We start from the raw sequence: 56,085 nt of genomic DNA, 5'->3' as shown, positions 1-56,085 counted from the left end.
GGTAGTCCGGCGCGATGACGTGGTAGCGGCCGGCGAGCAGCGGGATGAGGTGCCGGAACATGTGCGAGCTCGTCGGGAAGCCGTGGAGCAGCACGATGGTGGGCGCCTCGGCGGGGCCGGCCTCGCGGTAGAAGAGCCGATGCCCGGCGACGGTGGCGTAGCGGTGGTGCATGCTTCCTCCTCTAATGGTTACCTAGCTATTTATCCATGAGACGCGGTAGGCTGTCAACGGTCGGGGACACTGGAGACCGGATTTCGGGAGGCGAAGGTGGTCACAGCGGCACCGGGCGAGGACCGCTCACCGGCATTGGCCCTGGTCAACACGCGACGGCTGACGGCGGCCGGGCCGGTGGACGACCTGGCCACGCCGGACGACGCAGCGTCGTGGCTGAGCGGGCGCGGCCTGGCGGTGGCCGGCTCGGCGGAGCTGGGCCGCCTGACGGACCTGCGCGTGGCGGTGCGGGAGCTGCTGGCCGCGCTGGCGGAGGGCCGGACGCCGGCGGAAGACGCGGTGGAAGTGGTGAACGCGGCGGCTCGCGCCGACGCGGCCGCGCCGCAGCTGGTGTGGGACGCGGGGCCGGAACGCATGTGGTCGCCCGCCAGGCCGGGAAGCGTCGAGGCGGCGGTGGCGGCGTTGGCCCGCGACGCGATCGAGGTGGTGGGGGGCGAGCTGGGGCCGTTGGTCCGGCCGTGCGAGGCGCACGGGTGCGTGCGCTACTTCCTGCGCGAGCACGCCCGCCGCCGCTGGTGCTCGACGACTTGCGGCGACCGGGTCCGCGCGGCGCGGCACCAGAGGCTGGTGGTCGAGCAGCGCGAAGGGTCTCGGTGAGGGTTCCCGCCCGAGCCGGAACCGGCGGCGGGGCACCCCGTGGCCGGCCACCGGCATCTCGGCGGCCACGCAGCCCGGCACCAGCGCCCCGGCACCCCGGCAAGTCCGGCGGCTCGGCGGGCCGAGTCAATCCACCAGGGCTCCGCAGCTGACGTTGACCGTGGCCGCCGTCATTGTCCGGGCTCGGTCCGACGCCACGAAGGCCGCCACCTCGCCGATCTCCGCCAGCCTTGCCGCGCGGCCCAGCATGGTCTTGGCCGCGATGTTCTCCTCCAGCTCCGCCCGGCCCGGGAAGTCCTCCGGCAGCGTCTCCGGCACCCCGCCCGTCCGGAGCGTCACCGTGCGGATCCCGTACGAACCCAGCTCCGCCGCCAGCTGGCGGCGCATCGCCTCGATCGCGTGGAACGCCACCTGCAGCCCGCCCACCGCGAACTCGCGCAGCGGCTCGGCCTCGCCCCCAAAAAACAAGATCACCCCGGAGCGCCGCGCGATCATGTGGCGGGCCGCCGCGCGGGCCGTCAGGAACTGGGTGCGGACCGCCGTCACCACCGGGCGCTCGTAGTCCGCCGGTGCCATCTCGACCAGCGGCGTGCCCTGGACGTCGCCGTGGGCGATGAGGTTGAACGAGATGTCGATGCCGCCCTCGGCGGCGATCGCCTCGGCGTGCTCGTCCACCGCCCGCTCGTCGAGGGCGTCGACCTCCGCCGTCTCGGCCCTGCCGCCGCCGTCGCGGATGCGGGCGGCGACCTCGTCCAGCCGGGCGCGGGTGCGGCCGGCGAGGAACACCCGCGCGCCCTCCGCCGCGAAGGCGGTGGCCACCGCCGCGCCGATCCGGCCGCCTCCGCCGTAGATGACCGCGTTCTTGCCTTCGAGCAACGTCATGGAGCCCTCCGATGTCCGGTTCACCCCTGCGTCGAACGAGCGCGCCCGGAATCGACGGCTACGGGCGGGACACCCCCATCGGGTTCGGCACCGGCACCACGCCCGCGTCGATCACCGCGCGGCTCAGCGGCTCCGCCAGCGCCAGCAGCCGCTCGAAATCGGCGCCCAGCGCCGCCACCGGCGCCGCCGCCAAGCGGTCCGTGTCCTCCTCGATGCGGCGGCGCACCGCCGTGCCGGACTCCGTCAGGCGGCCGTCCGCGTCGAGCAGGCCGCGGTCACGCAGGCGGTGCGCCGCCGCCGTCCAGTCGGCCGCGGACCAGCCACGATGGGGTTCGACATCCGCCTGGCGGAGCACTCCGTCACCGATGTGGGTGAGAGTGGTCTCCAAGCCGCCGAGGCCCGCGTGGACCGCCGCCAGGACGTGGCCGTCGCCGCGGTGCTCGCGCAGGACCGTCGCCGCCAGCCACAGGCGGCCGAGCGGGTCCGCCGGCTTCGGCACGGCCGCCCAGGCCGCCGCCAGCGGACGGCTGTCGAACCGGCACGCGTCCGCCGCGCGCTCCAGGAGGGCCACCAGCTCCTCGTGGCCGGCCCCGAGAGCGCGCCGCAACGCCGACGACACCGCCGCGAGCCGGGTCCGGACGACGTCCGCGGGCGCGGCGAACGACCACGCGTCCGGCAGCGCCCGCGCCACCATCGCCGGCGCGAAGCCGAACAGCACCGCCGTCGCCGGCTCCGGGCCGATCGGGCCGAGCGGCGCCAGGCGCCCGGCGAAGTAGCCCATCCAGTACCCGCGCAAGCCGACGGCCTTCGCCGCTTCGGCCGTCTCGGGCGCGAAGTAGACGACGGCGTGCAACGGCTCCACGGCGGCCCAGAGCCGGCGGGCGGGCATCGGCTTCACGGCCTCACCGTACTCACCCCCAGGCCACCGGCAGCTCCCGGACGCCGTACACCAGCGTGTTGTGCTTGTACGCCAACGACTCCCGGGGCACCGCCAGCCGCAGCCCCGGCACCCGGCGGAACAACCGCGTCAACGCCTCCTGCAGCTCCACCCGGGCCAGCTGCTGCCCGATGCACTGGTGCGCCCCGAACCCGAACGCGACGTGCGTCCGCGGCGACTCGCGGCCGAACTCCAGCTCGTCCGCGCCCGTGAACACCTCCTCGTCGCGGTTCGCGGAGTTCAACGCGGCCACGAGCCACTCCCCCGCGCGCACCTCCCGCGACCCGACCCGGGCGTCCGCGGTCGCGTACCGCAGCACCCCGAACTGCACCACCGACAGGTACCGCAGCAGCTCCTCCACCGCCCGTTCCGGCGCCGCGAGCACGGCCTCCCGCTCCCCGGGGTGCTCCAGCAGCACCAGGGTGCTCAACGCGATCATGTTCGCCGTCGTCTCGTGGCCGGCGACCAGCAGGCTCAAGCCGAGGACGACCAGCTCCTCCATCGTCAGCGGGTCGGCGGCACTGCGGGAAATCAGCCTGCTGAACAGGTCCTCCTGCGGATTCCGCTGCTTCTCCGTGAACAGCTCCGCCAGGTAGCCGGACAGCTCGTCGTTGGCCCGCCCCTTTTCCTCGCGCGTGGCGTCGGTGCTGACCAGCGTCGAGCTCTGCGTCTGGAAGCGGGACCGGTCCGCGTACGGGACGCCGAGCAGCTCGCAGATCACCAGCGACGGGATCGGCAGCGCGAAGTCCTGCACCAGGTCCGCCCGGCCCGGCTTCGCGAGCATCGCGTCGAGGTGGCCGTCCACCAGCTCCTGGACGTACGCGCGCATCGCCTCGACGCGCCGCACGGTGAACTCGGCGATCACCTTCTTGCGCAGCCGGGCGTGGGCCTCGCCGTCGAGCTGGATGATCGAGCCCGGGCTGACCGCCTCGCCGAGGTCGGCGTCCGGGTTCACGTGCACCGACGACGCGCCGCGCGAGCTCATCGTGCGGTCGGCGAGCACCGCGCGGACGTCGGCGTAGCGGGTCACCAGGACCGCGTCCATGCCCGCCGGGCACCGCACCGGCGACGTCGGTGCGGTTTCCCGGCGGGTGGCGTAGTCCTCGGGCGGGTCGAACGGGCAGCCGGCCGGTCGGGTCGTCGGGAGGGCCGGGGTTGCGGGTACTGCCGTCACGGCGGATCACGCTCTTTCTTCCGGTGGTCTGGACACTTCCACCTTGGAGACGACCGCGGCCCGGCGCCGCCCCTGCGACCCGGATGGCCTAGCGGGCGCCGTGCGCGCCGCCGTTCACCGGCACGACCTGGCCGGTGAGGTGCCCCGCGCCCGGCTCGGCGAGGAACCGGACGACGTCCGCGATCTCCTCCGGGCGGCCGGCCCGGCGGTTGAACGCCACGGAGATCCGCGAGTCCAGCCATTCTTCCGTCAGCGTGCCGTGGAAGAACTCGGTGTCGAGGACGACGCCGGGCGCCACGACGTTCGCCGTTCCCCCGGCCGGGCCCAGCTGCCGTGCGAGGTCGGTGTTCCACGCCTCGATCGCCGCCTTGGCCGCGCCGTACGAGCCCGAGCCCTGCTTCGCCGCGATGGAGCCGAGGGTCACGACCCGCACACCGTCCGCGAACCGCGGCTTCAGCGCCGCGGTGACCAGCACGGCGGAGAGGACGTTGGCGGCGAAGTTCGCCCGCCACGCGTCGGCGAGGCCCGCCAGGTCGCCGGGCGCGGGCGCCTCCCGGACCCGGTCGGTGTTGCCGCCGGCGTTGTTGACCAGGACGTCCACCCGCGCGGGCAGCTCAGCCAGGGCCGCCTGCACGGCCTCCGGGTCGCTCGCGTCGAAGGCCACCGCCCGCGCGCCGATCTTTTCCGCCGCCGCTTCGAGGACGTCCTTGCGGCGGCCGGTGACGGTGACCCGTTCGCCCGCCGCCGTGAACCGGGCGGCGATCGCCAGCCCGATGCCCGTGCCGCCGCCGGTCACCACGATTTCCCGCTGTTCGCTCATACCGCCCATCCTGGCCGAGGAAAGCGCTTACCGACCACGGTTTCCCGCCGAGCGGGACACGATCACCAGTTCGTTAGGACACTTTACGAATAAGTCTTGACGGCGCGGCCCCGCCCGGCGAACCTGGACCCACGCCGCAGTCACCGTCCGCCCAGTCCTCCCGGAGGCAGCATGACCCGGCGCGCGCTCGTGCTCGTCGTGACCCTGATTCTCGTCCTGGCCGGCGCCCTCGCCGGCGCGTCCACGGCGAGCGCGGCCACCACGCAGCCGACCTTCCTCACCTTCTACGGCTGGTGGGACAACACCCCGCCCGGCGGCGACATCTCCTACCCGCAGATCCACGACACCGCGGGCGGCAAGGGCAGCTACGCCGACCCGATCACCTTCGCCACCAGCAGCGACGAGCTCAAGCCCGGCACCAAGGTCTGGGTCCCGCGGGTCAAGAAGTACTTCATCATGGAGGACGGCTGCGACGAGTGTTCCGACGACTGGAACAGCAAGGGCCCGAACGGCGGCCCCGGCCTGCGGCACATCGACCTCTGGCTCGGCGGCAAGGGCGGCAGCGCCTTCGACGCGATCGACTGCGAAGACGCGCTCACGCACTACAACCCCGACAACACGCCGGTGCTGGAGCCGGTCGTCGTCGACCCGCCGTCGAACGAGCCCTACGACGCCACGCCGATCTTCGACACCAGCACCGGTGCGTGCTGGGGCGGCGCCCGGCCGAACACCACGGTCGGCCAGTACCGCAACAACTCCACCGGCACCTGCCTGGAGGCACCGGGCAGCGGCACCACGCTGAAGGTGGCGGCGTGCTCCGGGGGTGACGCGCAGCAGTTCACCTTCCACGGCGCGTTCCTGGTGAGCAACGACCGGTGCGCGGGCATCTCCGGCAGCTCGATCGTGCTCCAGACCTGCACCGGCGGCCCGGCCCAGCAGTGGTCGATCAACCCCGACGGCACCATCTCCGACATCCAGACCAGCAGCAAGTGCTTCCGCGCGTCGGGCAGCGCGCTCACCGCGGGCAGCTGCTCCGGCACCGCCGCCCGCTGGACGTTCACCGCGGCCGGCACCGCGGGCCTCAGCGTGACGCCGTCGTCGGTGTCGGTCGCGCCGGGCGCCTCGGCGACGGCCACCGTGACTGCCACCGACGCCGTCACGCTGTCCGCGAGCGGCGCCCCGGCGGGCGTGAGCGTGACCTTCTCCCCCACGTCGGTCCCGGCCGGCGGGACCTCGGCCGTCACCGTCAGCGCGGCCGCGACCGCCACGCCCGGCTCGGCGACGATCACCGTCACCGGCGGGACGAGGACGGTGTCGCTGGGTGTCACGGTGACCGGCACCGGCGGTCAGGAAACCCTGCTCTCGCAGGGCAAACCCGCGACGGCGTCGTCGACCGAGTCGGCGTCCTACCCGGCGGGCGCGGCCTTCGACGGCAACCTGACGGGCACGCGGTGGGCGTCCAAGGAGGGCAGCAACGCCGAGTGGCTGCGCGTCGACCTGGGCGCCACGAAGTCCGTCTCGCGTGTCAAGCTGAGCTGGGAAGCCGCCTACGGCAAGGGGTACCGCATCCAGACCTCCGCCGACGGCAGCACCTGGACGACGATCTACAGCACCACGACCGGTAACGGCGGCACGGACGACCTCACCGGCCTGGCCGGCTCCGGCCGCTACGTCCGGATGACCGGCGTCACGCGCGGCACGTCGTACGGGTACTCGCTCTACGAGATGCAGGTGTACGGCCCGGCGTAGGCCTGCCGGTTTCGGCCGCGGCGGGTCACCAGCCGGTCGCGGGGTACGTCATCACACAGACGGCGTCGACGTCGTCCGCCGAAGCCTCGTAGAAGTGCGGGACGTCGGCGCCGAAGATGACGAAGTCGCCGCGGCCGAGGGTGCTGGGCGTGTCGGCGGGGCCGGCGATCAGGCCGCCCCGCGCCACGTAGATGTGCTCGACCGTGCCCTGGGCGTGCGGCGGGCTTTCGATGCGCTGGCCGGTCTCGTGGATGCGGATCCGCCACACCTCGGTCAGCGAACCCGCGCCCATCCGGTGCAGCAGCTCCTGCTTGCTGTACTCGGGCTCGCCCGTGCCCGGCCGGACCACGGGTTTCGGCGGCGTCGCCGGGGTGATGACGTCGCCGAGCGGCAGCCGGAGCGCGACCGCGATCGCCGACAGCGTGTCGATCGTGGGGTTGCCCAGCCCCGCTTCCAGCGTCGAAAGCGTGCCCTTGCTGATCCCCGCCTGCCGGGCCAGCTCGGCCGCGGACAGCCGCCGGGCCTCCCGCATCCTGCGGACCTGGGCGCCGATCAGCACCGCCGTGCTCTCCCGGACGTCGCCGCTCTGCTGCTCGGTCATCGCCGCCCTGCTGTCCGTTCCCATGCTGCTGCGAATGTAACCGACCGCGGGGCCGCCGCGGGGTGCCGCGGTCGTGACCGGCAGCACACGGCATGTTATAGTACGCCTGATCGTTCAATATGCTGAACGTCAACGGTCTCCAGCGTGCTCACGGAGGGGTGGAGAAGTGCTTTCGGCGCGAGGGATGATCAGCATTCACACCTGCACGGACGCGGACATGGCCGCGGTGGCGGACCTGCTGGCGATGGGCGAGCTCAGCGTCGACCAGGCCCTGTCCCCCGACCTGCTGGTCGGGGAGATCGACCACCGGGTCGTGGCCGCGCTGGCCCCGGGCTCGCCGGTGGCGGCCGACCCCTTCGTCGCGACCGCCGAAGTGCGCGAGCTCCTGCTGCTGCGGGCGAACCAGCTCGGCTGGCGCCGCAAACGCGAAGCACCGCGCTGGACGCGGTCGTGGCGGGCCTGGTACTGCCGGGGTGCCCTCTGCTGAGGCGTCCCCGGGCCGCGCGGAACCGCCGCCGCACCCGGCGGCACGAAACCCGAGGACGAGGAAATTCGTGGAAAACACCACCTATGACAAGCTGATCACGCTGCTCGACGAGCACGGCGCGAGCTACCGCCTGATCGACCACCCCGCCGAGGGGCGGACGGACATCGTGAGCCCCATGCGGGGCAACGAGGTCGGCCACGCCGCCAAGTGCATGGTGCTGATGGTCAAGCTGGGCAAGAAGGTCACCCGCTACGTGCTCGCCGTCGTGCCCGGGGACCGCAAGGTCGACCTCGCCGCGGTGCGTTCCCTGCTCGACGGGACCTACATCTCGTTCGCGAACGCGGAAGCCGCCGAACGCCTCTCGGGCTGCGTCGCGGGCACCATCCTGCCGTTCTCCTTCGACCCGGCGCTGCAGCTGATCGTGGACCCCGCCATCCGCGACATCGAGGAGCTGTACTTCAACGCCGCCCGGCTCGACCGGTCGCTCGCCCTGCGCACGGCCGACTACCTCGCCATCGCCCAGCCGCGGTTCGAGCGGATCAGCCAGGCCGCGGACTGAGTCAGCCCGTCGCGGCGGCCGTGCCGGTGACGAGGTCGCGGATCTCGTCGAAGGATTCCGACCAGAACACCAGCCCGTGCCGCCGGACGTAGATCTTCTTGGTGTCTCCGGCCGCTTTGGCCACCGCGGTGGCCAAAGCGACGCTGCCGTACTCCTGGGGATCGATCACGCTGACCCCCAGCCGGGTCAGGTCGGCGTCCGGGATGTAGTGGTTGTGCACGACGTACGCCGCCCCGAACCGCTCGGCCAGCAGGTGGTGCAGGTACGCCTCGACCGAGGCCGGGCCGGTGCCGAGGCAGCGGAGCACGCCGTCGCCGGCCCCTTCCACCAGGACGAAGTCGTCGTCCGCCAGGTCCTTGATGTAGGCGCCGCTGGCCGAAACGTAGAGCCGGCCCCCGGCGGAAAAGCTCACGTTGCCCGCGGAATCGGTCTGGTGCGCGAACTCCCCGCCCAGCCGGCCGAGCTCCTTCGCCCGGGCCAGCTCCGGCCGGTGGGCGGAGTGGTCGAGCGGCTCCCGCCGCAGGGACATCTCCGCCCAGCGCCGGCTCGGGCGGAAACCGGTGCGCTCCGGCGGTTTCCGGCGCGCCGGCGGGGCCACGCCGGCGTCCCCGGTGAAGTGGACTTCGCGGTGGCGGCCGACGAAGGCGCGGACGAGCGGGCGGATGTCTTCGGGTTCCGCCGTGCCGAGCAGGATGCCGGCGATCCAGCGGGCGATGAGGTCCATGTCGTCCTCGTCCGCCCCGCGCCGGGTGATCTCCTGGACGCCGAGCCGGAGCGCGTCCACGTGCTCGAACGCGACCCCGCGGTTCACCGAGATCCCGGCGGCCAGCAGCCGCTCGAGCAACGGCGGCCCGCCGCCGAGCGGCCGGGTGTCGACGAAGAACATGTGGTTGCCGGTGAACCCGCGGTCCTTGGCCAGCACCGGCACGCCGAGCCGGTCGAGGGTGGTCGCGAGGCGTTTCGCGTTGCGCAGCACGCGGTCGGCGTAGACCTCCCCGACCGCGTACATCTCGTGCAGCGCGACGAAGAGCGCCAGCGTGGACGCGGTGTGCTGGCTGCTGACCATCCCGTTCGACAGCGTGTAGCCGATCCGTTCCATCGGCCCGCGCTCGCGTCCGACGATCAGGCCCTTCTGCGGGCCGAAGAACGTCTTGTGGGTGTTGGCCTGCAGGATGTCGGCCCCCTCGGCCAGCGGGGACTGGAACCGCCCGCCGGCGATCAACCCGAGGGTGTGCGAGGCGTCGTAGATCAGCGGGACGTCACCGGCGATTTCCTTCAGCTCGCGCACGGGGAAGGGGAAGAGGTAGTTCATCGCGTCGATGTAGAGCAGGGACGGCCGTTCTTCGCGGAATACCCGCTCGGTCGCGGCCAGGTCGATTTCGCTGATGTCCCGAAAGGCGTAGGTGCAGCTTCGCCGTCCGAAACCCCGGCAGATGAGCTCGGTGAGGAAATGCCCGCCGTCCTTGGTGGAGATGCGCATGATCTTGTCGCCGGGCCGGGTGAGCGCGGCGAAGGTCGTCTGCATGGCGTGCAGCCCGGAAAGGCAGCGGAATTCGGCGTAACCGCCGCCGAAGAGGCGGCGGCACACCTCGGTGGCGGACCGTTCGATCCGGTTCACCCGGTCCAGCCCGTGGTAGAGCAGGTTGTTGAGCCGGGACGGCGAATCCTGGCGCATGTCCAGGTGTTCCAGGAGGTAGCGGGGGCCGAGCTCGCTCGCGAGCACGGTCCGCGCGAGCGGCGAAAGCACGGTCTCGTTCGCCGTCAGGTGCAGCATTTCGGCCGCTTCGTCCTCCTCGTCCTCGATGAGCTCGCGAATGGCGCCGAGGTCGAGCGGGGCTGCGCTGGGATCCGTCATGTCCATTCCGTCCGCGAGGAATACTGCCGGTTCCGGCGATCGTAGGGCGCGAGCGGGCGCCGGTGTCGGTGCTCCGCCGAAGATGCGCGCGAGGTCGTAGCCGGAATACGACCTTGGCCCTATCGACCGATTTCTTTTCCGGCCTATGCTCGGCCCGGACGGAGGTGCCCCTCATGACCGTCGACGAGGAACCACAGAGCGTGTACTGGCAGGACGGCTGCATCGTCGCGGTGGACCAGGTCGCGTTGCCGCACCACGAGCGGCGGATCCGGATCACCCGCGTCGACCAGCTGATCGCGACCGTTTCCCGGCTGGCGATCCGCGGCGCGCCGAGCATCGCCGCGGCGGGCGCCCTCGGCGTGCTGCTGTCAGCGCACGCCCGCCGCGATCCCTTCGACGCCGCCGGTGTCCGCGCCGACGCCGAACGCATCGCGTCGGCGCGCCCGACCGCGGTCAACCTCCGCTGGGCGGTCGACCGCATGCTGGCGGTGCTCGACGGCGGCCTGGCCGCCCTCGAACGGGAAGCCGGCGCGGTCCTGGGCGAGATCGTGGCGTCGAACGCCGCCCTCGCCTCGGCAACGGCGGATTTCGTGTGCGCGGCCTCGAACCGGAACCGGCTGCGCGTGCTGACCCACTGCAACACGGGCTGGCTGGCCACGCTGCGGATCGGGACGGCACTGGGCGCGGTCCTCCGGCTGCACGAGCGGGGCCGGCTGGAACGGGTGTACTGCACCGAAACCCGCCCGCTGCTCCAGGGTGCCCGGCTGACCTGCTGGGAGCTGGACCGCGCGGCGGTCCCGCACGCGCTGCTGGTCGATTCGGCCGCGGCCGCCGTGATGTCCCGCGGGGCGGTCGACTGCGTGATCGTCGGTGCCGACCGGATCGCGGCGAACCGGGACACCGCCAACAAGGTGGGCACGCTCGCCCTCGCCATCGCCGCCCGGCACTACGGGATCCCGTTCGTCGTCGCGGCTCCGACGTCGACGATCGACGAGGCCACCCCGTCCGGGGCCGGCATCCCGATCGAGCACCGGTACGCCGAGGAGGTCACCCACTTCGGCCTGGAGCTGACGGCCCCGCGGGGCACCGAGGTGGAAAACCCGGCGTTCGACGTGACTCCCGGCGAGCTCGTCTCCGCGGTGATCACCGAGCACGGCGTCTACGGCCACGCGCCCGCCGCCTTGCCCGGCGGTTGACCACGATCACCGAAGTGGGCTACGTTGGTAATTATATTGAACGCAGCCGCGAGGGGGAACTGGCCGCGATGCAGCAGCTCGACGATCCGGTGGCCGATCAGCGCGCCCTGGTGATCAGCGACGTCTCCATCGTGCTCGTCGCGGTCATCTGGGGCTCGACCTACGTCGTCATGCAGATCGTCGGCCATTCGTTGCCGGTGATGGCGTTCCTGGCCCTGCGGTTCGTGTGCTCGCTGCCGGTCATCGCGGTGATGGGACGGCGTTCCCTGCGGGCGCTGACCGCCCACGAAGTCCGGTCGGGAGCGCTGTTCGGCACGCTCCTCTTCGGCGTCCTGGCCTGCGAAACGGCCGGCGTCCGGTTCACGAGCGCCGCGAACGCGGGCTTCCTCATCACGGTGTCCGTGGTGCTGATCCCGTTGTTCGAGTGGGCCCTCTTCCGGCGCCGCTACCACGCGCTCGTCTACGTCGCCACGCTGTGCGGCCTCGCCGGCTGCGGGCTGCTCTCGCTCGCCCACGGCTTCCGGCCCCAGCTCGGCGACCTGATCATCCTCGGGGCGGCGCTGATCCGCGGGTTCCAGATCACCCTCTTCGGCCGCGGTTCGGCCCGCAGCGGGCCGCAGTCGCTGGTCAACATCACGTTCGTCGAATTCGTCGTGGTGACCCTGCTCGCCGGCGTCGCGTCGGCGGCGTTCGAAACCGGCGTACCGGAACGGATCGGGCAGCTCACCGGCTCCACTTGGCTGCTCATCGGCTACCTCGGCGTGCTCGGGACGTCCTTCGCCTTCTTCGCCCAGCTGCGCAGCGCCCGCATCGGCGGTTCCGCGCGGGTGGGCATCATCCTGTCCACCGAACCGGTGTTCGCCGCGCTGTTCGCGGTCCTGCTGGCGGGCGAGCTCCTCGGCCCGCTTCAGGTCGCCGGCGGGGTCCTGATCGTCGGCGCCGCGTTGATCGGGCGGCTCATGACCGGCCGCGAAGCCGGACCGGCCCGGCGGAACCGGCGCCTCGCCGGGGCCGGGCCCCGGCCGCACGATTGAACACCCTTCAGCGCCGGCCGATCACCTCCACCGGTTCGAGCGTGACCAGGCCGTCGGTGAGCAGCTCGTCGAGGTCCAGCAGGAACGCGCGCACGCGGTCCTCGGTGTCCACGACCACCACCAGGTACCCGGTTCCTTCGGCCAGGCGCAGCCGGCCGAGGTCGTGGATCCGCGCGCTGCGCCCGAACCCTTCGATGCTGGGGAACACCGACGTCCCGGCCAGCCCGGCGCGGTGGGCGCGGCGGACGATCTCGTGCACGACCGGGCGGTGGTGCCACAGCTCGCGGCCGACGAAGATCGTCAAGCGGAGCACCGGTGCCGCCAGGCTGTGCCGCGGGTGCCGCCTCATCAGCCGTCCGACGGCGCGGAGTCGCCGAAGGAAACGATGCCGAGCGCGGCGGCCTTCTTCACCGCCGCCATCCGGGAAGCCACCCCGAGTTTGTTGTAGACGTTGGTCAGGTGCCGCTTCACGGTGCCTTCCGAAATGAACATCCGGCCCGCTATTTCGGCGTTCTTCATCCCGGCCGCGACGAGCATGATGACCTCGCGTTCCCGCTGGGAAAGAATGCGCTCGCCGGTGCCGTTCATCCCCTGCCATTTCGCCCGGGACAACGAGACCACGACGTGCCCGGAATCGCGGTGCACCGCACGGAGGGTCACCAGCAGCTCGTCACGCGTCGCGCTGCGCAGCACGTAGGCGTGGGCCCCCGCCGAAATCAAGGTGCCGACGAAGCGCGGGTCGTCGTGCTCGATCACCGCGACCAGCTTGGCGGCCGGGGCCGCCCGGGCGAGGCCGTCCACCCCGGCGACCACGTGGCCGTCGCCGACTTCGCCGTCCAGCAGCACGATGTCCGGCCGCAGCCGCATGGCGAGGGTCTCGGCGTCGCCGAGCACACCGTCCCCCACGACTTCGATGCCCGGTTCGGCGGCCAGCAATTCGATCATGCCCTGCCGGGACAGCTGCTGATCGTCGATCACCACGACACTGATGACACCCGTTCCGGTCCCCATGGACTGCCACCCCGCTTTGGCACACCGAAAGGAGGCAGGTGCCGCGGTTCTCCCGCGCGATGATCCGGGCCCCCAATCCACTTCCACTGTGGCACAGTCCACAACTCCGGCGCAAGGTTGAAGATTCAGTAAGAAAGTACAACCGGACGGTTAGCCCATTCGAGTTGCCGCCACCGCTATTCGCGCCGGAAAACCCCGGCTTTGCCCCGCTTCACCGTGACAACCCCGGCACACCCGTCACTTGCCGACCGTTTCCCCGGCGTCGAAGACCTCGTCGAGCGACACGATTCCCAGCGTGATCGCTTTCTTGACCGCGCTGATCCGGGATTCGACGCCCAGCTTGGCGTAGGCGTTGGTGAGGTGCCGCTTGACGGTGCCCTCGGAAATGTAGAGCTCGAGCGCGATCTGGGAGTTGCGCATCCCGACCGCGACCAGGCCGAGCACCTCGGCCTCCCGCCGCGAGAGCAGGACGTGCTCCGGTTCGTGCATCCCCCGCAACGTTTCCCGGGGCACCGAAACGACCACGTTGCCCGAATCGCGGTAAACCGTGCGAAGCGTGACGAGCAGCTCCTCGCGGGTCGCGTTCTTGAGCAGGTAGGCGTGCGCACCGGCGGCGATCAGGTCGGCGACGAGCCGGGGCGCGTCGTGGGCGGTGACCACCACGACCTTCGAACCCGGTGACACCAGCAGCACACCGCGCAGCATGCCCACCGCCTGCGCGCCGCCGCGGTCGCTGTCGAGCAGGACCAGATCGGGCTGGCGCTCCCCGATCAGCGTGATGCCGTCCTTGCCGAAACCGCATTCACCGACCACGCGGAAGTCCTCCTCGACGGAGATGATCTGCATGATTCCCTGGCGGAACAGCCGGTACCGGTCGATGACGACGACACTCATGCAGTCCTTGAGCGCTTTCACGAAAAACGACCTCCCCCTGGGAACACGCGGCAGTTGCGAGGCGATGACTACGCGGGGCGAGCTCACCGGCCGTCCGGCGCACGGGAGCGAGGAAGACACCCCTGATTTTCCACTCTACCGACGCGCCGGGCCGGACGTCGACGGCTACGGCGGATCGCCGGCGCCATCGGCGTTTTCGCCGGGCAGGGTGAGCACGCTGAAGCCGGGGATGCCCGCCAGCCGCCGCGGACCGCCGAGCGGCGCGATCGTCACCACGACGGCGTAACCGGCGACCCGGCCGCCGCCGAGCTCCACGAGCCGGCCCGCGGCGGCGAGCGTGCCACCAGTGGCGAGCACGTCGTCGACGAGCAGCACCCGCACCCCGGGCGCGAACACCCCGGCCTGCGTCTGCAGCACGGCTTCGCCGTATTCCAGCGAGTACGTCACCGTGTGCAGCTCGCCGGGCAGCTTGCCGGCTTTCCGGGCCAGCACAAGGGGTTTTCGGGCCTGCTGGGCGACCGCGGCGCCGAGGACGAACCCGCGGGCCTCGATCGCCGCCACCGCGTCGAACGCGCCGGCGTACCGGTCGATCACCGCGGACGCGAGCTCGGTCAGCAGGCCGGGGGTGGCGTAGAGCGGACCGAGGTCCTGGAACAGCACACCGGGTTCCGGGAAGCCGGGGTACGCCCGCAACGAGGCGGCAACGGTACGGGCGAGTGAGCCGGTCGCGGTCACGGCTCAGCTCCGCACGGCGGCCAGCAGGGCGCCGGCCCGATCGACCCGTTCCCAGGGGAAATCGCCGTCGACGCGGCCGAAGTGCCCGTAGGCGGCCGTGGCCCGGTACCGGGGGCGGCACAGGTCCAGGTCGCGGATGATCGCGGCCGGGCGCAGGTCGAAGACCGCTTCGACGGCGGCGCGGATCTGGTCGACCGGCGCCTTCTCGGTGCCGAAGCATTCGACGAGCAGCGACACCGGCGCGGCCCGCCCGATCGCGTACGCCACCTGGATTTCGCACCGCGCGGCGAGGCCGGCCGCGACGACGTTCTTCGCCGCCCAGCGCACCGCGTAGGCGGCGGACCGGTCGACCTTCGAGGGGTCCTTGCCGGAGAACGCACCGCCGCCGTGGCGGGCCATCCCGCCGTAGGTGTCGATGATGATCTTCCGCCCGGTGAGTCCGGTGTCCGCCGCGGGGCCGCCGAGCTCGAACCGCCCGCTCGGGTTGACCAGCAGCCGGAAGCCCGTCGCGGTGAGGTCCAGCCGCGCCAGCTCCGGCCGGACGACCTCCGCGGCCACCGCCGGGGTCAGCGTCGTCTCGAGGTCGATCCCGGCGTCGTGCTGGGTGGAGACCACGATGGTGTCCAGCCGCAGCGGCCGCCCGTCCTGGTAGGCGATCGTCACCTGGGTCTTGCCGTCCGGGCCGAGGAACGGCAGGACGCCCTGGCGGCGCACCCGCGCCAGCCGCTCGGCGAGCCGGTGCGCCAGCACGATCGGCAGCGGCATCAGCTCCGGGGTTTCGTCGCAGGCGTAACCGAACATCATGCCCTGGTCCCCCGCACCCTGGTGGTCGAGCCCGGCCCCGTCGCCCTGCCGGGTCTCCAGCGACCGTTCGACGCCCTGGGCGATGTCCGGCGACTGCCGGCCGAGCGAAACCTGGACCCCGCACGCGGCCCCGTCGAACCCGCGGCGCACGGAGTCGTAACCGACGTCGAGGATCGTCTCGCGGACCAGGCCCACGACGTCGTCCGGGACCCGGCTCACCTCGCCGGCGACGTGCACCATCCCGGTGGTCACCAGGGTTTCGACCGCGGCCCGCGCCGCCGGATCGGCCCGCAGGGCCGCGTCCAGGACGGCGTCGCTGATCTGGTCCGCCAGCTTGTCGGGATGTCCCTCGGTCACCGATTCGGACGTGAACAGCCGATCGGGCACAATCGCCTCCCGCGCTTCGAAATTTCCGACGGGACGCATTCGCCACAGCGCGAACGGCGCTGGATCCGATTTCGAGAACGCCCCCGTAATGCATTCCAGTGTGCGGCACCGACCGGCCGTCCGGCAATGCCGGTAGGTGGTAACCCGCGGTGCGACCTTCCACCTACCCCGTCGGCCGGGCACCGGGTTCCGGGCTTTTCCGCACCGGAACAGCCTGCCCCGCACGGCATCCGTGGCTCCGGGTGGCCGGGCCGGACCCGCGGGGGTCAGCCGCGGACGGCCCGGTCGCTTTCCGCCGGATCCGTTTCGGCGGTTCTCCCCGGTGCGCCGCCGTTCTCCCGGATGCGGTGCGGCCGCCCGGTTTCGCCGCCCACTCCGGCGTGCTGCAGCCAGAGCCCGGCGGCCTGCGAAGTCAGGATCGACAGGATCACCAGCACGGTGAAGAAATCCTCGTTGATCACCCCGGCCGACAACGTCACCGTGGCGAGCACGATACCGGGCCCGCCACGGGCGTTGAGCGCGATCGCCAGGTCGACCGCGCTGCGCGGCGGCTCGCCGGCCACCCGCGCGCCCAGCCAGACGCTCACGGTCTTCGTGACGCACGCGAGCAGCAGGTAGGCGAGGAAGAAGCCGACCGACAGGTGGTGCACCAGGTCCAGCTGCAGCCCGACGACCGCGAAGTAGAGCGGGATGAACAGCGCCAGCGACACCTTCTTCAGCGCGTCCCAGGCGTGCTCGGCCTGCTCGCGGCGGCGCACGTCGGTGTCGTCGGCGTCCGCGCCGGCCGCCGACACCCCGGCGAGGATGGCCCCGAACACCGGGTTGACGCCGATGAACACGCACACCAGCACCAGCACCAGCAGGAACAGCAGCCGGAACGCCGTCGCGCTGCGCCGCTCGACGAAGTTGAACCGGTTGTGCGCCAGTACCGCGAAGATCTTCCGGCCCCACGGCATGAACACCGCGAACAGCACGAGGCTCGCCGTCACGTAGTACGCCGTGGTGAGGCCGATGTCCGGCACGCCGACGAGCGACCACAGCCCGAACACCGGCGCGGCGGCGCCCTGCACGAGACCGAGGATCACCGCGAGTGTGACGTACAGGACGACGTCCTCCAGCAGGGCCACGGAAAGCACCACCCTGGCGAACCGCGTGTGCAGCAGGTCGAGGTCGAGCATGATCCGCGAGATCACCGGGATGCTCGTCACCGCGATCCCGATCCCGAACACCAGCACGAACGTCAGCCGGGTGCCGTGCGGGCCGGAATAGGCGGTGTGGTCGAACAGCCCGACGCTCGCCATCGCCGCCGCGAACGGGAGGACCAGCCCGCTCAGCGCCACCGCGACGACGGTCCGGCGGCGCGCGGTGGTGCGGGAGGCGAGCACCTCACGGCCGGACAGGAACATCAGCAGCAGCAGGCCGAGTTCCTGGAGCACGCCCAGCCCCACCGGGGTGACGCCGGCCTTCGGCAGCAGGGCGCTCGCGGCGCCCGGTGCGATCAGGCCCAGCACGGTGGGGCCGAGCAGCAGCCCGCCCAGTATCTCGCCGATCACCGGCGGCTGGCGCAGCAGCGTGCACAGCCGGGCGCCCAGGTGCGCGACCGTCAGCAGCATCGCCATCGCGACCAGCAGCCGGGCGAGGTCGGCGGATTGGAGGGACATGACGACCTTTCCGGAAGGGCGGAGCGCGTGCGGTCAGGCGGCCACGACGCGGACGGAGATCCCTGCGTTGAGGTTGTACGGGTAGGCGAGGCTCGCGGCGTTGCGGGCCAGCGCGAGGTAGCCGCGGCTGGACAGGTACGCCACCGGGGTGCCGATCGGCCCGGCGTCGGCGAAGGTCGGGCTCAGCGGCAGGTCGAACGGCAGCACCTCGTCGAGCGTGATCCGCAGCCGCGTGCCGTAGCCGGCCCCGAGCTTTTCGAGGTCCTCGCGGTGGATGTTGGTCCACACGTTGCCGAAGGGGTGGTCGATCGCCGTGACGACGCCGACGAGTTCGCCGTCGTCGTTCTGGGCGGGCTTGGCCCGCTCGAACCGGACGATCTCGTCGTCGGCCAGCGGCCGGCCGACCTTCTCCAGCGGGAACCCGGCCGCCAGGTGCGCCGAGGGCAGCGCCACCATTTCGCGGCTGTAGAAGGTCGGCTCCGGCTGTTCCGGGATCACCTCGGTGGAACTGACCTCGTACGCCTCGACGTACCCGTGCTCCTCGATGACCGAGGTGAGCAGGCCGTTGTTGGGGGCGATGTAGATGTAGGAACCTTCGGCGCGTTCGAACCCGGCGCCGGAACCGGCCCACTGGCCGCGCGCCCCGCCCTTGGCGGCCTGCTTGATCCGCAGCGCCACGGACCGGGTGGTGGTGCCGGTCGCCGGGTAGGTGGTGGTGGCGAACACCGTGCCTTCGGGGAACAACCGCGGCAGGTCGACGATGTAGCGGGCGCCTTCTTCGACGTCCCAGGGTTTCATGGTGTGGCAGACGTCGACGATCGTGACGTCGGGGCAGACGCTGAGCATCAGCCCTTTGCACTGGGCCACGGAATCGTCGGTGATCCCGAGGTCGCTCATGAATGCGATGATCGGGCGGCTTGGCTTGGCCATTGACGTGCTCCTCGCGCTATGGAATCGAGTGCAGAACCGCAGATCCCGACCCTATAAGGACGGTTTCAGCACGACAAGGAAAACCGGTCGACCCACCGGAAATGTGGCCATTGGATGCAGGACGGCAGGCGGATGGTCGCAGTTTTCGGATACCACTTTCCACGGCAGGAAAAAGCCCGCCCCGGCGTGCGTGCCGCCGGGACGGGACGATTTCGGCCGCGTTCAGTAGCGGTAGTACCCGGGTTTGTAGGGGCCCTCCACCGGAACCCCGAGGTACTCGGCCTGCTCCGGGGTCAGCGTACTGAGCTTCACCCCGAGCGCGGCCAGGTGCAGGCGGGCGACCTTTTCGTCGAGCCGCTTGGCGAGGGTGTGCACGCCGACCGGGTACGCCTCGGGGCGGGTGAACAGCTCGATCTGCGCGATGACCTGGTTGGTGAAGCTGTTGCTCATCACGAACGACGGGTGCCCGGTCGCGTTCCCGAGGTTGAGCAGCCGGCCCTCGGACAGGACGATGACGGCGTGGCCGTCCGGGAACCGCCATTCGTCGACCTGCGGCTTGACGTTCGTGCGCACGACACCCGGCACGGCGGCCAGCCCGGCCATGTCGATCTCGTTGTCGAAGTGCCCGATGTTGCCGACGATCGCGTGGTTCTTCATGCGCGCCAGCGTGTCCACGGTGATCACGCCGATGTTGCCGGTGGCGGTCACGAAGATGTCGCCCACGCCCGCGATTTCGTCGAGGGTGGTCACCTGGAAGCCGTCCATCGCGGCCTGCAGCGCGCAGATCGGGTCGATCTCCACGACGACGACCCGCGCACCCTGCCCGCGCAACGACTCCGCGCAGCCCTTGCCGACGTCGCCGTAGCCGCAGACCACCGCGACCTTGCCGCCGATCAGCACGTCGGTGCCGCGGTTGATGCCGTCGATCAGGGAGTGGCGGATGCCGTAGCGGTTGTCGAACTTCGACTTCGTCACCGAGTCGTTGACGTTGATCGCCGGGAACAGCAGCTCGCCGGCCTCGGCCATCCGGTAGAGCCGGTGCACGCCGGTGGTGGTCTCTTCGGTGACCCCGCGGACCCGGCCGGCGATCGCGGTCCACTTGCCCGGCTGCCCGGCGATCGACGAGCGCAGCAGCTCCAGGAACGCCGCGTGTTCCGCCGAGTCCGCTGTGGACGCCGGCGGCACCTCGCCCGCCTTCTCGAACTCGACGCCCTTGTGCACCAGCATGGTGGCGTCGCCACCGTCGTCGAGCAGCATGTTCGGCCCTTCGCCGCCGGGCCAGGTGAGCGCCTGCTCGGCCGCCCACCAGTACTCTTCGAGCGTCTCGCCCTTCCAGGCGAACACGGGCACGCCCGCGGGGTCCTCGGCCGTGCCGTGCGGACCGGCGACGACCGCCGCGGCGGCGTGGTCCTGCGTCGAGAAGACGTTGCAGCTCGCCCAGCGCACCTGGGCGCCGAGGGCGACCAGGGTTTCGATGAGCACCGCCGTCTGCACGGTCATGTGCAACGAGCCGGTGATGCGGGCGCCTTCGAGCGGACGCGCGGCGGCGTGTTCCGCGCGCACGGCCATCAGCCCGGGCATTTCGTCCTCGGCGAGGGTGATCTCTCTGCGGCCGAACCCGGCGAGGGACAGGTCGGCTACTCGGTGGGGAACTCCGGTCGGCACCGCGCTCGTCCTTTCTCCGACGGCATATGGTCGTCACGCTAGGCTTTTCGCCCCGGCCACAACAATGAATCCGCGGGAAAACACCACCTTCGGCACCGCGCCTACGACCATCGTCGGAGCCGGCCTACCCTCATCCGCACATTCCGCGCCCGAGCTTCCCGTTGCTAGGATCGCGGCACGGGCACCCGGCGGCCGGATCCCCCTGCCGGGCAACGACTTTCCATCTGCCGAGAGGCGGGAGCGGTTATGGCGACCAACTCGGTCGAGGCCGAGATCGGCATCATCGGCGGCAGCGGGCTCTACGACTTCCCGGGCCTCGGGAACGTCAGCGAATTCCGGCTGTCCACCCCGTTCGGAAATCCGAGCGACGCGGTGGTGGTCGGCGACCTCGACGGCAGGCGGGTCGCATTCCTGGCCCGCCACGGAAGGCACCACCAGCATTCCCCGGCGGCCATACCGGCGGCGGCGAACATCTACGCGATGAAGTACCTCGGCGTCCGCGAGCTGGTCAGCGTGAGCGCGGTCGGCAGCATGCGCGACCACCTGCGCCCGGGCGAGCTGGTCGTCCCGGACCAGCTCGTCGACTTCACCAAGGGCCGCACGTCGACGTTCTTCGACCGCGGCCTGGTGGCGCACCTCCCGTTCGCGGAGCCGTTCTGCCCACGGCTGCGCCGGCAGGTGCTCACCGCGGTGAGCACCGTGCCGGGGGTCGCCTCGCACGGCTCGGGCACGTACCTGTGCATCGAGGGCCCGCAGTTTTCGACGCGGGCGGAGTCCGACCTGAACCGCGCGCTGGGCATGGACATCGTCGGCATGACGGCGGCCCCGGAGGCGAAACTGGCCCGCGAGGCGGGGCTCTGCCTGGCCACGATCGCCCTGGTGACGGACTACGACTGCTGGCGGCAGGACGAAGCCCCGGTGACGGCGACGATGGTGGCGGAGGTGATGCGCAGGAACGTGGCCGCGGCCCAGCAGGCGATCCGCAACCTGACGGCGGCGCCACGGGAGGAGCGAACGTGCGACTGCCAGGACGCTTTGTCCCAGGCAATCATGTCGAACGCGGCCTCGATGTCGGACTGCGACCGCGACCGCCTCGACCTGCTGGCCGGCCCCTACCTTCCCTGAGGCCGGTCGGCGGCGAGCGTCGGCCGGTCCCCGAGCGCGACCGCGCCCAGCACCTCCCGCCGTTGCCATTCCGGCAACAGCATTTGCCTTCCCAGGTACCCCCTCCCCATCCTCGGAGGCAGACCCCGAGGAGGCACCATGCCGCACGACCACCCGATGACCGTCGACGCCATGCTCAAGCAGGAGTTCTGGGAGGCGCTCTACCAGCGAGACGACCGGATCTGGAGCGGGAACGTCAACGTCAACCTGCAGACCGAGGTCGAGGGGCTGAAACCCGGGCGGGCGCTCGACCTCGGCTGCGGCGAGGGGGGTGACGCGATCTGGCTCGCCCGGCACGGCTGGACCGTCGACGGTGCCGACATTTCGACCACCGCGCTCGCGCGGGCGGAAGCCGCCGGTCGGGAGGCCGGTGTGACGGTCGACTGGCTGCACCGGGACATCCTGAGCTGGCGGCCCGAGGACGCCTACGACCTCGTCTCCGCGCAGTACATGCACCTTCCGCCCGCGCTGCGGCGCGACGTCTTCACCGCGGCCGCGGCGGCGATCCGGCCCGGTGGCTCGCTGCTGGTCGTCGGGCACTCGCCGAAGGCCATGCGCCAGTTCGACGGGCAGAAGCCGCCCGAGGAGCTGTTCTTCGAGCCCGAGGAGATCACCGGCTACCTCGGCGACGCGTGGCAGTGGCTCGTCGAAACCTGCGAGACGCGCGGTGAGGGCCACCACACCGACGCCGTCTACCGGGCTCGGCGGCTCGAAGCGTGACCGGGCCAGGCCCGCTCACCTCCCCCGACGGCGGTGAGCGGGGCCTTTCCGGTCAGGCGAGCTCGAGGCCGTACGCCTGCAGCTCGCGGGTGAGCGGGTAGAAGTAGCTGGTCACCGTGTCGCCGCCGGACAGCGTGCCCAGGCCCGTCGATCCGTCGTACGCCGGGCCGCCGGAGTCGCCGTGGTCGGTGTGGGCGGTCGTGCCGAACTCGTGGTTGAGCACGCCGACGTCGAAGTTGACCGACTCGTCGACCGAGGTGACCTCGCCGCTGCCGCCGCCGGTCGTCGAGCCCTGCTTCTCGATCTGCTCGCCGACCGTCGGGGCCGCCGCCGACGTGATCGGCCGGCCGGTGTTGATCTCGCCCGGGCCGGTGCCGTTCGGGCGGGTCAGCAGGCCGGAGTCGGCGCCGGGGCAGTCGCTCTCGACGACCTGCGCGCCGGAGACGTCGCCGCCGGACCAGGTGCCGCCGAGGTTGGTGCAGTGGCCCGCCGTGAGCAGGTACGGCGACCCGCCGCGCGTCACGTTGAAGCCGAGCGAGCAGCGGCCCTGGCTGTTCTGGATCGCGTCGCCGTCGGCGATGTACAGCGACAGCTTGCCGGTGCGGTGCTCGACGCGGACGCTGTCGCCGTACTTCGCGGCGGCCGCGGAAACCTTGTCCGCGGTCTCCTTGCTGGCCGCGTCGTAGACCTTCACGACGACCTGGTTGGTCTTCGTGTCGATGCCCCACGCGGTCTGCGGCACGTTCTTCACCGCGTCCAGCTGGTTCTTGACCCCGGTGAGCGCGGCGAAGGTGTGCTTGACCTTCTTCGCGGTGAGGCCGGCCGCCTGCACCCGCTGCAGCGCGGCGTCGTCGACGACGTTCACGACGGCCTTGCCGTTTTCGAGGTAGACGCCGCCGGACGCGGCGCCGAGCGTGTCCGCCACCTGGGTGGCGGTGCCGATCGCGTGGGCCTGCAGTTCCGCGAAGGCCAGCGGGGACGCGGTGGCCGCCGAAGCGCAAACACCGCTGGTCAGCGCGGCGGCCGACACGACGGCGAGGGTCTTGAGGGCGGTCTTCCGGGGAGTCATCAACTTCCTCCAGGGGTGGGCGTCGAAGCCTGTGCCGACACTTTCGTTGCCAGGCAACCAACGCACTACCGACGAAGGTTGGTTAATAACCAAGGGAACCGGACATACCGCTCAGATCACCCGGACGGCCCAGCTTCGCGAGGCGTCCGGCCTACTCCCGCGGCCAGCGGACGTGGTCTTCGTAGCCCGGGTTCTTGCGCAGATACCCGGCGATGAACGGGCAGACCGGCACGATCGTCCGGCCCTGGGCGACGACGTCGTCGAGCGCGCCCGCCGCCAGCACCTTGCCCAGGCCCTGCCCGGAGAACGCGTCGTCGATCTCCGTGTGGGTGAACACCGTGCGGTCGCCGCGCCGGTCGTACTGCGCGATCCCGGCCAGCTTCTCCCCCGCCCACAGCTCGTAGCGGTCCTCGTCCGGGTTGTCGACCACCCGGTTCTCGTCGGTCATCAGCTCTCCTCGTTCGGGGACACCCCCATCGTGCGACGGCCCGCCACGGCGTGCCGATCGGGCCGGGCGCCCGCTGGGCCGGCCGGGGGAAGCGGCCCTCCCGTTCGTGTGCTTCGCGGCTGTTCCCCTTGGCGGACACCGCGGCCGGCTGGTTGCCTCGCGGTGTGCCCGAGCAGCCGTTCGTCCTCCCCGAGTTCTATATGCCCTACCCGGCGCGGCTCAACCCGCACCTGGAGGGCGCGCGCGAACACAGCAAGGCGTGGGCGCGCGAGCTGGACATGATCGACGTGCCGCAGCACGGCACGGTGATCTGGACCGAGCGCGACCTCGACGCCCACGACTACGCGCTCCTCTGCGCGTACACCCACCCGGACGCCGGCGCCGACGAGCTCGACCTGATCACCGACTGGTACGTCTGGGTCTTCTACTTCGACGACCACTTCCTCGAGCTCTACAAGCGCACCGGCGACATCGACAGCGCGCGCACCTACCTCGACCGGCTCGAGCTGTTCATGCCCGCCGAAGGCGAGATCACCGCGACGCCGGAGAACCCGGTCGAGCGCGGCCTCGCCGACCTGTGGAACCGGACGGTCCCGCACCGGTCGGCCGGCTGGCGGCGCCGGTTCGGCGAGAGCACGAAGGCGCTGCTGGACGAATCGCTGTGGGAGCTGGCCAACATCAACGAGGGCCGGCTGGCCAACCCGATCGAGTACGTCGAGATGCGGCGGAAGGTCGGCGGCGCGCCGTGGTCGGCGAACCTGGTCGAGCACTCGGTGCACGCCGAGGTCCCCGGCTCGATCGCCGCGTCCCGGCCGATGGAGGTCCTGCGCGACTGCTTCGCCGACAGCGTCCACCTCCGCAACGACCTGTTCTCCTACCAGCGCGAGGTGCAGGACGAGGGCGAGCTGTCCAACGGCGTGCTCGTGTTCGAGAAGTTCCTCGGGCTGAGCACCCAGCAGGCGGCCGACGCAGTCAACGATCTGATCACCTCCCGGCTGCACCAGTTCGAGCACACGGCGCTCACCGAGGTGCCCGCGCTGCTCGACGAGCACTGCGTCGACCCGGCCGCGCGCGCGGCGACGTTCGCCTACGTCAAGGGCCTTCAGGACTGGCAGTCCGGCGGGCACGAATGGCACCTGCGGTCCAGCCGGTACATGAACGAAGGCGCGCTGGCCGGCCGCGGTGGCCCGGACCTCGGCGGCGCCGACGGCCTCGGCACCTCCGCGGCCCGCATCTTCGCGTCGGTGCTCGCGACCGCGCCGCAGCGGCTGCGGGCCTACGGCTCGACGCCGTTTCGCGCGGTCGCCGTTCCGCGACCGTCCGTCGACGTGCCGTTCCCGCTGCGGCTCAGCCCGCACCTCACCGCGTGCCGGGTCCGCAACGTCGACTGGGCACGGCGCACCGGCTTCCTCGACGGCGTGGTGTGGGACGAGCGGAAGCTGCGCGCCGCCGACCTGCCGCTGTGCGCGGCGGGCATCCACCCGGACGCGACGGCCGACGGCCTCGACCTCACCAGCGACTGGCTGACCTGGGGCACCTACGCCGACGACTACTACCCGGTGGTGTTCGGCGCCACGCGCGATCTCGCGGGCGCGAAGGCGGCCGATTTCCGCCTGTCGGCGTTCATGCCGACGGACGGCTCGCCGATGCCCACACCGGCGACGACGCTGGAGGCGGGCCTGGCCGACCTCTGGCCGCGGACCACGGCGGGGATGCCCCCGGAGAACCGGCGCGCGGTGCGCCGCGCGGTCGAGACGATGACGTCGAGCTGGCTCTGGGAGCTGGCGAACCAGGCCCAGAACCGCATCCCGGACCCGATCGACTACGTCGAGATGCGGCGCCGGACGTTCGGTTCGGACCTCACGATGAGCCTCTCGCGGTTCTCGCACGGCCGTTCGGTGCCGCCCGCGCTGTACCGCACGCGGCCGGTGCAGGCGATCGAGCACTCGGCGACGGACGTGGCGTGCCTGATCAACGACCTGTACTCCTACCGCAAGGAGATCCAGTACGAGGGCGAGCTGCACAACGCGGTGCTGGTGGTGCGGAACTTCCTGGACTGCACCGAGGAGCGCGCGTTCGAGGTGGTGACCGACCTGGTCCACGCCCGCCTGGCGGAGTTCGAGCACGCGGCGGCGAGCGAGCTGCCGGCCCTGTTCCGCGACCAAGCCGTCGAGCCGGACATCCAGGAGATGCTGCTCGGCTACGTCCAGGAGTTCCGCGACTGGATGGCCGGGATCCTGAACTGGCACGAGAACGTGGGCCGCTACACCGAGCCGGAGCTGAGCTACCACCCGGCGGCGGTGCCCACGTTCGGCGGCCCGACCGGCATCGGGACGTCGTCGCTGCGCATCTCGGCCCTGCTCCCCGTGGGTCACTGAACGGCGTTGCCCTGGCCACTCCGCCGGGCGTTCCCCGCCGGTGGAGGTGATACTCGGGACGTGAGCGGCTTCAGCCTGCGATTCCTCGGCCATTCGACCGTCCGCCTGGAACTCGGTGGCCGGGTCGTGCTGACCGATCCCGTGCTCACCGCGCGCGTCGGCGGGCTCGTCCGGGTGGTTCCCGTGCCGGCGCCGGCGAGCTACGCCGACGTCGATCTCGTCCTGCTTTCCCACCTGCACGGCGACCACCTGCACCTGCCGTCGCTGAGACTGCTCGGCACGCGGCCCCGGATCGTCGTCCCCCGCGGGGCCGGGTCGTGGCTGCGCAGCAAGGGCTTCGAGCGCGTCGAAGAGATCGCGCCCGGGGAGACGCTCACCGAGGGCGGCCTGACCGTCACCGCCACCGAAGCCGTCCACTCCGGACACCGCTGGGGGCCGCGCCTGACCCACGGGCCGCAGAGTCCCGCGCTCGGGCACCTCATCGAGGGCGACGGCCGGAAGGTCTACAACGCGGGCGACACCGACCTCTTCGACGGCATGCGCGACCTCGGCCCGGTCGACGTCGCCCTGCTGCCCGTCTGGGGCTGGGGGCCGAACCTCGGCCCCGGGCACCTCGACCCCGCCCGCGCCGCGCGGGCCGCCGGGCTGGTGCACGCCCGGGCGGCCGTCCCCGTGCACTGGGGCACCCTCGCCCTCCCCGGCGTCCGGCGCACCGCGCGGATGCGGCGGCTGCTGGCCGACCCGCCGCGCGTGTTCGCGGCCGAGGCGAACGGCCACACCGAGGTGCTGTTCACCGAGCCCGGCGCCGACGTCGTGCTGCCCGCGCCGACGGACCGCGCGTGAACTGGACGGACCCGGCCGCTGTCGGGTACCCGGCGGTGTTCGGCGGCGTGCTGCTCGGCTCGATCGTGCCGGTCGTGCCCACCGGCGCGGTCGTCGGCGCCGCGGCCGCGGTCGCCACCACCACGGGCCACCTGTCCCTGCCGCTGGTCATCGTGCTCGCCGTGCTCGGCGCGTACCTCGGCGACGTCGTGACGTTCGGGATCCCGCGCCTGGGCAGCGAAGCCGCGTTCCGCTGGATCAGCCGCCGCCAGCCGGCCGAACGGCTCGAGAAGGCCCGCGACCAGTTCGCCCGGCGCGGCTGGCAGCTCGTCGTGATCGGCCGGCTCGTCCCGGCCGGGCGCATCCCGGTGCTGCTCGCGGCGGCCGCGCTGAGCTACCCGTGGCGGCGCCTGCTGCCCGCGGCGCTCGGCGCGTGCGTGCTTTGGGCGTGCGCGTACGCGGTGCTCGGCATCGTCAGCGGCGGCATCTTCGACTCGCCGCTCATCGCGACGCTGCTGGCGACGGTGCTGGTCCTGCTGGTGACCGTCCTGACCAACCTGATCGCCCGGTGGCGGCGCCGGACCAAGGAGCGGGTGTGACGACGACGGCGCCGAAGGGCCGGCTGCTGCGCGGCGGCCGGGCCGTGGCCCGCGCGCTGGGCGTGTGGGTCGCGGTGACCGGCGCGCTGCGCCTGCTCGACGTGCTGCTGCCCGGGTTCCGGATGACGCACTGGTGGCAGCCGGCGGTGTGCGCGCTGCTGCTCGGCCTGCTCGCCGCCGTCGGCTGGCCGCTGGTCATGCGGATCGCCTACCCGCTGGCGTTCTTCACCTTCGGCCTCTCCGGGTTCCTGCTGATCGGCGCCGGGACGCTAACGGTGTTCCGCACGGTACCCGGGGTCGAGGTGGCCGGGTTCCGGACCGCGGTGATCGTGACGCTCGGCATGGCCGCGGTCGGCGCGCTCATCTCCAGCCTGCTGGCCATCGACGAGGACGAGATCTTCTTCCGCCGGGCCGCCCGCCGCCGCCGGCGCCACGCGCCCGCCGCCGGAACCGCGGACCAGCCGCCCGGCGTGTTGTTCCTGCAGATCGACGGCCTCGGCTTCGACACCGTCCGCCGCGCGGTCCGCGACGGCGACATGCCGACGTTCGCCGCCTGGCTCGCCGAGGGCAGCCACGCGCTGACCCGCTGGCACACCGACTGGAGCTCGCAGACCGGCGCGAGCGTCTGCGGCATCCTGCACGGCTCCAACCACGACATCCTCGGGTTCCGCTGGTACGAAAAGGACCGCGACCACGTGATGGCGTGCGCGCACCCGGCCGACGCGGCCGAGATCGAGCGGCGCCATTCGGACGGGCGCGGGCTGCTGGCCGGCGACGGCGCGAGCCGCGGCAACCTGTTCTCCGGCGACGCCGGCCACGTCAGCCTCACCATGAGCTCGATCCCGGTGCTGGTGCCGAAGAAGCTGCTGCGCCGGCACCGCGACCGGCTCGGCGCGGGCTACTACGCCTACTTCGCGAACCCGGTCAACGCGCTGCGCACGCTCGCCGTCGCCCTCGCCGACGTCTTCCGCGAAATCAACGCGTCGGTGCGCCAGCGCCGCGCCGGTGTCGTGCCGCGGGTGCCGCGCGGCGGCTGGTACCCCCTCGCCCGGCCGGGCACGACGGTGATCGCGCGGGACGTCGTCGTGTCGGCGATCCTCGGCGACATGCTGGCCGGCCGGCCCGTGGTGTACGCGGACTTCCTCGGCTACGACGAGGTCGCGCACCACTCCGGCATCGAGCGGTTCGACACGCTGTCGGTGCTTCGCTCGATCGACCAGCAGATCGCGCGGCTGCACCGGGCGAGCCGGCTGGCGCCGCGCCGCTACCACGTGGTGGCGCTGTCGGACCACGGCCAGACCCAGGGCCAGGCGTTCTCGCAGCGCTTCGGCGAGACGATCGAGGCGTGCGTCGGACGGCTCTGCGGTGGCACGCCGTCGCCGTCCGCCGGCAAGCGGCGCCAGGCCGAGAGCTGGCAGATCAACGCGGCCCTGGCGGAGGCGACGAAGAGCGGCGGCCCGATCGCCCGCCGGCTGCGCGCCCGCGTGGCGGACGCGGAGTGCGCCGAAGACTCCCCGCGCACGACGTCCGGCTCGCCCGGCGCGGTCACCCGGGTGGCGCCCGGCGTGGTGGTGGTCGTGTCGGGGCACATCGCGATGGTGTCGTTCACCGAGCACGAAGGCCGCGTCGAGCTGGAGACGATCGAGCGCGAGCACCCGGACCTGCTGCCGTCGCTGGTGGACCACCCGGGCGTCGGGTTCCTGCTGGTCTCGAGCCGCGAGTCCGGCCCGGTGGTGCTGGGCCGCGACGGCCTGCACCGGCTGGCGACGGGCGTGGTGATCGGCGAAGACCCGCTCCTGCCCTACGGCCCGCACGCCGCGGACCTGATCCGCCGGGTCGACACGTTCCCGCACTGCGCGGACGTGATGATCAACAGCCGGTACGACCCGGACTCGGACCAGGCATCGCCGTTCGAGACGCACGTGGGCTCGCACGGCGGCCTGGGCGGCCCGCAGCAGCACGGGTTCGTGGTGCACCCGCGCGAGTTCGCGGTCCCGGGCGAGGTCGTCGGCGCGGAGGCCCTGCACCGGGTGTTCCGCGGCTGGCTGGCAGAGTTGGGGCACGCCCCGGTGGAAACCCCGGTTACGGAGGTAGTTTCGTGAAGCTGACGGTGTACGGCGCGAGCTGGTGCCCGGACGTGAAGCGCAGCCGCGCGCTGCTCGACCGCGAAGGCGTCGAGTACTCCTATGTGGACGTCGAAGCCGACGCGGCCGCCGAGCAGCGGGTCCGCGAGCTGCAGGACGGCGCCCGCCGGATCCCGACGATCGTCTGGGAGGACGGTTCGTTCCTCGTCGAGCCGTCGGACGACGAGCTCAGCGCGCGCCTGTGAAGCTGCTGCGGGAGCTGCCGCTCGGCACGCGGGTCGTCGTCCGCTACCGCATCGAGGGCGGCTTCACCGACGCGCTCGGGAACCTGACCGCCCGCGACGGGACGACGTGCACGGTGGAGACCCGCCGCGGCCCGGTCGTGGTGGCGTTCGACGCGGTCACGCTGGCCAAGCCGGTGCCCCCGCCGCCGGTCCGGAAGTCGCGGTTCGACGAGCTGGTCGCCGAGGCCGAAGCCGTGTCGGTCGACGGTTGGGACTTCTCCTGGCTGGACGGCCGCGCCACCGAGGAGCGGCCTTCCTGGGGTTACCAGCGGCTGCTGGGCGCCCGGCTCGCCCAGGTCGAAACCGCCCTCGACCTCGAAACCGGCGGCGGCGAGGTGCTCGACGGCTGCCCGGCCCTGCCGCCGCTGATGGCCGCGACCGAGTCCTGGCCGCCGAACGTGGCTCGCGCTTCGGCCCGCCTTCGCCCGCGCGGGGTCGTCGTCGTGGCCACCGACGGCATCCCGTTCGGCGACGACGTGTTCGACCTCGTCTCCAGCCGGCACCCGGTGACGACGGACTGGCCCGGGATCGCCCGCGTCCTGCGCGGCGGCGGGAGCTACTTCTCGCAGCAGGTCGGCCCGGCGAGCGTGTTCGAGCTGGTCGAGTTCTTCCTCGGCGCCCAACCCGAAGAAGCGCGTCAGAGCCGTCACCCCGACCGGGCCGTGCGAGAAGCCGAAGCGGCGGGCCTGCGAGTGGCCGACCTGCGCTCGGAGTCGCTGCGCACCGAGTTCTCCGACATCGGGGCGGTGGTCTACTTCCTGCGCAAGGTGATCTGGATGGTCCCCGGGTTCACCGTCGGGCCGTACCGGGACAAGCTGCGGGAGCTGCACGAGCGGATCGAGCGTGACGGCCCGTTCGCCGCCCGCACGACGAGGTTCCTCATCGAGGCCCGGAAGCCTTGACGATCGCCGCTTCGACGCCGTCGAGCAGCAGCTCCACCCCGGCCTCGAACGACAGCCGCGCCTCCCGCTCCAGGTAGGGCTCGTCGGACGGCTCGTAGGCACCCTCCGCACCGAGCCGCGCCACCGTCGGGAAGCGCGCGGTCAGGTCCGGGACCAGTTCGCCCAGCAACGCCGACCGCGCGGACCACCAGTCCTCTTCGGACTGTCCGGTTTCGGTCGCGGCCTGCCGGGACTCCGCCGCCGCCTGCACCGAGCCGCGGACGACGTTGAACAACGCCGCCACCACCCACCGGACCCGCGGCAGCGGCAGCCCGGTCTCCGCGAGGACGGACAGCAGCGTCTCCTGCACGTGGAACTCCCCCGGCCCGAGCACCGGCCGCGCCGGCGAAACCTGCAGCAGCCACGGGTGCCGCAGGTGCAGCTCCCACAACGCCTCGGCCAGCGCCAGCGCCGCCGGGCGCCAGCCGCCGACCGCCGGGAACGACGACGGCAGCTCGCCCAGCGTCCGGTCGTACATCAGGTCGACCAGCTCGGTCTTGCCCGGGACGTACGTGTAGAGCGCCATCGCGGTCCGGCCGAGGCGCTCGCCCACCGAACGCATCGACAGCGCCGCCATGCCCTCGGCGTCCGCGATGCCGATCGCCGCCGCGACGATCGCCTCCACCGACAGGCCCGGCTTGGGCCCCGGGCCCGTGCGCGGCGCGCCCACCCGAGGCCCCCACAGCAGTTCCATGGACCGCCGGGCGTCGCCCTGACCCGCGAAGACGACCACCTTGCCGACTCCTTACACCCTAAAGTAATGTACCCTGAAGAATCACTTTACAGCCTAAACTATCGAGAAGGACGGTATGACCTCACCCAGGCGGGCCGCCGACACCCACGACGTGATCCAGGTCCAGGGCGCCCGGGAGAACAACCTGACCGGCATCGACCTGGACATCCCGAAGCGCCGGCTCACGGTGTTCACGGGCGTCTCCGGCTCCGGCAAGTCGTCCCTGGTGTTCGGCACCATCGCGGCCGAGTCGCAGCGGATGATCAACGAGACCTACAGCGCCTTCCTCCAGTCGTTCATGCCGAGCCTGTCGCGCCCGGACGTCGACCTGCTGGAGAACCTGAGCGCCGCCATCGTGGTCGACCAGGAGCGGATGGGGGCGAACTCGCGGTCCACGGTCGGGACCGCGACCGACGCCTACGCGATGCTGCGGATCGCCTTCTCGCGGCTCGGCGAGCCGTACGTCGGCACGTCCGGCGCGTTCAGCTTCAACCTGCCCGAGGGCATGTGCCCGGCCTGCGAGGGCCTCGGCCGGGTGTCCGACCTGGACGTGAACGCCCTGCTCGACTTCGACCTTTCCCTCCACGAGGGCGCGATCCAGGTGCCGGGCTTCACGCCGGACACCTGGTACGTGCAGACCTACCTCTCCTCCGGCTTCTACGACCCCGACGCGAAGATCCGCGACTTCACGCCGGAGCAGCTCGACGCCCTGCTGCACCGGGACTCCTGCAAGGTGAAGGTCGGCAAGACCAACGTCACCTACGAGGGTCTCGCGGTGAAGGTCCGGCGGCTCTACCTGCACAAGGACGTCGAATCGCTGCAGCCGAAGCTGCGCGCGTTCATCGAGAAGGCCGCCACCTTCGCCACCTGCGGCGAATGCGGCGGCGCGCGGCTCAACCAGGCCGCGCTGGGGGCGAAGATCGACGGCCGGAACATCGCCGACTGCGCCGCCCTGCAGATCAGCGACCTCGCCGAGTTCGTGCGGAACCTCGACGCGCCGTCGATCCGCCCGCTGCTGGGCAACCTGCGCGACACCCTGGACTCGCTGGTCGAGATCGGCCTCGGCTACCTCTCGCTCGACCGGGAATCGGCGACGCTGTCGGGCGGCGAGGCGCAGCGCGTGAAGATGGTGCGGCACCTGGGTTCCAGCCTCACCGACGTCACCTACGTCTTCGACGAGCCGACCGTCGGGCTGCACCCGCACGACATCGAGCGGATGAACAACCTCCTGCTGTGCCTGCGGGACAAGGGGAACACGATCCTGGTCGTCGAGCACAAGCCGGAGACGATCCGGATCGCCGACCACGTCGTCGACCTCGGGCCCGGCGCGGGCGCCGACGGCGGGCGGCTCTGCTACACCGGGAGCATCGACGGCCTGCGCGCGTCCGGCACGCTCACCGGGCGGCACCTCGACCACCGGGTCACCCTGCGCCCGGAAGTGCGCAAGCCCACCGGGCACGTCTCCATCACCGGCGCGAAGCTGCACAACCTGCGGGACGTCAGCGTCGACGTCCCGCTCGGCGTGCTGACCGTGGTCACCGGGGTGGCCGGGTCCGGGAAGTCGTCGCTGATCCACGGTTCCCTAGGCAGGCGCGACGACGTCGTCGTGGTCGACCAGTCGGCGATCCGCGGGTCGCGGCGGTCCAACCCGGCGACCTACACCGGCCTGCTCGACCCGATCCGCGCGGCCTTCGCCAAGGCCAACGGGGTCAAGGCGAGCCTGTTCAGCGCCAACTCCGAAGGCGCCTGCCCGAAGTGCAAGGGCCTCGGCGTGATCTACACCGACCTGGCGATGATGGCCGGGGTCGCGTCGGTCTGCGAGGAGTGCGAAGGCCGGCGGTTCACGCCCGAGGTGCTGACCTACGAACTGCGCGGCAAGAACATCAGCGAGGTCCTGGCGATGTCCGTCGCCGAGGCGCGGGAGTTCTTCGCCGGCGGCAACGCCCGGACCGTCCTCGACCGCCTCGCCGACGTCGGCCTCGGCTACCTGACGCTCGGGCAGCCGCTGACCACGCTGTCCGGCGGCGAGCGGCAGCGGCTCAAGCTGGCGATCCGGATGGCCGAGAAGGGTTCGACGTACATCCTCGACGAGCCGACGACCGGGCTGCACCTCGCCGACGTCGACCAGCTGCTGGCCCTGCTCGACCGGATCGTCGACGCGGGCAACACGGTGCTCGTGATCGAGCACCACCAGGCCGTGATGGCCCACGCCGACTGGCTGATCGACCTCGGTCCCGGCGCCGGCCACGACGGCGGCCGGGTGGTCTTCACCGGCACACCGGCGGCCCTGGTGGCCGACGGCACCACGCTCACCGCCCGCCACCTGCGCGAATACCTGGGGAAGCCGTGAACGCGACCAGTCTGCTCGAAGTGACGGCGGTGCGGCGGGTGACCCCGCGGACCGTGCGGATCACCTTCACCGGCCCCGGTTTGGACGAGCTGGAGCCGTGGCCGGACCAGCAGCTCAAGCTCCTGTTCCCGCCGCCGGGCCGCCCGGTGCGGCTGCCGGCCGCCGACAACGACGTGCTGCGCTGGTACCAGGCGTACCTGGCGATCCCGGCGGAGGAACGCCCGGTGATGCGCAGCTACACCGTGCGCGCCCGGACGCGGGACACGATCGACGTGGACTTCGTGCTGCACGCCGGCCCGGCGGGCCCGGCCACGGCCTGGGCCGCGCAGGCGGCGGTGGGTGACGTCCTCGGCCGGTACGGCCCGGACGCGGCCTACCGCCGTCCGCTGCCGGCGGCGGAGACCGTGCTGCTCGCCGGGGACGAGACGGCGCTGCCCGCCATCGCCACCCTGCTGTCCGAAGTGGACAATGCGGTGGTGTTCGTGGAGGTGCCGGACGCGGCCGAGGAGCAGCCGCTGCCCGGGAACGTGCGCTGGCTGCACCGGGACGGCGCCGAGCACGGCAGCCGCCTGCTGGCGGCGGTCCGCGAGGCGGCGCTGCCGGCGGGAGCGGCGGCGTGGCTGGCCGGGGAGGCGTCGACGGTCCGCGCGTTGCGCCGGCACCTGGTCGGCGAGCGGGGCTTGGCGAAGGGCGGCATCGAGTTCACCGGCTACTGGCGGCGCAAGCTGACCCAGGACGACGCCCCGACCGCCGAGGACCTGGCGGACGCGGCGGAAAAGCTGGAAGACTCGCCCGCGTGCGCGGGGAACTGACGGCGGCGGGCATCGACCCGGCGACGGTGGTGGCGGCCGAGGACCTCGGCGGCGGAACCTACAACCGGGCGGTCCGGATCCGGCTGGCGGACGGACGGCGGCTGGTGCTCAAGATTGCGCCGTCCGCACCCGGCCTGTCGTACGAACACGACCTGCTCGCGACCGAGGCGGAGTACTACCGTCTGGCGTCCGGGCCGCTGCCCTCGGTGGTCGGCGCCGGGCCGGGGTTCCTGCTGATGACGGAGGTGCCGGGCGAGCCGTGGAACCGGACGCCCGGCGCCGGCCCGCACCTGCGGGCCGAACTGGGCGCGATCGTGGCGCGTCTGCACGAGACGACCGGGCCCGGGTTCGGCTACCTCCAGGATCCCCTGCACCCGACGTGGTTTTCGGCGTTCACCGCGATGGTGGACGCAATCCTGGCGGACGCCGTCCGGTACCGCGTGCGCCTGCCCCGCCCGGCGGCGGAAATCGCGCACCTGGTGCGCCGCCACGAGCCGCTGCTGGCGTCGGTCACCACCCCGGTCCTGGTCCACTTCGACCTGTGGCCGGGCAACATCCTGGTCCGGGACGGCCGCGTGTCGGGCATCATCGACGCCGAGCGCGCGTTCTGGGGCGACCCGGTGGCGGAGTTCGTTTCCCTGACGCTGTTCCACGACCTGGACGCGCCCCTGCTGGCGGGGTACGGCGCGGCGGCGTTCGACGCACCGGCCCGGCGCCGGCTGACGTTGTACCGGGTGTACCTGGGCTTGATCATGCTGGTGGAGATGGTGCCGCGGCAGGACACGGACGCGGCCCGCGAACGGTTCGTTTCGGCGTGGCTGACCGAAAACCTGGACGCGGCGCAACGGGCGCTCTGAGCGACGGTTTATCCGGATCCGCCCGGGCGCAGAGCTCGGTACCGTGCAGCCGTGCGCACCGAGATCGTGGTTCCCCTGCTCATCCGCGACCGCACCGAGGCCGACCTGCCCGGGTGCGGCTGGTCGGGCTCCCGCCTGCACCTGGAGCACGTGGCGCAGGAGCTGCGCCGGGACGACGCCGAGTACCTGGTGGCGTGCGCGGCGCGGTCCGGCCTGCCGGTCGGCAAAGGGCTGATCGACTACCGGAAGACCCCCGGCGCCGGCACCAACGGGCAGCTCGCCGTGCACCCCGCCCTGCAGTCCTGCGGAATCGGCACCGAACTGATGCGTGCGGCCGAAGAGCGGATCCGGGCGCGGAGCCTGCCCCACGCCGAGCTGGGCGTCGAAGCCGGGAACCCCCGTGCGCGAGCGTTGTACGAGCGGCTCGGCTACACCGCCTACGGCAGTGAGCCCGACGGCTGGGACGAAGAAGCTCCCGACGGCTCGATCCGCCGCTACGAAACCACCTGCGTCCTCATGCGGAAGCCGGTCACTTGAACACCAGCGACACGAGCTCGTCCACGAACGGCTCCACCAGCTCGGCCCCGGTCCGGTTCAGCGCGCTGTGGAACAGCGCGACCCGCCCGTGTGCGCCGACGAACACCACCGCCGCCGCGCGGCCCGGTGTCACGCGCAGGTGGTGGCCCGCCTCGACGCAGCGCTCGAAGCCCGCCGTCAGGCGGTCGATCACGTCCAGGAGCGGGCCTTTCGGGCGCGTGCCCGGCTCCAGCGCGGACGCGCCGTTCGCAAGCATCAGGCGGTAATGCCCCGGATTCTGCATCGCGAAGGCGCAGTAAGCGTGAATCTGGGCGTGGATCCGGCCCACGACGTCGGTTTCGCCGAGTGACTCCTCCGCCGCGCGCATCGATTCGGCCAGCCGCGCGTATTCGTGCTCGAGCAGGCCGCGGACCAATTCCGCACGATCGGAGAAATGCTGGTAGATGCTCGCCGGGGCGATGCCGACGGCCCGGGCGACGCCGCGGATCGTCAGCCCGTCCTCGCCGCCGAGCTCGGCGAGCAAGCGGCCGGCCGCGGCCAGGATCTCGCCGCGCAGCCGTTCGCCTTCGCCCCAGCGGTTTCTCGTCCGGCCCATTCCCGCTTCGACGCGTTCCGCCACCCGCCTATTCATACGCTGACGGCAGACGGCCCCTTATTCCGGGGTCCGGAAAACGCCTTCAGGAAACCAGCGCCGGGTACAGCCCGGAGAGATCACCGGCGAGCCCGGCCCGCACGTTCCGGCTGACGTCGTCGGCGAGCACCTCGAACCGGCCCTGCTCGACGCCGTCGAGCGCCAGCCCGGCCACCACCGCCGGGTCGACCTTCGGGCCGTCGACGTCCTTGGCCATGTCGGTGTCCATGTACCCGACGTGCAGCGCGGTCACCTGCGTCTTCTGCGGCGCCAGTTCCAGGCGCAGCGCGTTGGTCAGCGACCAGGCCGCCGACTTCGCCGCGGAGTAGGCCGCGACCCGCGGGGCGGTGAACCAGGACAGCACCGACAGGACGTTGAGCACCGCGCCGCCGCCGTTGCGCTCCAGGACCGGCGCGAATCCGCGCGTGACGGCCAGCGTGCCGAAGTAGTGCGTGTCCATCTCCAGCCGGATGTCCTCGAGGGACCCGCCGAGCAGGGACGCCCCGGTGGACGAACCGGCGTTGTTCACCAGCAGCGTGACGTCGCCGGCGGCGGCCACGGCGTCCCGGATGGACGCCGGATCGGTCACGTCGAGGCGCAGCGGGACCACCCCCGGCAGGTCGACTGCGACATCCGAGGCTGCGCCTCGGGCCGGGGGCTCCGCCACCCGGACCCCCGAAAGAATCGAGTCCGGGTTCCGCGCGGCCGCGTAGACCTTGGCCGCGCCGCGCTCGAGCAGCGCAGCGGCGAACCGGCGGCCGAGGCCCCGGTTGGCTCCGGTGACCAGCGCCACCGCACCCGTGATGTCCATGACGAGCTCCTCTCGGATCTGACTTGCTCGTTGCAAGCCAGCTGCGATCGACCCTACGGCGTAAACTTGCTCCCAGCAAGTCAGCTCGAAGGGATCACAGATGAGCCGTCGCATCACCTGGGCGGACGCCGCCTGCCCGATCGCCCGTGCCGCCGACGTCCTCGGCGAGCCGTGGACGTTGCTGATCCTGCGCAACGCCACCGCGGGCACCACCCGGTTCGAGGACTTCCGCACCCAGCTCGGCATCGCCGACAACGTGCTGACGACCCGGCTGGCCAAGCTGGTCGACCGCGGCCTGCTGACGAAGCTCCCCTACCGCGACGGCGGCCGCACCCGCCACGAGTACCGGCTCACCCAGGCCGGCTCGGACGCACTGCCGGTGCTGCACGCCCTCGGCACGTGGGGGCACGCCCACACGTCGTCGGACGCCGCCCCCGGCCCGACGACGCTGGTCCACACCCGCTGCGGGCAGGTCACCCGGCCGGGCGCGAAGTGCGACAGCTGCGGAAAACCCCTGGCCAGGGGCGATCTGGCGTGGCGCGGATCGTGGCTGGACGAGGGCGAAATCCCGCTCGCCGAACCGATCGGCTGAGCCGAACGGCCCCAAGCCGGTACGAAAGTCGGGTCACAAGAGCCGGGCGATTCCGTAAGTTCGACACCCAGCGCGCGCAGACCTGGCAAATTCCCCACGGCAAGGGGTCGTCCCGATGACCAGGAAGTACCTGCTGCCCACCGCCGCCGTCGCCCTCGCGATGATCGCGACCCTGCTGACGGCCGGCCCGGCCTTCGCGGCCGCCGAAGCGGCCACGGTCGTCTACTACGACACCTCGGACGCGCCGAGCTTCCGCGACGCGATCAACGCGGGCGCGGCCAACTGGAACGCGGCGGTGTCGAACGTCAAGCTCCAGGAGAGCTCTTCGGGCGCGTCCCTGCACTACACGGAGGGCAACGACCCGCGCGGTTCGTACGCCCAGACCGACGGCCACGGCAGCGGCACGATCTTCATCGACTACACCCAGGCCGGGCAGTACGACCAGATCCGCATCGCGGCCCACGAAACCGGCCACGCGCTCGGCCTGCCGGACCACTACGAAGGCCCCTGCGCGGAACTGATGTCCGGCGGCGGCCCCGGCCCGTCCTGCACCAACGCCAACCCGGACGCCCAGGAAGCCGCGCAGGTGGAATCCCTGTGGGCCAACGGCTTCACCGGCGCCCGCAAGGCCGCCACCCGGGTCTACGAGGTCACGATGCCGGTGAAGTAACCGGGTGAAGCCCTCCCGGACACGGGTGGTGCCCCGGCCGTGGTTAAGTTCGGGGGATGCTCACCACGCTGGCCGTCGCGAACTACCGGTCGCTGCGCGATCTGGTGCTTCCCCTGACCGGCCTGACGGTCGTCACCGGACCGAACGGCAGCGGCAAGTCGAGCCTGTACCGGGCGTTGCGGCTGCTGGCGGACGCGTCCCGCAACGGTGCCGTGGCGGCGCTCGCGCGGGAGGGCGGCCTGCCGTCGACGCTGTGGGCCGGCCCGGAGAACGGCGTGCGGCGGGGTACCACCCGGGTCCAGGGCAAGGTGCACACGAAGGCCGTCGGGCTGCGGCTCGGCTTCGCCGGCGACGAGTTCGGCTACGCGCTCGACCTGGGGCTGCCGGTGCCGGGCGCGACGCTGTTCAACCTCGACCCGGAGTTCAAGCGCGAAGCGGTGTGGTCGGGGCCGGTCCTGCGGCCGGCGGCGTTGCTCGCGGACCGGGCCGGCCCGTCGGTGCGCACGCGCGTGGCGTCCGGGGCCTGGGGTGACGAGCGGTTCGAGATCCGGCTGACGGACAGCATGCTGAGCGAGTTCGCGGATCCACGGGCCTGCCCGGAGCTGCTGGTGCTGCGCGAACGCATCCGGTCGTGGCGCTTCTACGACCACTTCCGCACGGACGCGGACGCCCCGGCCCGCCAGTCCCGCATCGGCACCCGCACGCCGGTGCTGTCCCACGACGGCGCCGACCTGGCGGCGGCCCTGGAGACGATCATCGAGGTGGGCCGGGCTTCGGAGCTCGCGGAAGTGGTCGACGCGGCGTTCCCGGGGTCACGCCTGGAGGTGCAGACCCAGGACGGCGTGCTGTCGGTTTCGTTCCACCAGCACGGCCTGCTGCGCCCGTTGTCGGCGGCGGAGCTGTCGGACGGAACGCTGCGCTTCCTGCTGTGGGTGGCGGCCCTGCTCACCCCGCGCCCGCCGGAGCTGCTGGTGCTGAACGAGCCGGAGACGAGCCTCCACCCGGACCTCCTCCCGGCCCTGGCGACCTTGATCGCGACGGCGGCGAAGGAGACACAGCTGGTGGTGGTATCCCACGCCCAGCCCCTGATCCGCGCCCTCGCCGCGGTGACGGACGTGGGCACGGTCGAGCTGGAGAAGGAGTACGGCGAAACGAAAGTGTCCGGCCAGGGCCTCCTGGACCGCCCGTCCTGGCACTGGCCGTCCCGCTGACCAAAGCGCCCCAATGTGGCGTTGGTTGCGCTCAACGCACCGAACGCCACATTGGGGCGCTAGCGACCGCGGGTGCTTTCGCGGATCTCCAGAGCGAACGGGGTCTGGATGTCCTGGGGCGGGGACGTCGTGTCCCCCGTGATCCGGCGGTGCACGAGGTCCACCGCGGCCTCCGCCAGTGCCGTTTTGTCCGGGGCGATCGTCGTCAGGGACGGCAGGGAGAATGCGCTCTCTTCGTTGTTGTCGAAACCGACGATCGCCACGTCCTCCGGCACCCGACGGCCCAGCTCGGCCACCGCGCGCAACGCGCCGATGGCCAGGAGGTCGTTGAAGCAGAACACCGCGTCCGGCGGCGATGGCAGCTGCAGCAACGACTTCATCGCCGCCGCGCCGACCGAGCGGTGCCACTTGTCCGCCGGGGCCACCAAAGCGTCCGAATAGGACAAACCCGCCTCGGAAAGCCCCGACCGGTACCCGGCGAGCCGCTGCGACGACGTCCCGCGTGCCGGATTCCGCCCGATTGCCGCAATGCGCGTGCGGCCGAGCGAGGCCAGGTGAGACACCGCCGTGCGCGCGGCCAGGACGTTGTCGATGGCCACGTGGTCGATCGGGACGTCCACCGCGTGCTCGCCCAGCATGACCAGGGGGATCCCGCCCGGATCCGCCGGGAAGTCCGCCGCCTCCAGGGCTTCCGGGTGCACCAGGGCGCCGTCGACCAGGTGCGGGCCCAGCGACGACAGCGTCTCGCGCTCGCGCGGCCGCGTCCCCTGCGTCTGTTCGATCAGGACGCTCCAGCCGCGCTTCTGGGCCGCCGTGATGACCAGGCCGGCCAGCTCGCCGAAGTACGGGATGGACAGCTCCGGCACCATCAGCGCCAGGAAGCCGGTGCGGCCGCGGCGGAGGTTGCGGGCCCCGACGTTCGGCCGGTAGCCGGTCGCCGCCAGGGCCTCCTCGACGCGCCGGCGGTTCTCCGGCTTGACGAAGGCGTAGCCGTTCACGACGTTCGACACCGTCTTCACCGACACTCCGGCGAGCGTGGCGACGTCCTTGAGCGTCACGGTCACGGGCGGTCCCTTCAGAGAGTGAGCACGAAGTGTAGCGAGCCGCTGCCGGTTTACAACGTTGTTCCAACGATGTAAAAAGTACCTCAAGGCTCCCGCGGTGACCCCGATCACCCCGGCGAGCGGGCCACCAACGACGCTGCCCGAGGAGTCACCGTGCTGTTGTCCTCCCGTCCCCGACTGGTCCTGGTCACCGCGGCCGCCGCCGCGCTGACCCTCACCTCCTGCACGAGCAGGGAAGAAACCCCGGCGGCGCCCGCCAGCGGCGGCGGGCCGGCCGCCAGCGCCCAGTCGGCCGCGCCGTCCGCCGACGGCTGCACGCTCGAGAAGACCGGTTACCCCAAGGTCGACCTCAAGACGGCGGTGGTGGGTTTCTCCCAGTCCGAAAAGGAGGCCAACCCCTTCCGGATCGCCGAGACGCAGTCCATTCGCGACGAAGCCGCCAAGCTCGGCATCGCGAACGACAAGCTGCTCGTCACCAACGCCCAAAGCGACCTGAACCGGCAGATCAGCGACATCAAGTCGATGCTCGACCGCGGTGCCCAGCTGCTGGTCGTCGCGCCGCTGAACTCCGACGGCCTCCAGCCCGCGCTCGACGCGGCGAAGGCCAAGAAGGTCCCGGTCGTCACCATCGACCGCAAGGTGACGTCCCAGCCGTGCACCGACTACCTGACCTTCATCGGCTCCAACTTCGTCGAGCAGGGCAAGCGCGCCGCCCAGGCGATGGCGAAGGCGACCGGCGGCACCGGCAAGGTGGTCATCCTGCTCGGCTCGTCCGGCAACAACGTGACCACCGACCGCACCCAGGGCTTCAAGGACGAGCTCGCGAAGACGCCCGGCCTGACCGTGGTCGCCGAGCAGACCGGCGAGTTCGACCGCTCCAAGGGCCAGTCCGTGATGGAGCAGCTCATCCAGAGCCACCCCGACGTCACCGCGGTCTACGCCGAGAACGACGAGATGGGCGTCGGCGCGGTCAACGCGCTGAAGACGGCCGGCAAGACGCCGGGCAAGGACGTCAAGGTCGTCTCCATCGACGGCACTCGCAACGCCGTGCAGCTCATCGCCGACGGCAGTTACAACGCCGTCATCGAGTCCAACCCGCGCTTCGGCCCGCTGGCCTTCCAGACGCTGCAGAAGTTCGAGAGCGGTGAAGCCATCCCGGCGAGCATCGTGATCAGCGACGACCAGTACGACGAGACGAACGCGGCGCAGAAGGTCGGGAACGCGTACTGATGACCGCAGCGACCGAAGAGGACGTCGCCATGACGACCGCACCGGTGCTCGAGGTGACCGGGGTGACCAAGCGGTTCCCCGGCACCCTCGCGCTCGACGACGTCAGCTTCGCGCTGGCGCCCGGCGAGGTGCACGCCCTGGTCGGCGAGAACGGCGCCGGCAAGTCCACGCTGATCAAGGTGCTCACCGGCGTCTACCAGCCCGACGAGGGCGAGGTGCGCCACCTCGGCGAGCCGGTGACGTTCAAGCGGCCGATCGACGCCCAGCGCGCCGGGATCTCCACGATCTACCAGGAGGTCAACCTCGTCCCGCTGATGAGCATCGCCGGCAACGTCTTCCTCGGCCGCGAACCGCGCACCAAGGCCGGCCTCGTCGACTGGTCGAAGATGTACGCCGACGCCCGCCAGCTGCTCAAGGGCTACGGCATCACCGACGACGTCAAGCGCCCGCTGCACACCCTCGGTGTCGGCGCGCAGCAGATGGTCGCGCTGGCCCGCGCGGTCTCGACCGACGCGAAGGTCGTCATCATGGACGAACCGACGTCGTCGCTCGAGCCGCGCGAGGTCGAGACGCTGTTCGAGGTGCTGAACCGGTTGCACGCCGACGGCATCGCGATCGTCTACGTCAGCCACCGGATGGACGAGCTGTACCGGGTCTGCGAAAGCGTCACCGTGCTGCGCGACGGCCGGGTCGTCCACAGTGGACCGCTGAAGGCGCTCCCCCGCATCGAGCTCGTGTCCAAGATGCTCGGCCGGGAGATCAAGCAGATCCGCGAGGAGGGTGTCACGGCGTTCGGCGAGGAACACGACGTCGAGCGCGAGCCGCTGCTCAAGGCGGAACACCTCAGCGGCATGCGGAAGCTGCACGACGTCTCGGTGAGCATCCGGCCCGGCGAGGTCGTCGGCCTGGCCGGGCTGCTCGGCTCGGGCCGCAGCGAGACCGCGCGGGCCATCGTCGGGGCGTTCCCCCTCGACGGCGGATCCGTGCTGCTGGCCGGGAAGCCGTTGCGAAAGGGCCGGATCAAGGCGGCCATGCGGGCCGGGATCGCGCTGCTGGCCGAGGACCGCAAGACCGACGGGATCATCCCGAACCTGTCCGTGCGCGAGAACATCGTGCTGGCCGCGCTGCCGACGCTCTCCCCCTTCGGCCTGGTCAGCAAGTCCAAACAGGACAAAATCGTCAAGCTCTTCATGGAACGCCTGCGGATCAAGGCCGCGAGCCCGGAGCAGAAGGTGTCGGAGCTGTCCGGCGGCAACCAGCAGAAGGTGCTGCTCGCCCGCTGGCTGGCGACCGGCCCGAAGATCCTGCTGCTCGACGAGCCCACCCGCGGCATCGACGTCGGCGCGAAGGCCGAAGTTCAGGCGCTGATCGACGAACTCGCGCAGGAAGGGCTCGGCGTGCTGCTCATCTCGTCCGAACTGGAGGAACTGATCGACGGGTCCGACCGCGTGGTCGTGCTGCGTGACGGCTCGGTCGTCGGCGAGCTGACCGGCGACCGCATCACCGAGGAGAACGTCCTGACCGCGATCGCAGCCGAGGGTGACAACGATGTCTAGCGCCACCCTGACGAAAACCCCCGACCGCGCGAAAGTCACGGCGTGGCTGCAGAACTACGGCGTCTACCTGGCCGTCGTGGTGCTGTTGCTCTTCAACGTCGTGTTCACCGAGAACTTCCTGTCCGCGGCCAACTTCCGCACCCAGCTGGTGCAGGCGGCGCCGGTCTGCATCGTCGCGCTCGGCATGGCGCTGGTGATCGGCACCGAGGGCATCGACCTCTCGGTCGGCTCGGTGATGTCGATCGCCGCCGCGCTCATCCCGCTCTACCTCGGCGCCGGCCCGCTGACGGCGATCATCGTCGCGGTCATCGCGGGGGTGCTCTCCGGCCTGTTCAGCGGCTACCTGGTGGCGTACCTGGGCATCCAGCCGATCATCGCGACGCTCGCGTTGCTGGTCGGCGGCCGCGGGCTCGCGCTGGTCATCGCCCACGGGCAGCTCGTCCAGCTGCGCAACCAGGACTTCCTGGCGCTGGGCACCGGGGACCTGCTCGGCGTCCCGATCATGGTGATCGTCGCCGGCGTGCTGGCGGTGCTGACCGGGCTGGTCGTCCAGCGCACGACGTTCGGGCGGCACCTGGTCGCGGTCGGCGGCAACCGCGCCGCGAGCACCCTGGCCGGCCTGCCGGTGAAGCGCGTGCTCATCAGCGTCTACGTCATCTCCGGGGCACTGGCCGCGATCGCCGGCGTGCTGGCGACTTCGCGGCTGGCCGCCAGCGACCCGAGCGACGTCGGCCTGCTCATGGAGCTGTCGGCGATCACCGCGGTCGTCGTCGGCGGCACGCCGCTGACCGGCGGCCGGGTCCGCGTGCTCGGCACCGTGTTCGGCGCCCTGCTGATGCAGCTCGTCCAGGCGACCCTGATCAAGCACAACCTGCCGGACTCCACCGCGCAGATGGTCCAGGCGGCCATCATCGTCGTCGCGGTCTACGTCGCGCGCGAGCGGAGCAGCCGATGACCACCACCCAGACCAGCGCTCGGAACGCCGCGTTCGCCGGCGTGCTGCAGCGCCAGGGCGCGGCCGTCGTGCTCGTACTCGGCATCTTCGCTTCGTGGTTCGCCTTCCCGCACTTCGGCACCGCCGACAACCTGCGCAGCCTCGCGCTGCAGGGGTCGTTCCTCGCGGTGATCGCGCTCGGCATGACGTTCGTGATCATCTCCGGCGGCATCGACCTGTCGGTCGGCTCCAACTACGCGCTCGGCGGCGTGCTCGCCGCGTACGGCGCCCAGTACGGCCTGGTCGTCGCGATCCTGTTGCCCCTGGCGGTGTGTTCGCTGATCGGGCTGGTCAACGGCCTGCTCATCGCCCGCACCGGGATGGCGCCCTTCATCGTCACGCTGGCGTCCCTGCTGTTCGCCAGGGGACTCCTGCTGGCCCTGACGTCCGAAGGCGCGACGACGTACAAAGTGGACCCGGGCTCGGCGTTCCTCTGGCTCGGCCAGGGCACGATCTTCGGCATCGGCGTCCCGGTGTACCTCACGCTCGTGCTCTTCGCGCTCGGCGGGCTGCTGTTGCGCCGCACGCGGTTCGGGCAGTCGGTGTTCGCCATCGGCGGCGCCGAGCAGTCGGCGCTGCTGATGGGGCTCCCGGTCGCCCGCACCAAGATCAGCCTCTACACGCTCAGCGGCGCGCTCGCCGGGGTCGCCGGCATCCTCACCGCCGCGTACCTGCAGTCCGGCGTCACGGTGATCGGCGTCGGCACCGAACTCGACGCGATCTCGGTCGTCGTCATCGGCGGCACGCTGCTCACCGGCGGCGCCGGCACCATCATCGGCACCCTCGTCGGCGTGCTGCTGCGCACGCTGATCCAGAACGTCATCAACCAGATCGGCACCCTCGACGCCAACTACCAGACGGTGGTGAGCGGGGCCTTCCTGCTCGTCGTCGTGGTGATCCAGCGCCTGCTCGCGCGCTCCCGGACCCGCTGAACCCTGTCCCCTACCAGGAGGTTCAACGATGCTTCACCCTGCCCGAAAAGCCCGGAGATGGCTCACCGCGGCCGCCGCGTTCGCGGTCGCGGTGGCCGGACTCGGCACCGCACCGGCCGCGAGTGCCGCCGACACCCCGCAGTGGCAGCGGCTCACCCCGCCGCTGTCGACGCCGTGGACCAAGGACGTCTCCCCCACCAACGCCCTCCCCGACTACCCCCGGCCGCAGCTGACCCGCGACCGGTGGCAGAACCTCAACGGCGTCTGGGAGTTCGCCAAGGCGACCCCGGGTGAGGCCGCGCCGGTCGGCAAGACACTGGGAGAGCGCATTCTCGTGCCCTACCCGGTGGAATCCGCGCTGTCCGGGATCATGCGCCACGAGACGAACATGTGGTACCGCCGCACCTTCGAGGTCCCCAAGACCTGGCAGGTCGGCAAGGGCGGCCAGCGGCTGCTGCTGCACTTCCAGGCCGTCGACTACGACGCGACGGTGCTCGTCAACGGCAAGACCGTCGGCCGCCACACCGGCGGCTACGACGCCTGGTCCGTGGACGTCACCGACGCGCTGACCACGGGCCGGACCCAGGAGGTCGTCGTCGGCGTCGCCGACCCGAACGACCAGGGCGGGCAGCCGATCGGCAAGCAGCGCTCCCCCGGTGACGGCATCTTCTACACGCCGTCTTCGGGCATCTGGCAGACCGTCTGGCTGGAGCCGGTGGCGTCCGCGCGCATCGACCGCCTCGACCTCACGCCGGACCTCGGTTCGGTGACGGTGAAGGCGGTCGTCGGCGGCCCGGTGCGGCAGCGCGTCGAAGCCGTCGCCTACGACCACGGCCGCCCGGTCGGGCGCGTGTCCGGTGACGCGAACCAGCCGCTGAAGCTCAAGGTGGACCGGCCGCACCTGTGGTCGCCGGACGACCCGTTCCTCTACGACCTGCGCGTGAAGCTCTCCGGCGGCGACGAGGCCGGCTCGTACTTCGGGCTGCGCACGATCGGCCTCGGCAAGACCGCCGACGGTAAGCAGCGGATGTTGCTCAACGGCAAGTTCGTCATGCAGGTCGGTCCGCTCGACCAGGGGTTCTGGCCGGACGGCATCTACACCGCGCCGACCGACACCGCGCTGAAGTTCGACCTGGAGCAGGAGAAGGCGCTCGGCTTCAACATGGTGCGCAAGCACATCAAGGTCGAGCCGGACCGCTGGTACTACTACGCCGACAAGCTCGGGCTCATGGTCTGGCAGGACATGCCGGCGATGAAGGACGACGTCGAGCCGTCCGCGGCCGCGCGCGTCAACTACGAGTCCGAGATGAAGCGGATGATCGACCAGCACCGCAGCTTCCCCTCGATCGTCACGTGGGTGCCGTTCAACGAGGGCTGGGGTGACTACGAAGTCGGCCGCATCGCCGACGAGGTCAAGTCGTGGGATCCCTCCCGGCTGGTGAACGCCGAATCCGGCGTCAACTGCTGCCGGTCCGAACCGGACAGTGGCCGCGGTGACATCTACGACGACCACAGCTACACCGGCCCGGGCACCCCGGCGCAGTCCGGCACGCGCGCGGCGGTCGACGGCGAGTACGGCGGCCTCGGCCTGAAGGTCGCCGGCCACGAGTTCGACGCGGCGGGCAGCTTCGCCTACGAAATGGAGCCCGACAGCGCGACGCTGACCCGGCGCTACGGCGAACTCCAGCAGCGCCTGCTGCTGGTCGCCCAGCGGTGCGGGGTGTCCGCGGGCGTCTACACGCAAACCACCGACGTCGAGAAGGAGGTCAACGGCTTCTTCACCTACGACCGGCAGGTGAAGAAGATGGACTTCGCGGCGGTCCGCGCGGCCAACCTCGCGGTCATCAAGGGGGCCACCGGCGCCCCGGTGTCCGGTCCGTCCGTTCCCGCCGGAACGCCCGGGATCGACGGCATCGCCGCGTACCCGTTCGACGAAAACGCGGGCACGGTGGCGAAGGACGTCGCCGGCAGCCACGACGCCACGCTCGTCGGCGGCGCGTCCTGGACCGCGGGCAAGAGCGGTTCGGCGTTGGCCACCAACGGTTCCGGGCAGTTCGCCGACACCGGTGCCGCCCTGGTGAACACCGAAGGCAGCTACAGCGCGGCGGCGTGGGTGAAGTTCAACGCCGTCGGCGACGGCTTCCAGACGGTGGTGAGCCAGGACGGCGACGACCACAGCGCGTTCTTCCTGCAGTACTCCGGCGCGGACCACCGGCTCGCGATGAGCTTCGTGGGCACGCGGGCCCTGGCGCCCACGGCACCGGAAGCGAACCGCTGGTACCACGTGGCCGGCGTCCGCGACGCCGCCGCGGGCACGCTCAAGCTCTACGTGGACGGTCAGCTGGCCGCCACGAAGAGCGTCTGCCTCGGTGAAGCGTCGACCGGGCACACGGTGATCGGCCGCGGCAAGTACGGCGGCGGCCCGGTCGACTACCTCAACGGGGCGGTCGACCAGGTGCACGTCTACGACCGGGCGCTGTCCGATTCGGACGTGACTGCCCTGTTCGCCAGCGGAAAGTAGCGAGCAACCGGTAACGCCCCCTGTGCGTGTGCGATAGCAGTATGGCCGTACTCCACGGCCACTGGGTGCACACGCACAGGGGGTGAGCCGTTTTGGGCTCCGGAAGATCCAAGCTGCCCGCGAGAGCGGGCGTCCTCACACTCGTCACGGCGCTGACCGCGGCCGGCACGGCGGTGCTCACCGCGACGCCGGCGGCGGCCGAATCGAGCACCGAGATCGCGGCCTCTTCGTGGGCCTACGTCGACTCGGCCGCACCGAAGGCGAGCTTCGTCGACCAGTCCGGCGACGCGCCCGTCGGCGCGCACACCTACGCCGGCGGCACGAACCACGTGTCCAAGTCCTACGTCACCTTCGACCTCTCGGCGCTGCGCGGGAACCGCCTGCAGTCGGCGTACGTGAGCACCGGCGAAACCGCCGTCACCGACTGCGCCAACGCGCGCTCGACGGAGCTCTGGCTGACCGCCCCGGCGAAGAAGCCGACGTGGAACAGCCAGCCCGCCGAGCTGCTCAAGGTCAACGGCCCGTACCTCGACTCGTCGTGCCCGTCGGACCGGCTGACCTGGACGGCCACCGCGGCGATCCAGAACGCGCTCGACGCCGGGCGGACGACGGCGACGTTCGTCCTGCGGCTGCCGGACAACCAGCTGACCGACCCGGCGTTCGGCCGCGAATACGACCCGGAGGCGAAGCTCTTCCTGAACTACGACCGGCCGCCGGCCAAGCCGACCGGGCTGCAGGTCACGTACCGGGCGTGCACGACGAAGCCGCTCGTGGTCTCCCGGCAGGTCGTGCTGGGTGTCGACGCCACGGACCCCGACGACGACTACCCCGGCACGGAGTTCGCGTTCTGGCCCGCCGACCACCCGGACCAGCGCACCACCCTGGGCGGCTCCGGCCGGACGTGGGTCGAGATCACGTCGCTGGTCAGCGAAGGCGTCACCTACGCGTGGCAGGCGCGGGGCAAGGACGACAGCGGCCTCTTCGGGCCGTGGAGCGCGACCTGCAAGTTCACCACCGACTTCACCCCGCCCAAGGCGGCGCCGGTGATCACCTCCCCCGACTACACCGCCGAAGCGCCGCCCGGGTCCGGCGGCACCGGCGTGCCGGGAACGTTCGTCTTCGACGCCAAGGGCGACACCGACGTCGTCGGCTTCAACTGGGACGGCGGCTTCGCGGCCGCCGACCGCCGCGGCGGCAAGGCGACCGTGCGGTACGCACCGACGTGGAACGGTCCGGTGAGCATCAGCGCGACGCCCGTCGACGCGGCGGGCAACCAGGGGCCGACCGGCTCCTACCGGTTCTGGGTCGCGGACAACCAGCCCGGGGTGACCTGCACGCCGTTCGACGACTACGTCGGCGTGACCCGGACGTGCACCTTCACGCCGTACGGCACCACCCCGGTCACCGGCTACGTCTACCACCTGACCAACCAGCCGGACGAGACCGTGCCGGCCGGCCCGGACGGGACGGCGACGGTGACGGTCACGCCGTCCGACCCGCAGCTCAACTACGTCCAGGTGGCCGTGCGGTCCCGGCTCGCGACGGGGTACCTGACCGCGGAGCACTCGACCGGGCTGTTCAGCGAGCCCGGCGAGCCCGAGGTCGAGCAGCTCACCGCGAACCCGACGCAGAGCCTGCCGGTGCAGTTCCGGGTGCACGCCGTGCTGCCCGGCTCGGTCTCGTTCACCTACCACTGGAACCAGGAGGACCTGATCACGGTGCCGCTCGACGCGGACGGCACGGCGATCGTCACGGTCACGCCTGCGACGTCGTCGTACGGTTCGCTGTACGGCTACACGACCACCGCGTCGGGCGTGCAGTCCGGCTGGGGCGGTCTCAACGTCCCGGTGGCGTCGAACAAACCGAAGGTGACCAGCGCGGAGTACCCCGAGGGCCAGACGAGCGGCGCGGTGGGCGTGCCGGGCACGTTCGTGTTCTCCTCGCCGGTGCCCGGTGCGGTCAGCTACACCTACGACTTCGGCGGCGTGAACGGCACCGTGCCGGCGGGCCCGGACGGCACGGCGAGCGTGGTCTTCACCCCGGCCCGGAGTTACGTCAACAGCGTCTCGGTGACGACGAAGTTCGCCGACGGCACGGTTTCCGAGCAGGGCGGCTACACCTTCTACGTGGCCTACTCCTCGCCGCACCTGACGTGTGACGCGACCGGCTGGTCGGTGGCGCCGGGGCAGCACATCCAGTGCACCCTGACGCCGGTCCAGGCGAACCTGGCGGCCTACGGCTACCAGGTGGACTCCGGCCCGGAGACGACGCTGGCCCCGGGCCCGGACGGCACGGCGACGTTCGGCATCGACGTGCCCGCGGACCGGCGCAGCGGCTCGTACGTCCAGCTGCGGGCGTGGAGCACGAACACGGCCGGCACCAAGTCGGACGAGACGGGCACCAGCTTCTACGTCTACGTGAACACGGGTGCGTCCGCCCGCGGCACGGCGACGGCGGTCTGAGGTTCTCGTGACGGCCACCGCGGCAACCCGCCGTGGTGGCCGTCACCTTTGACCTGGAGCGCGCTCCAGCCCCTAGCGTCGGTTCCGGCCGGAACGCACTGGGGAAAGGAACCCGAAATGACCGACGAGCGCTTCGAACTCGGACTGAAGACCTTGACCGCGATCGACGGCGAGAGCGGGCAGCGCGTGCTCGACAACCTCGCCGACGTCTCCCCCGCCCTGGCCGAGGCGGTCGTGTCGTGGGGGTTCGGCGAGATCTACGCCCGGCCCGGCCTGCCGCCGCGGGACCGCCAGCTCGTCACGCTCGGCATGCTGACCGCCCTCGGCGGCTGCGAGCCGCAGCTGGCGGTGCACGTCAACGCGTCGCTCAACGTCGGCTTGACGCCGGCGGAGATCGTCGAGGCCCTGCTGCACTCGGCTGTCTACTGTGGATTCCCGAAGGCGCTCAACGCGACCTTCGCGGCCAAGAAGGTGTTCGCCGAACGCGGGCTGCTTCCGATCATCCCTGCCGCGCCAGCAGCCCCGCCAGCAGGTTCGTGAGGCTCTCCGCCAGCCCCGCCGCGAACGCCGGCGGCTCGCCCAGCGCCGCGACGGCCGGGGCCGGGTTGGCGGCGGGCCACGACCCCGCCACCAGCACGAGGACGTCCCGCGCGAAGTGCCGCGCCGCCGGGGGCGGCAGCTCCGGCACCCGGGCTCGGACCAGTTCGCCGAGCCGCTCGGTGTTCGCCGCCGCCCGGCGCCGGAAGCCGCGGGCGAGGTCCGCCGGGATGTTGCGTTCCAGCACCGGTGCCGTCACGCTGATCAGCTCGCACAGCACCCGCCGCCCGGCGAGCGTCGACGCGATCGTGCCGGCGACGCCGTCCGGCCCGGGTGGGGCCGGCCCGAGCGCCTGCTCCAGTTCGTCGAGCCACGCCGTCCACAGGCCGTCGAGCACCTCGAGGAAGACCGCCTCGCGGCTGTCGAAGTAGCGGAGCACATTGGACTTCGCCAGCCCGACCCGGCAGCTGAGCTCCCGCAGGCTGATCTCGGCGACCGGCCGCTGCGCGAGCAGCTCGCGCGCGGCCGCGAGGATCGCCGTCCGGCGCGCCTCGATCTGCTCGGGGCGGCGGGCGCGCTGGAATCCGGCGCTCATGGCGCCGAGGCTACCGGTCGGTCGAGGCCTTCGTCCCGGTCTCGCGGCGCGAGGAGACCCGGCGGTAGCTCCAGCCCAGCAGCGCGAACAGGATGACCGACGACAGGATCAGGCTCGACCCGGTGCTCCAGCCGCTGAACGGCAGCGACTTCACCGTGCCCCAGACGATCCCGGCCGCCAGCAGCGCCAGCCCGGCCAGCACCGAGCCGGCGATCCGCAGCGGCGACGACACGCTGTCCTCGGCCGCCTTCATCGCGCGGTCGCGCACCGGGTCGACGTACCGCTCGAGCGCCGGGAACTCCGAGGCCAGCACCAGCAGCCCGGCGAGCACCAGCAGCAGCCCGGGGCCGGGCAGCACGAGCAGCAGCACCCCGACCAGCAGCAGGACGGCTCCCGCCACCGTGATCAGGATCCGCTTCGCCTGTTTGCCGATGCCCACTGGGGGTCTCCCCTCGTTTCGTCCGATTCTTCCCGGTCGCGGCCTCGCGTGCCACTCACGAGCGCCCGCGCTCTGGCCGCGGCCACGGTCAGGCCCGCCAGCGCGACCACGCCGAGCGCGAGCACGAGTCCCGGCCAGACGTACAGCACCTGGGCGTAGGTACCCCGCCGCCCGGCGAATACCCACCCGAGCAGCTGCGGCAGGAACACCAGCGGGACGAGCGGCAGCAGCGGCGGCGCGATCCGCCACCACCGCGGCTTCCGCCGGGCCCGCCGGACCCCGAGGATCGCCAGGCCGGCGGCGACCAGAGCCAGCGCGCCGAGCACCCGGTCGGCGATCACCCCGGCGGGCAACGCGGGCTCCGGCGTGCCGCCATCGAGGAGGCTCGCGAGGCCCTGGGCCAGCAGCTCCGCCTCGTTGTCCGGCGCCATCCCGATGTTCGCGACCACGGCGACGCCGTACCCGCCGGGCAGCAGCACCTGCGCCGCGGTGTGCGAGAACCACTCGCCGGTGTGGGAGACGCGCCCGTCCCGGGACCGCCAGCCCAGCGCGTAGTCGCGGCCGGGCGCGGGCGTGTGCGCCAGCGCGGCGCTCACCGGTGTGACCGCCCCGCCGCCGTCCCGCTGCGCCACCAGCCACTTCGCCAGGTCCTCCGCGGTGCTCAGCACGCCGTGGCTGCCGCCGGTGAACCAGTCCGGTTCGGACACGCCGGCCTCGATCCCGAAGGCGCGGACGTACCCCTCGGTCCCGGCCGGCGGGGTGTCCACGGAGGTACTGCCGGTCATGCCGAGCGGCCGGAAGACGTGCCCGGCCAGGTAGTCCGCGAACGGCTGCGCGGCCACGACCTCGACGAGCCGGGCGGCCACCTCGTAGTTCGGGTTGTGGTAGTGGAACGCGGTACCCGGCTCGTCGGCGAGGTCCGCGTCCCGCAGCCGGGTGACGGCCTCGGCGAGCGTGTGCGGCTGCGGCCGCTTCAGGTCGGGGAACGCGGAGTCGGCCATCCCGGACGTCTGGTCCAGCAGCATCCGCACGGTGATCTTCGCGCCGCGGGGATCGGCGAGCCGGAAGCCGGGCAGGTACCGCGTCACCGGCTCGTCGAGCCCGACCCGCCCGGCCTCGGCCAGCTGCAGCACGGCGAAGGCGGTCATGGACTTGCTCAGCGACGCAATCGGCAGCCGGGTCGACGCGGTGATCGGCGCCCCGGCGGCGTCGTGGCCGTACCCGGCGGCACGGACGACGTCGCCATTGTGGGTGATCGCGACGGCGGCGCCGGGCAGGCCGGTGTGGTCGAGGTGGGCACGGACGTAACCGTCGATGTCCCGTGAAGCCGCCCGCGCCGGGGTCGCGGTGGCCAGCAGGAGAGCCGCGAGCACGAGAAGAAGCCTGGTCATGGCGGTGAAGGTAGGCGGCGGCCACCCCCGGTGACTGCTGCCGGAGGGCGGGCACCACCCCCTGCTTTCGGCACCTGTTCCCGGTACCGAACCGCGTCCGCCACCGCCGACCGCCGGTCACCGCGCCAGCAGCTGGTCCATCGGCACGAACGCCGGCCCCTCGGGCGCGGCGGGCCGGCCCGCCGCCAGCGAGGCCAGTTCCGCGCCGGCCTTCTCGATCCGCCGCTGCAACGCCCCGGAAGCCTCGCCACTGCCCCAGTCCGACGAAGCCGCGTACACGCCCGTCGCGACCGGATCCGCCTTCAGGTAGCCGAACAACGGCCGCAGCTGGTAGTCGAGCACCAGCGAATGCCGTTCCGTGCCACCCGTGGCCGCGAGCAGGACCGGCTTGCCCACCAGGGAATCCGTGTCGAGCACGTCGAAGAACGACTTGAACAGCCCGCTGTAGCCGGCGGTGAACACCGGCGTCACGGCGATCAGGGCGTCCGCGCCGGTCACCGTCTCGATGGCCGACCGCAGCTGCGGGCCCGGAAACCCGGTCAGCAGGTTCTTCGTGATGTCCAGGGCGATGTCCCGCAGCTCCACCACGGACACCTCGGCCGGGGACCCGGCCGCGGCGACGGTCGCCGCGGCCAGGCGGTCGGCCAGCAGGCGGGTCGAGGAAGGCACCGACAGACCCGCCGTCACCACCGCGAGCTTCATGCCTCGCTCCCGACCAGCGCCGCGGCCTGCAGGGACTCGTGGGTCGGCGCGTCCGGCACGTGGGCCGGGCGCAGCGCGTCGAGTTCCTTGCGCAGCACCGGGATCACGTGCTCACCGAGGAGGTCGAGCTGCTCCAGCACCGTCTTCAGCGGCAGGCCGGCGTGGTCCATCAGGAACAGCTGGCGCTGGTAGTCGCCGAAGTGCTCGCGGAAGGTCAGCGTCTTGTCGATGACCTCCTGCGGGCTGCCGACGGTCAGCGGCGTCTGGTCGGTGAACTCCTCCAGTGACGGGCCGTGCCCGTACACCGGCGCGTTGTCGAAGTACGGCCGGAACTCGTTCCACGCGTCCTGCGACTTCGGCCGGATGAACGCCTGCCCGCCGAGGCCGACGATCGCCTGGTCGGCGGAGCCGTGGCCGTAGTGCTCGAACCGCTGGCGGTAGAAGGCGATCAGCTGCTGGAAGTGCTCCTTCGGCCAGAAGATGTGGTTGGCGAAGAAGCCGTCGCCGTAGTAAGCGGCCTGCTCGGCGATCTCCGGGCTGCGGATCGAACCGTGCCAGACGAACGGCGGGACGCCGTCCAGGGGCCGCGGGGTCGACGTGAAGCCCTGCAGCGGGGTGCGGAACTTGCCTTCCCAGTCGACGACGTCCTCACGCCACAGCTTGCGCAGCAGCGCGTAGTTCTCGATGGCCAGGGGGATGCCCTGGCGGATGTCCTGGCCGAACCACGGGTAGACCGGGCCGGTGTTGCCGCGGCCCATCATCAGGTCGACGCGGCCGTCGGCGAGGTGCTGCAGCATCGCGAAGTCCTCGGCGATCTTCACCGGGTCGTTCGTGGTGATCAGCGTCGTCGACGTGGACAGGACGATCTTGGACGTCTGCGCCGCGATGTGGCCCAGCATCGTCGTGGGCGACGACGGGACGAACGGCGGGTTGTGGTGCTCGCCGGTCGCGAAGACGTCGAGACCGACCTCTTCGGCCTTGAGCGCGATGCGGACCATCGCCTTGATCCGCTCGTGTTCCGTCGGCGTGGTTCCGTTCGTGGGATCGGTCGTGACGTCGCCCACCGTGAAGATTCCGAACTGCATGACCTGCTCCCTTCGCGAGCCCCATCTTACATGCGCGTTCAACTACTTCCAAGCAAGAGATATTCCGGCCGTCACGGCCTCGGAGGGCACCCAGTAAGGTCAGGGGCATGGACGCGGAGCTCGCTCGGCTGGGTCTGGCAGAACGTTCGGTACGACTCCTCTCGGGCCGCGACATCTGGGCCTCGATCACCCCACTGCTCGCCCCGCGCCGGAACCTGGTGGCCGCCTTCGGCCACGTCGGTCCCGGCGCGGCCGCGCTGCTGCCACTGGAACCCGGCGACACCCTGATCACGGACGCGAGCCTGGACACGGTGCTGTCCGGGGCGACGAGCCCGCACGCCCTGCTGCACTGGGTGAAGGCGGGCGTCATCGTGCACTCGCTGCGCGGCCTGAACGCGAAGCTGGTGATCGCCGAGGACGACCCGTCGTTCGTGGTGGTCGGCTCGGCCGACGTCACCGCGGCGGGCCCCCGGCAGCTGTTCGAGGCGGTCACGGTGTCCCACGAGCGGCACACCGTCGAGGAGGCCCAGGAGGCCTGGCTCGAGTGGTGCGACCTCGCGGGCCCGTCGCTGACCGCCGGCGACCTGGAGCCGCTGCTGGAGCAGTACGGCGCCGGCAAGCCGGTCACGGCCCGCGCGCCGGCGCCCGCCCGGT

Annotated in this window: 54 protein-coding genes and 2 pseudogenes (1 of these 56 only partly in view); 30 read left to right on the top strand and 26 right to left on the bottom strand. The window is 71.7% G+C overall.

Annotated features, from left to right (window positions below; translation table 11 throughout):
* Window positions 1-172: the 5' portion of an alpha/beta fold hydrolase gene (locus C2L59_RS36705; protein ID WP_103354140.1), read on the bottom strand. Its footprint begins 689 nt before the window's first position; 172 of the gene's 861 nt are visible here — the first part of the coding sequence; it begins with the start codon at window positions 170-172; the stop codon falls past the left edge of the window.
* Between the two features lie 96 nt (window positions 173-268).
* On the opposite strand from C2L59_RS36705, the gene C2L59_RS36700 reads away from it, so the two are divergent.
* The gene (locus C2L59_RS36700) at window positions 269-829 is read left to right on the top strand and encodes an ABATE domain-containing protein (RefSeq protein WP_103354139.1); all 561 of its coding nucleotides are present in this window, start codon (window positions 269-271) and stop codon (window positions 827-829) included.
* A 126-nt stretch (window positions 830-955) separates the two neighbouring features.
* Here the strand turns inward: C2L59_RS36700 and C2L59_RS36695 are convergent, their stop codons facing one another.
* The 4 genes from C2L59_RS36695 to C2L59_RS36680 form a co-directional block, all read right to left on the bottom strand.
* Window positions 956-1,711 (bottom strand): SDR family NAD(P)-dependent oxidoreductase, encoded by a 756-nt coding sequence (locus tag C2L59_RS36695; protein ID WP_103354138.1) that lies wholly within the window; start codon window positions 1,709-1,711, stop codon window positions 956-958.
* Between the two features lie 58 nt (window positions 1,712-1,769).
* On the bottom strand, window positions 1,770-2,600 hold the full coding sequence (locus C2L59_RS36690; RefSeq protein WP_103354158.1) for a hypothetical protein: 831 nt from the start codon (window positions 2,598-2,600) through the stop codon (window positions 1,770-1,772).
* A gap of 22 nt (window positions 2,601-2,622) precedes the next feature.
* The gene (locus C2L59_RS36685) at window positions 2,623-3,822 is read right to left on the bottom strand and encodes a cytochrome P450 (RefSeq protein ID WP_103354137.1); all 1,200 of its coding nucleotides are present in this window, start codon (window positions 3,820-3,822) and stop codon (window positions 2,623-2,625) included.
* A gap of 88 nt (window positions 3,823-3,910) precedes the next feature.
* Entirely contained in the window at window positions 3,911-4,642 is a 732-nt protein-coding gene (locus C2L59_RS36680) for an SDR family NAD(P)-dependent oxidoreductase (protein ID WP_103354136.1), read from the bottom strand.
* Window positions 4,643-4,813: 171 nt separating this feature from the next.
* Here C2L59_RS36680 and C2L59_RS36675 point away from each other — a divergent pair, with 171 nt between their 5' ends.
* Entirely contained in the window at window positions 4,814-6,391 is a 1,578-nt protein-coding gene (locus tag C2L59_RS36675) for a discoidin domain-containing protein (protein ID WP_103354135.1), read from the top strand.
* Window positions 6,392-6,416: 25 nt separating this feature from the next.
* Here C2L59_RS36675 and C2L59_RS36670 read toward each other — a convergent pair whose 3' ends face one another.
* The gene (locus tag C2L59_RS36670) at window positions 6,417-7,016 is read right to left on the bottom strand and encodes a helix-turn-helix domain-containing protein (RefSeq protein WP_233223869.1); all 600 of its coding nucleotides are present in this window, start codon (window positions 7,014-7,016) and stop codon (window positions 6,417-6,419) included.
* Between the two features lie 142 nt (window positions 7,017-7,158).
* On the opposite strand from C2L59_RS36670, the gene C2L59_RS36665 reads away from it, so the two are divergent.
* Window positions 7,159-7,479, top strand: a complete 321-nt coding sequence (locus tag C2L59_RS36665; RefSeq protein ID WP_158263133.1) for a hypothetical protein — start codon at window positions 7,159-7,161, stop codon at window positions 7,477-7,479.
* Between the two features lie 67 nt (window positions 7,480-7,546).
* On the top strand, window positions 7,547-8,038 hold the full coding sequence (locus tag C2L59_RS36660; RefSeq protein ID WP_199199435.1) for a YbaK/EbsC family protein: 492 nt from the start codon (window positions 7,547-7,549) through the stop codon (window positions 8,036-8,038).
* 1 nt (window position 8,039) lies between these two features.
* Here C2L59_RS36660 and C2L59_RS36655 read toward each other — a convergent pair whose 3' ends face one another.
* Window positions 8,040-9,893 carry a fluorothreonine transaldolase gene (locus C2L59_RS36655; RefSeq protein WP_103354133.1) on the bottom strand — a complete coding sequence of 618 codons (1,854 nt, stop codon included), beginning with the start codon at window positions 9,891-9,893 and terminating at the stop codon, window positions 8,040-8,042.
* Between the two features lie 173 nt (window positions 9,894-10,066).
* Here C2L59_RS36655 and mtnA point away from each other — a divergent pair, with 173 nt between their 5' ends.
* Window positions 10,067-11,089, top strand: coding sequence for an S-methyl-5-thioribose-1-phosphate isomerase (gene mtnA / locus C2L59_RS36650; protein ID WP_103354132.1), 1,023 nt, complete (start codon window positions 10,067-10,069; stop codon window positions 11,087-11,089).
* A 14-nt stretch (window positions 11,090-11,103) separates the two neighbouring features.
* Complete coding sequence (locus tag C2L59_RS36645) at window positions 11,104-12,123, top strand: DMT family transporter (protein WP_199199434.1); 1,020 nt, start codon at window positions 11,104-11,106, stop codon at window positions 12,121-12,123.
* 7 nt (window positions 12,124-12,130) lie between these two features.
* Here the strand turns inward: C2L59_RS36645 and C2L59_RS36640 are convergent, their stop codons facing one another.
* The 8 genes from C2L59_RS36640 to ahcY all read right to left on the bottom strand — a co-directional run bounded on the left by C2L59_RS36640 (window position 12,131) and on the right by ahcY (window position 20,210).
* On the bottom strand, window positions 12,131-12,436 hold the full coding sequence (locus C2L59_RS36640; RefSeq protein WP_370444812.1) for a DUF190 domain-containing protein: 306 nt from the start codon (window positions 12,434-12,436) through the stop codon (window positions 12,131-12,133).
* Between the two features lie 35 nt (window positions 12,437-12,471).
* The gene (locus tag C2L59_RS36635) at window positions 12,472-13,134 is read right to left on the bottom strand and encodes a response regulator transcription factor (RefSeq protein ID WP_103354129.1); all 663 of its coding nucleotides are present in this window, start codon (window positions 13,132-13,134) and stop codon (window positions 12,472-12,474) included.
* A 237-nt stretch (window positions 13,135-13,371) separates the two neighbouring features.
* Complete coding sequence (locus C2L59_RS36630) at window positions 13,372-14,028, bottom strand: response regulator transcription factor (protein ID WP_146060482.1); 657 nt, start codon at window positions 14,026-14,028, stop codon at window positions 13,372-13,374.
* Window positions 14,029-14,193: 165 nt separating this feature from the next.
* Window positions 14,194-14,763: an adenine phosphoribosyltransferase gene (locus C2L59_RS36625; RefSeq protein WP_103354127.1), complete on the bottom strand. Its 570-nt coding sequence runs from the start codon at window positions 14,761-14,763 to the stop codon at window positions 14,194-14,196.
* A 3-nt stretch (window positions 14,764-14,766) separates the two neighbouring features.
* The gene (gene metK, locus C2L59_RS36620; RefSeq protein WP_103354126.1) at window positions 14,767-15,954 is read right to left on the bottom strand and encodes a methionine adenosyltransferase; all 1,188 of its coding nucleotides are present in this window, start codon (window positions 15,952-15,954) and stop codon (window positions 14,767-14,769) included.
* A 266-nt stretch (window positions 15,955-16,220) separates the two neighbouring features.
* A complete protein-coding gene (locus C2L59_RS36615; RefSeq protein ID WP_103354125.1) occupies window positions 16,221-17,615 on the bottom strand; it encodes a cation:proton antiporter in 1,395 nt (464 codons plus the stop codon).
* A 33-nt stretch (window positions 17,616-17,648) separates the two neighbouring features.
* Window positions 17,649-18,512 (bottom strand): adenosyl-fluoride synthase, encoded by an 864-nt coding sequence (locus C2L59_RS36610; protein WP_199199433.1) that lies wholly within the window; start codon window positions 18,510-18,512, stop codon window positions 17,649-17,651.
* Window positions 18,513-18,767: 255 nt separating this feature from the next.
* Window positions 18,768-20,210, bottom strand: coding sequence for an adenosylhomocysteinase (gene ahcY / locus C2L59_RS36605; RefSeq protein ID WP_103354123.1), 1,443 nt, complete (start codon window positions 20,208-20,210; stop codon window positions 18,768-18,770).
* 246 nt (window positions 20,211-20,456) lie between these two features.
* Here ahcY and mtnP point away from each other — a divergent pair, with 246 nt between their 5' ends.
* Together mtnP and C2L59_RS36595 are read left to right on the top strand one after the other, a co-directional pair.
* Window positions 20,457-21,335: an S-methyl-5'-thioadenosine phosphorylase gene (mtnP, locus tag C2L59_RS36600; RefSeq protein WP_103354122.1), complete on the top strand. Its 879-nt coding sequence runs from the start codon at window positions 20,457-20,459 to the stop codon at window positions 21,333-21,335.
* A 138-nt stretch (window positions 21,336-21,473) separates the two neighbouring features.
* Entirely contained in the window at window positions 21,474-22,094 is a 621-nt protein-coding gene (locus C2L59_RS36595; RefSeq protein ID WP_103354121.1) for a cyclopropane-fatty-acyl-phospholipid synthase family protein, read from the top strand.
* Window positions 22,095-22,146: 52 nt separating this feature from the next.
* Here C2L59_RS36595 and C2L59_RS36590 read toward each other — a convergent pair whose 3' ends face one another.
* The gene (locus C2L59_RS36590; protein ID WP_103354120.1) at window positions 22,147-23,163 is read right to left on the bottom strand and encodes a S1 family peptidase; all 1,017 of its coding nucleotides are present in this window, start codon (window positions 23,161-23,163) and stop codon (window positions 22,147-22,149) included.
* A 151-nt stretch (window positions 23,164-23,314) separates the two neighbouring features.
* The gene (locus C2L59_RS36585; protein ID WP_103354119.1) at window positions 23,315-23,611 is read right to left on the bottom strand and encodes a GNAT family N-acetyltransferase; all 297 of its coding nucleotides are present in this window, start codon (window positions 23,609-23,611) and stop codon (window positions 23,315-23,317) included.
* A 200-nt stretch (window positions 23,612-23,811) separates the two neighbouring features.
* Here C2L59_RS36585 and C2L59_RS36580 point away from each other — a divergent pair, with 200 nt between their 5' ends.
* The 7 genes and pseudogenes from C2L59_RS36580 (at window position 23,812) to C2L59_RS36555 (ending at window position 30,680) form a co-directional block, all read left to right on the top strand.
* On the top strand, window positions 23,812-25,989 hold the full coding sequence (locus tag C2L59_RS36580) for a germacradienol/geosmin synthase (protein ID WP_233223873.1): 2,178 nt from the start codon (window positions 23,812-23,814) through the stop codon (window positions 25,987-25,989).
* Between the two features lie 60 nt (window positions 25,990-26,049).
* A complete protein-coding gene (locus C2L59_RS36575) occupies window positions 26,050-26,832 on the top strand; it encodes an MBL fold metallo-hydrolase (protein ID WP_103354117.1) in 783 nt (260 codons plus the stop codon).
* On the top strand, window positions 26,829-27,410 hold the full coding sequence (locus C2L59_RS36570) for a DedA family protein (RefSeq protein ID WP_103354116.1): 582 nt from the start codon (window positions 26,829-26,831) through the stop codon (window positions 27,408-27,410). Before C2L59_RS36575 ends, C2L59_RS36570 begins: the two co-directional genes overlap by 4 nt.
* Window positions 27,407-29,512, top strand: a complete 2,106-nt coding sequence (locus tag C2L59_RS36565) for a phage holin family protein (RefSeq protein ID WP_103354115.1) — start codon at window positions 27,407-27,409, stop codon at window positions 29,510-29,512. The genes C2L59_RS36570 and C2L59_RS36565 overlap by 4 nt, the downstream gene beginning before the upstream one ends.
* The gene (locus tag C2L59_RS36560) at window positions 29,509-29,739 is read left to right on the top strand and encodes a glutaredoxin domain-containing protein (protein WP_103354114.1); all 231 of its coding nucleotides are present in this window, start codon (window positions 29,509-29,511) and stop codon (window positions 29,737-29,739) included. The genes C2L59_RS36565 and C2L59_RS36560 overlap by 4 nt, the downstream gene beginning before the upstream one ends.
* Window positions 29,736-29,939: pseudogene (locus C2L59_RS49480) on the top strand (ferrous iron transport protein A); the annotation flags it as partial. The gene C2L59_RS36560 and the pseudogene C2L59_RS49480, both read left to right, overlap by 4 nt.
* A complete protein-coding gene (locus C2L59_RS36555) occupies window positions 29,913-30,680 on the top strand; it encodes an SAM-dependent methyltransferase (protein ID WP_199199437.1) in 768 nt (255 codons plus the stop codon). The pseudogene C2L59_RS49480 and the gene C2L59_RS36555, both read left to right, overlap by 27 nt.
* Here C2L59_RS36555 and C2L59_RS36550 read toward each other — a convergent pair.
* Entirely contained in the window at window positions 30,658-31,452 is a 795-nt protein-coding gene (locus C2L59_RS36550) for a TetR/AcrR family transcriptional regulator C-terminal domain-containing protein (protein WP_103354112.1), read from the bottom strand. The genes C2L59_RS36555 and C2L59_RS36550 overlap by 23 nt on opposite strands.
* A gap of 76 nt (window positions 31,453-31,528) precedes the next feature.
* On the opposite strand from C2L59_RS36550, the gene C2L59_RS36545 reads away from it, so the two are divergent.
* The 4 genes from C2L59_RS36545 to C2L59_RS36530 are packed head-to-tail and all read left to right on the top strand — an operon-like array spanning window position 31,529 to window position 36,008.
* A complete protein-coding gene (locus C2L59_RS36545; RefSeq protein ID WP_103354111.1) occupies window positions 31,529-33,802 on the top strand; it encodes an excinuclease ABC subunit UvrA in 2,274 nt (757 codons plus the stop codon).
* Window positions 33,799-34,614 carry a siderophore-interacting protein gene (locus C2L59_RS36540; protein WP_103354110.1) on the top strand — a complete coding sequence of 272 codons (816 nt, stop codon included), beginning with the start codon at window positions 33,799-33,801 and terminating at the stop codon, window positions 34,612-34,614. The genes C2L59_RS36545 and C2L59_RS36540 overlap by 4 nt, the downstream gene beginning before the upstream one ends.
* Complete coding sequence (locus C2L59_RS36535; protein ID WP_103354109.1) at window positions 34,599-35,471, top strand: phosphotransferase family protein; 873 nt, start codon at window positions 34,599-34,601, stop codon at window positions 35,469-35,471. The genes C2L59_RS36540 and C2L59_RS36535 overlap by 16 nt, the downstream gene beginning before the upstream one ends.
* Before the next feature lie 51 nt (window positions 35,472-35,522).
* Window positions 35,523-36,008, top strand: coding sequence for a GNAT family N-acetyltransferase (locus C2L59_RS36530; RefSeq protein ID WP_103354108.1), 486 nt, complete (start codon window positions 35,523-35,525; stop codon window positions 36,006-36,008).
* Here C2L59_RS36530 and C2L59_RS36525 read toward each other — a convergent pair.
* Window positions 36,001-36,603 (bottom strand): TetR/AcrR family transcriptional regulator, encoded by a 603-nt coding sequence (locus tag C2L59_RS36525; protein WP_199199436.1) that lies wholly within the window; start codon window positions 36,601-36,603, stop codon window positions 36,001-36,003. The genes C2L59_RS36530 and C2L59_RS36525 overlap by 8 nt on opposite strands.
* A gap of 82 nt (window positions 36,604-36,685) precedes the next feature.
* A complete protein-coding gene (locus tag C2L59_RS36520; protein WP_103354107.1) occupies window positions 36,686-37,450 on the bottom strand; it encodes an SDR family oxidoreductase in 765 nt (254 codons plus the stop codon).
* 100 nt (window positions 37,451-37,550) lie between these two features.
* On the opposite strand from C2L59_RS36520, the gene C2L59_RS36515 reads away from it, so the two are divergent.
* The 3 genes from C2L59_RS36515 to C2L59_RS36505 all read left to right on the top strand — a co-directional run bounded on the left by C2L59_RS36515 (window position 37,551) and on the right by C2L59_RS36505 (window position 39,923).
* The gene (locus tag C2L59_RS36515; RefSeq protein WP_103354106.1) at window positions 37,551-38,042 is read left to right on the top strand and encodes a helix-turn-helix domain-containing protein; all 492 of its coding nucleotides are present in this window, start codon (window positions 37,551-37,553) and stop codon (window positions 38,040-38,042) included.
* Window positions 38,043-38,157: 115 nt separating this feature from the next.
* Window positions 38,158-38,712, top strand: a complete 555-nt coding sequence (locus C2L59_RS36510; protein WP_103354105.1) for a snapalysin family zinc-dependent metalloprotease — start codon at window positions 38,158-38,160, stop codon at window positions 38,710-38,712.
* Window positions 38,713-38,768: 56 nt separating this feature from the next.
* Window positions 38,769-39,923 carry an AAA family ATPase gene (locus tag C2L59_RS36505; RefSeq protein ID WP_103354104.1) on the top strand — a complete coding sequence of 385 codons (1,155 nt, stop codon included), beginning with the start codon at window positions 38,769-38,771 and terminating at the stop codon, window positions 39,921-39,923.
* Window positions 39,924-39,982: 59 nt separating this feature from the next.
* Here the strand turns inward: C2L59_RS36505 and C2L59_RS36500 are convergent, their stop codons facing one another.
* Window positions 39,983-40,987: a LacI family DNA-binding transcriptional regulator gene (locus C2L59_RS36500; RefSeq protein ID WP_103354103.1), complete on the bottom strand. Its 1,005-nt coding sequence runs from the start codon at window positions 40,985-40,987 to the stop codon at window positions 39,983-39,985.
* Window positions 40,988-41,140: 153 nt separating this feature from the next.
* Between C2L59_RS36500 and C2L59_RS36495 the strand changes: the two genes are divergently transcribed.
* The 7 genes from C2L59_RS36495 (at window position 41,141) to C2L59_RS36465 (ending at window position 51,222) form a co-directional block, all read left to right on the top strand.
* The gene (locus tag C2L59_RS36495; protein ID WP_103354102.1) at window positions 41,141-42,217 is read left to right on the top strand and encodes an ABC transporter substrate-binding protein; all 1,077 of its coding nucleotides are present in this window, start codon (window positions 41,141-41,143) and stop codon (window positions 42,215-42,217) included.
* On the top strand, window positions 42,217-43,773 hold the full coding sequence (locus C2L59_RS36490; protein ID WP_103354101.1) for a sugar ABC transporter ATP-binding protein: 1,557 nt from the start codon (window positions 42,217-42,219) through the stop codon (window positions 43,771-43,773). Before C2L59_RS36495 ends, C2L59_RS36490 begins: the two co-directional genes overlap by 1 nt.
* A complete protein-coding gene (locus C2L59_RS36485) occupies window positions 43,766-44,728 on the top strand; it encodes an ABC transporter permease (RefSeq protein ID WP_103354100.1) in 963 nt (320 codons plus the stop codon). The genes C2L59_RS36490 and C2L59_RS36485 overlap by 8 nt, the downstream gene beginning before the upstream one ends.
* Window positions 44,725-45,699, top strand: coding sequence for an ABC transporter permease (locus C2L59_RS36480; protein ID WP_103354099.1), 975 nt, complete (start codon window positions 44,725-44,727; stop codon window positions 45,697-45,699). Before C2L59_RS36485 ends, C2L59_RS36480 begins: the two co-directional genes overlap by 4 nt.
* A 28-nt stretch (window positions 45,700-45,727) precedes the next feature.
* Complete coding sequence (locus C2L59_RS36475; RefSeq protein ID WP_103354098.1) at window positions 45,728-48,220, top strand: LamG-like jellyroll fold domain-containing protein; 2,493 nt, start codon at window positions 45,728-45,730, stop codon at window positions 48,218-48,220.
* 92 nt (window positions 48,221-48,312) lie between these two features.
* A complete protein-coding gene (locus tag C2L59_RS36470; RefSeq protein ID WP_103354097.1) occupies window positions 48,313-50,682 on the top strand; it encodes a hypothetical protein in 2,370 nt (789 codons plus the stop codon).
* A 117-nt stretch (window positions 50,683-50,799) separates the two neighbouring features.
* Entirely contained in the window at window positions 50,800-51,222 is a 423-nt protein-coding gene (locus tag C2L59_RS36465; protein ID WP_103354096.1) for a carboxymuconolactone decarboxylase family protein, read from the top strand.
* Here the strand turns inward: C2L59_RS36465 and C2L59_RS36460 are convergent.
* The 5 genes from C2L59_RS36460 to C2L59_RS36440 form a co-directional block, all read right to left on the bottom strand.
* Window positions 51,182-51,814: a TetR family transcriptional regulator gene (locus tag C2L59_RS36460; RefSeq protein WP_103354095.1), complete on the bottom strand. Its 633-nt coding sequence runs from the start codon at window positions 51,812-51,814 to the stop codon at window positions 51,182-51,184. The two genes, C2L59_RS36465 and C2L59_RS36460, sit on opposite strands and share 41 nt — an antisense overlap.
* Before the next feature lie 10 nt (window positions 51,815-51,824).
* On the bottom strand, window positions 51,825-52,253 hold the full coding sequence (locus C2L59_RS36455) for a PGPGW domain-containing protein (RefSeq protein WP_103354094.1): 429 nt from the start codon (window positions 52,251-52,253) through the stop codon (window positions 51,825-51,827).
* Entirely contained in the window at window positions 52,220-53,644 is a 1,425-nt protein-coding gene (locus C2L59_RS36450; RefSeq protein ID WP_233223867.1) for a serine hydrolase, read from the bottom strand. The genes C2L59_RS36455 and C2L59_RS36450 overlap by 34 nt, the downstream gene beginning before the upstream one ends.
* Before the next feature lie 117 nt (window positions 53,645-53,761).
* A complete protein-coding gene (locus tag C2L59_RS36445) occupies window positions 53,762-54,346 on the bottom strand; it encodes an FMN reductase (RefSeq protein WP_103354092.1) in 585 nt (194 codons plus the stop codon).
* Entirely contained in the window at window positions 54,343-55,431 is a 1,089-nt protein-coding gene (locus tag C2L59_RS36440; protein WP_103354091.1) for an LLM class flavin-dependent oxidoreductase, read from the bottom strand. The genes C2L59_RS36445 and C2L59_RS36440 overlap by 4 nt, the downstream gene beginning before the upstream one ends.
* A 107-nt stretch (window positions 55,432-55,538) precedes the next feature.
* Between C2L59_RS36440 and C2L59_RS36435 the strand changes: the two are divergent.
* A pseudogene (locus tag C2L59_RS36435) lies at window positions 55,539-56,085 on the top strand (hypothetical protein); the annotation flags it as partial.

The sequence above is a fragment of the Amycolatopsis sp. CA-128772 genome, from assembly GCF_002904295.1.
Lineage (GTDB): Bacteria > Actinomycetota > Actinomycetes > Mycobacteriales > Pseudonocardiaceae > Amycolatopsis.
The sequence above is the reverse complement of the archived record's forward strand: the minus strand, read 5'-3'. Positions and strand labels throughout refer to the sequence as shown.

What these genes read in the sequence shown, in the direction of transcription:
- C2L59_RS36695 (WP_103354138.1), bottom strand. Translation starts at nt 1,711, where the DNA reads ATGACGTTGCTCGAAGGCAAGAACGCGGTCATCTACGGCGGAGGCGGC.
- C2L59_RS36690 (WP_103354158.1), bottom strand. Translation starts at nt 2,600, where the DNA reads ATGCCCGCCCGCCGGCTCTGGGCCGCCGTGGAGCCGTTGCACGCCGTC.
- C2L59_RS36680 (WP_103354136.1), bottom strand. Translation starts at nt 4,642, where the DNA reads ATGAGCGAACAGCGGGAAATCGTGGTGACCGGCGGCGGCACGGGCATC.
- C2L59_RS36675 (WP_103354135.1), top strand. Translation starts at nt 4,814, where the DNA reads ATGACCCGGCGCGCGCTCGTGCTCGTCGTGACCCTGATTCTCGTCCTG.
- C2L59_RS36670 (WP_233223869.1), bottom strand. Translation starts at nt 7,016, where the DNA reads ATGGGAACGGACAGCAGGGCGGCGATGACCGAGCAGCAGAGCGGCGAC.
- C2L59_RS36655 (WP_103354133.1), bottom strand. Translation starts at nt 9,893, where the DNA reads ATGACGGATCCCAGCGCAGCCCCGCTCGACCTCGGCGCCATTCGCGAG.
- mtnA (WP_103354132.1), top strand. Translation starts at nt 10,067, where the DNA reads ATGACCGTCGACGAGGAACCACAGAGCGTGTACTGGCAGGACGGCTGC.
- C2L59_RS36635 (WP_103354129.1), bottom strand. Translation starts at nt 13,134, where the DNA reads ATGGGGACCGGAACGGGTGTCATCAGTGTCGTGGTGATCGACGATCAG.
- C2L59_RS36630 (WP_146060482.1), bottom strand. Translation starts at nt 14,028, where the DNA reads ATGAGTGTCGTCGTCATCGACCGGTACCGGCTGTTCCGCCAGGGAATC.
- C2L59_RS36615 (WP_103354125.1), bottom strand. Translation starts at nt 17,615, where the DNA reads ATGTCCCTCCAATCCGCCGACCTCGCCCGGCTGCTGGTCGCGATGGCG.
- C2L59_RS36610 (WP_199199433.1), bottom strand. Translation starts at nt 18,512, where the DNA reads ATGAGCGACCTCGGGATCACCGACGATTCCGTGGCCCAGTGCAAAGGG.
- mtnP (WP_103354122.1), top strand. Translation starts at nt 20,457, where the DNA reads ATGGCGACCAACTCGGTCGAGGCCGAGATCGGCATCATCGGCGGCAGC.
- C2L59_RS36595 (WP_103354121.1), top strand. Translation starts at nt 21,474, where the DNA reads ATGCCGCACGACCACCCGATGACCGTCGACGCCATGCTCAAGCAGGAG.
- C2L59_RS36590 (WP_103354120.1), bottom strand. Translation starts at nt 23,163, where the DNA reads ATGACTCCCCGGAAGACCGCCCTCAAGACCCTCGCCGTCGTGTCGGCC.
- C2L59_RS36585 (WP_103354119.1), bottom strand. Translation starts at nt 23,611, where the DNA reads ATGACCGACGAGAACCGGGTGGTCGACAACCCGGACGAGGACCGCTAC.
- C2L59_RS36580 (WP_233223873.1), top strand. Translation starts at nt 23,812, where the DNA reads ATGCCCTACCCGGCGCGGCTCAACCCGCACCTGGAGGGCGCGCGCGAA.
- C2L59_RS36545 (WP_103354111.1), top strand. Translation starts at nt 31,529, where the DNA reads ATGACCTCACCCAGGCGGGCCGCCGACACCCACGACGTGATCCAGGTC.
- C2L59_RS36525 (WP_199199436.1), bottom strand. Translation starts at nt 36,603, where the DNA reads ATGGGCCGGACGAGAAACCGCTGGGGCGAAGGCGAACGGCTGCGCGGC.
- C2L59_RS36520 (WP_103354107.1), bottom strand. Translation starts at nt 37,450, where the DNA reads ATGGACATCACGGGTGCGGTGGCGCTGGTCACCGGAGCCAACCGGGGC.
- C2L59_RS36515 (WP_103354106.1), top strand. Translation starts at nt 37,551, where the DNA reads ATGAGCCGTCGCATCACCTGGGCGGACGCCGCCTGCCCGATCGCCCGT.
- C2L59_RS36510 (WP_103354105.1), top strand. Translation starts at nt 38,158, where the DNA reads ATGACCAGGAAGTACCTGCTGCCCACCGCCGCCGTCGCCCTCGCGATG.
- C2L59_RS36505 (WP_103354104.1), top strand. Translation starts at nt 38,769, where the DNA reads ATGCTCACCACGCTGGCCGTCGCGAACTACCGGTCGCTGCGCGATCTG.
- C2L59_RS36490 (WP_103354101.1), top strand. Translation starts at nt 42,217, where the DNA reads ATGACCGCAGCGACCGAAGAGGACGTCGCCATGACGACCGCACCGGTG.
- C2L59_RS36485 (WP_103354100.1), top strand. Translation starts at nt 43,766, where the DNA reads ATGTCTAGCGCCACCCTGACGAAAACCCCCGACCGCGCGAAAGTCACG.
- C2L59_RS36480 (WP_103354099.1), top strand. Translation starts at nt 44,725, where the DNA reads ATGACCACCACCCAGACCAGCGCTCGGAACGCCGCGTTCGCCGGCGTG.
- C2L59_RS36475 (WP_103354098.1), top strand. Translation starts at nt 45,728, where the DNA reads ATGCTTCACCCTGCCCGAAAAGCCCGGAGATGGCTCACCGCGGCCGCC.
- C2L59_RS36465 (WP_103354096.1), top strand. Translation starts at nt 50,800, where the DNA reads ATGACCGACGAGCGCTTCGAACTCGGACTGAAGACCTTGACCGCGATC.
- C2L59_RS36460 (WP_103354095.1), bottom strand. Translation starts at nt 51,814, where the DNA reads ATGAGCGCCGGATTCCAGCGCGCCCGCCGCCCCGAGCAGATCGAGGCG.
- C2L59_RS36450 (WP_233223867.1), bottom strand. Translation starts at nt 53,644, where the DNA reads ATGACCAGGCTTCTTCTCGTGCTCGCGGCTCTCCTGCTGGCCACCGCG.
- C2L59_RS36445 (WP_103354092.1), bottom strand. Translation starts at nt 54,346, where the DNA reads ATGAAGCTCGCGGTGGTGACGGCGGGTCTGTCGGTGCCTTCCTCGACC.
- C2L59_RS36440 (WP_103354091.1), bottom strand. Translation starts at nt 55,431, where the DNA reads ATGCAGTTCGGAATCTTCACGGTGGGCGACGTCACGACCGATCCCACG.